General features: G+C 64.6%; 51 protein-coding genes and 1 pseudogene (1 of these 52 running past the window's edge). 38 read left to right on the top strand and 14 right to left on the bottom strand.

The window, feature by feature from the left end; all coding sequences use genetic code 11:
• From ACVWYP_RS27380 to mtnK, 5 genes are all read left to right on the top strand, one after another.
• On the top strand, positions 1-6 hold the final stretch of the coding sequence (locus ACVWYP_RS27380) for a biotin--[acetyl-CoA-carboxylase] ligase (RefSeq protein WP_453946210.1). Its footprint begins 801 nt before the window's first position; 6 of the gene's 807 nt are visible here — the last part of the coding sequence; the start codon falls outside the window, past its left edge; the stop codon is at positions 4-6.
• A complete protein-coding gene (locus tag ACVWYP_RS27375; protein ID WP_453945995.1) occupies positions 6-1,676 on the top strand; it encodes a ribonuclease J in 1,671 nt (556 codons plus the stop codon). The genes ACVWYP_RS27380 and ACVWYP_RS27375 overlap by 1 nt, the downstream gene beginning before the upstream one ends.
• A gap of 71 nt (positions 1,677-1,747) precedes the next feature.
• Positions 1,748-2,152, top strand: coding sequence for a methylmalonyl-CoA epimerase (gene mce, locus ACVWYP_RS27370; protein WP_024583489.1), 405 nt, complete (start codon positions 1,748-1,750; stop codon positions 2,150-2,152).
• 6 nt (positions 2,153-2,158) lie between these two features.
• Positions 2,159-2,434: a DUF1467 family protein gene (locus ACVWYP_RS27365; protein ID WP_028340120.1), complete on the top strand. Its 276-nt coding sequence runs from the start codon at positions 2,159-2,161 to the stop codon at positions 2,432-2,434.
• Positions 2,435-2,646: 212 nt separating this feature from the next.
• Complete coding sequence (gene mtnK / locus ACVWYP_RS27360; RefSeq protein ID WP_304495546.1) at positions 2,647-3,951, top strand: S-methyl-5-thioribose kinase; 1,305 nt, start codon at positions 2,647-2,649, stop codon at positions 3,949-3,951.
• A 795-nt stretch (positions 3,952-4,746) separates the two neighbouring features.
• On the opposite strand, the gene ACVWYP_RS27355 is transcribed toward mtnK, so the two are convergent.
• From ACVWYP_RS27355 to ACVWYP_RS27340, 4 genes are all read right to left on the bottom strand, one after another.
• A complete protein-coding gene (locus tag ACVWYP_RS27355; RefSeq protein ID WP_028339635.1) occupies positions 4,747-5,781 on the bottom strand; it encodes an ABC transporter permease in 1,035 nt (344 codons plus the stop codon).
• 102 nt (positions 5,782-5,883) lie between these two features.
• Positions 5,884-7,386: a sugar ABC transporter ATP-binding protein gene (locus tag ACVWYP_RS27350; protein ID WP_028339636.1), complete on the bottom strand. Its 1,503-nt coding sequence runs from the start codon at positions 7,384-7,386 to the stop codon at positions 5,884-5,886.
• A 9-nt stretch (positions 7,387-7,395) separates the two neighbouring features.
• Positions 7,396-8,433 carry a sugar ABC transporter substrate-binding protein gene (locus tag ACVWYP_RS27345; RefSeq protein ID WP_016848453.1) on the bottom strand — a complete coding sequence of 346 codons (1,038 nt, stop codon included), beginning with the start codon at positions 8,431-8,433 and terminating at the stop codon, positions 7,396-7,398.
• Between the two features lie 88 nt (positions 8,434-8,521).
• Positions 8,522-8,947 (bottom strand): globin, encoded by a 426-nt coding sequence (locus ACVWYP_RS27340; RefSeq protein ID WP_304495545.1) that lies wholly within the window; start codon positions 8,945-8,947, stop codon positions 8,522-8,524.
• Positions 8,948-9,404: 457 nt separating this feature from the next.
• Between ACVWYP_RS27340 and ACVWYP_RS27335 the strand changes: the two genes are divergently transcribed.
• The 10 genes from ACVWYP_RS27335 (at position 9,405) to ACVWYP_RS27290 (ending at position 20,208) form a co-directional block, all read left to right on the top strand.
• The gene (locus tag ACVWYP_RS27335) at positions 9,405-9,776 is read left to right on the top strand and encodes a DUF2946 domain-containing protein (protein WP_028339639.1); all 372 of its coding nucleotides are present in this window, start codon (positions 9,405-9,407) and stop codon (positions 9,774-9,776) included.
• 82 nt (positions 9,777-9,858) lie between these two features.
• Positions 9,859-12,267 carry a TonB-dependent receptor family protein gene (locus tag ACVWYP_RS27330; protein ID WP_304495544.1) on the top strand — a complete coding sequence of 803 codons (2,409 nt, stop codon included), beginning with the start codon at positions 9,859-9,861 and terminating at the stop codon, positions 12,265-12,267.
• An 11-nt stretch (positions 12,268-12,278) separates the two neighbouring features.
• A complete protein-coding gene (locus ACVWYP_RS27325) occupies positions 12,279-13,505 on the top strand; it encodes a sialidase family protein (RefSeq protein WP_453945997.1) in 1,227 nt (408 codons plus the stop codon).
• Positions 13,502-13,999: a TlpA family protein disulfide reductase gene (locus ACVWYP_RS27320; protein WP_028339642.1), complete on the top strand. Its 498-nt coding sequence runs from the start codon at positions 13,502-13,504 to the stop codon at positions 13,997-13,999. The genes ACVWYP_RS27325 and ACVWYP_RS27320 overlap by 4 nt, the downstream gene beginning before the upstream one ends.
• Positions 14,000-14,034: 35 nt before the next feature.
• Positions 14,035-14,562 (top strand): copper chaperone PCu(A)C, encoded by a 528-nt coding sequence (locus ACVWYP_RS27315; protein ID WP_028339643.1) that lies wholly within the window; start codon positions 14,035-14,037, stop codon positions 14,560-14,562.
• Positions 14,563-14,569: 7 nt separating this feature from the next.
• Complete coding sequence (locus tag ACVWYP_RS27310) at positions 14,570-15,097, top strand: YcnI family copper-binding membrane protein (protein WP_304495543.1); 528 nt, start codon at positions 14,570-14,572, stop codon at positions 15,095-15,097.
• 3 nt (positions 15,098-15,100) lie between these two features.
• Positions 15,101-16,663 carry a copper resistance CopC/CopD family protein gene (locus tag ACVWYP_RS27305; RefSeq protein ID WP_304495542.1) on the top strand — a complete coding sequence of 521 codons (1,563 nt, stop codon included), beginning with the start codon at positions 15,101-15,103 and terminating at the stop codon, positions 16,661-16,663.
• Between the two features lie 164 nt (positions 16,664-16,827).
• Complete coding sequence (gene proS / locus ACVWYP_RS27300) at positions 16,828-18,147, top strand: proline--tRNA ligase (protein WP_304495541.1); 1,320 nt, start codon at positions 16,828-16,830, stop codon at positions 18,145-18,147.
• A gap of 72 nt (positions 18,148-18,219) precedes the next feature.
• Positions 18,220-19,500 carry a lipoprotein-releasing ABC transporter permease subunit gene (locus tag ACVWYP_RS27295; RefSeq protein ID WP_028339647.1) on the top strand — a complete coding sequence of 427 codons (1,281 nt, stop codon included), beginning with the start codon at positions 18,220-18,222 and terminating at the stop codon, positions 19,498-19,500.
• Positions 19,501-19,509: 9 nt separating this feature from the next.
• Positions 19,510-20,208 (top strand): ABC transporter ATP-binding protein, encoded by a 699-nt coding sequence (locus ACVWYP_RS27290; RefSeq protein ID WP_028339648.1) that lies wholly within the window; start codon positions 19,510-19,512, stop codon positions 20,206-20,208.
• Between the two features lie 109 nt (positions 20,209-20,317).
• Here the strand turns inward: ACVWYP_RS27290 and ACVWYP_RS27285 are convergent, their stop codons facing one another.
• Complete coding sequence (locus tag ACVWYP_RS27285) at positions 20,318-20,587, bottom strand: DUF3551 domain-containing protein (protein ID WP_304495540.1); 270 nt, start codon at positions 20,585-20,587, stop codon at positions 20,318-20,320.
• 119 nt (positions 20,588-20,706) lie between these two features.
• Positions 20,707-21,003 (bottom strand): DUF3551 domain-containing protein, encoded by a 297-nt coding sequence (locus ACVWYP_RS27280; protein ID WP_244435812.1) that lies wholly within the window; start codon positions 21,001-21,003, stop codon positions 20,707-20,709.
• A gap of 293 nt (positions 21,004-21,296) precedes the next feature.
• Between ACVWYP_RS27280 and ACVWYP_RS27275 the strand changes: the two genes are divergently transcribed.
• The 14 genes from ACVWYP_RS27275 (at position 21,297) to fabZ (ending at position 38,743) form a co-directional block, all read left to right on the top strand.
• Positions 21,297-22,031 carry an outer membrane protein gene (locus tag ACVWYP_RS27275; RefSeq protein ID WP_304495538.1) on the top strand — a complete coding sequence of 245 codons (735 nt, stop codon included), beginning with the start codon at positions 21,297-21,299 and terminating at the stop codon, positions 22,029-22,031.
• Positions 22,032-22,219: 188 nt separating this feature from the next.
• On the top strand, positions 22,220-22,423 hold the full coding sequence (locus ACVWYP_RS27270; RefSeq protein ID WP_080586261.1) for a GDCCVxC domain-containing (seleno)protein: 204 nt from the start codon (positions 22,220-22,222) through the stop codon (positions 22,421-22,423).
• Positions 22,424-23,235: 812 nt separating this feature from the next.
• Complete coding sequence (gene dnaE, locus ACVWYP_RS27265; RefSeq protein ID WP_304495537.1) at positions 23,236-26,760, top strand: DNA polymerase III subunit alpha; 3,525 nt, start codon at positions 23,236-23,238, stop codon at positions 26,758-26,760.
• A 217-nt stretch (positions 26,761-26,977) separates the two neighbouring features.
• Positions 26,978-27,970, top strand: coding sequence for a 30S ribosomal protein S2 (locus ACVWYP_RS27260; RefSeq protein WP_028339653.1), 993 nt, complete (start codon positions 26,978-26,980; stop codon positions 27,968-27,970).
• Between the two features lie 127 nt (positions 27,971-28,097).
• Complete coding sequence (gene tsf / locus ACVWYP_RS27255) at positions 28,098-29,021, top strand: translation elongation factor Ts (protein WP_304495536.1); 924 nt, start codon at positions 28,098-28,100, stop codon at positions 29,019-29,021.
• Between the two features lie 73 nt (positions 29,022-29,094).
• The gene (gene pyrH / locus ACVWYP_RS27250; protein WP_038385104.1) at positions 29,095-29,811 is read left to right on the top strand and encodes a UMP kinase; all 717 of its coding nucleotides are present in this window, start codon (positions 29,095-29,097) and stop codon (positions 29,809-29,811) included.
• A 50-nt stretch (positions 29,812-29,861) separates the two neighbouring features.
• Positions 29,862-30,425 (top strand): ribosome recycling factor, encoded by a 564-nt coding sequence (gene frr / locus ACVWYP_RS27245; protein ID WP_016844334.1) that lies wholly within the window; start codon positions 29,862-29,864, stop codon positions 30,423-30,425.
• Between the two features lie 20 nt (positions 30,426-30,445).
• A complete protein-coding gene (locus ACVWYP_RS27240) occupies positions 30,446-31,204 on the top strand; it encodes an isoprenyl transferase (RefSeq protein ID WP_038385105.1) in 759 nt (252 codons plus the stop codon).
• Positions 31,201-32,049, top strand: coding sequence for a phosphatidate cytidylyltransferase (locus tag ACVWYP_RS27235; protein ID WP_304495535.1), 849 nt, complete (start codon positions 31,201-31,203; stop codon positions 32,047-32,049). The genes ACVWYP_RS27240 and ACVWYP_RS27235 overlap by 4 nt, the downstream gene beginning before the upstream one ends.
• Before the next feature lie 4 nt (positions 32,050-32,053).
• The gene (gene dxr / locus ACVWYP_RS27230) at positions 32,054-33,280 is read left to right on the top strand and encodes a 1-deoxy-D-xylulose-5-phosphate reductoisomerase (protein ID WP_304495534.1); all 1,227 of its coding nucleotides are present in this window, start codon (positions 32,054-32,056) and stop codon (positions 33,278-33,280) included.
• A gap of 43 nt (positions 33,281-33,323) precedes the next feature.
• A complete protein-coding gene (gene rseP / locus ACVWYP_RS27225) occupies positions 33,324-34,475 on the top strand; it encodes an RIP metalloprotease RseP (protein ID WP_304495533.1) in 1,152 nt (383 codons plus the stop codon).
• A gap of 175 nt (positions 34,476-34,650) precedes the next feature.
• Entirely contained in the window at positions 34,651-37,191 is a 2,541-nt protein-coding gene (bamA, locus tag ACVWYP_RS27220) for an outer membrane protein assembly factor BamA (protein WP_304495532.1), read from the top strand.
• Between the two features lie 32 nt (positions 37,192-37,223).
• Entirely contained in the window at positions 37,224-38,285 is a 1,062-nt protein-coding gene (lpxD, locus tag ACVWYP_RS27215; RefSeq protein ID WP_304495531.1) for a UDP-3-O-(3-hydroxymyristoyl)glucosamine N-acyltransferase, read from the top strand.
• Positions 38,285-38,743 (top strand): 3-hydroxyacyl-ACP dehydratase FabZ, encoded by a 459-nt coding sequence (fabZ, locus tag ACVWYP_RS27210; RefSeq protein ID WP_016841580.1) that lies wholly within the window; start codon positions 38,285-38,287, stop codon positions 38,741-38,743. Before lpxD ends, fabZ begins: the two co-directional genes overlap by 1 nt.
• A gap of 12 nt (positions 38,744-38,755) precedes the next feature.
• On the opposite strand, the gene ACVWYP_RS27205 is transcribed toward fabZ, so the two are convergent.
• Positions 38,756-39,079 carry a KTSC domain-containing protein gene (locus ACVWYP_RS27205; RefSeq protein WP_304495530.1) on the bottom strand — a complete coding sequence of 108 codons (324 nt, stop codon included), beginning with the start codon at positions 39,077-39,079 and terminating at the stop codon, positions 38,756-38,758.
• Between the two features lie 148 nt (positions 39,080-39,227).
• On the opposite strand from ACVWYP_RS27205, the gene lpxA reads away from it, so the two are divergent.
• From lpxA to ACVWYP_RS27180, 5 genes are all read left to right on the top strand, one after another.
• A complete protein-coding gene (gene lpxA / locus ACVWYP_RS27200; protein ID WP_304495529.1) occupies positions 39,228-40,022 on the top strand; it encodes an acyl-ACP--UDP-N-acetylglucosamine O-acyltransferase in 795 nt (264 codons plus the stop codon).
• A gap of 19 nt (positions 40,023-40,041) precedes the next feature.
• Positions 40,042-40,899: an LpxI family protein gene (locus ACVWYP_RS27195; RefSeq protein WP_304495528.1), complete on the top strand. Its 858-nt coding sequence runs from the start codon at positions 40,042-40,044 to the stop codon at positions 40,897-40,899.
• Positions 40,899-42,077 carry a lipid-A-disaccharide synthase gene (lpxB, locus tag ACVWYP_RS27190; protein ID WP_304495527.1) on the top strand — a complete coding sequence of 393 codons (1,179 nt, stop codon included), beginning with the start codon at positions 40,899-40,901 and terminating at the stop codon, positions 42,075-42,077. Before ACVWYP_RS27195 ends, lpxB begins: the two co-directional genes overlap by 1 nt.
• Positions 42,078-42,191: 114 nt before the next feature.
• Positions 42,192-42,851, top strand: a complete 660-nt coding sequence (locus ACVWYP_RS27185; RefSeq protein ID WP_304495526.1) for an SRPBCC family protein — start codon at positions 42,192-42,194, stop codon at positions 42,849-42,851.
• A 126-nt stretch (positions 42,852-42,977) separates the two neighbouring features.
• Positions 42,978-43,313: an ArsR/SmtB family transcription factor gene (locus tag ACVWYP_RS27180; protein WP_018271835.1), complete on the top strand. Its 336-nt coding sequence runs from the start codon at positions 42,978-42,980 to the stop codon at positions 43,311-43,313.
• A gap of 34 nt (positions 43,314-43,347) precedes the next feature.
• On the opposite strand, the gene gltA is transcribed toward ACVWYP_RS27180, so the two are convergent.
• Together gltA and gltX are read right to left on the bottom strand one after the other, a co-directional pair.
• Complete coding sequence (gene gltA, locus ACVWYP_RS27175) at positions 43,348-44,649, bottom strand: citrate synthase (RefSeq protein ID WP_028339667.1); 1,302 nt, start codon at positions 44,647-44,649, stop codon at positions 43,348-43,350.
• A 160-nt stretch (positions 44,650-44,809) separates the two neighbouring features.
• Positions 44,810-46,231 carry a glutamate--tRNA ligase gene (gene gltX / locus ACVWYP_RS27170; RefSeq protein ID WP_304495525.1) on the bottom strand — a complete coding sequence of 474 codons (1,422 nt, stop codon included), beginning with the start codon at positions 46,229-46,231 and terminating at the stop codon, positions 44,810-44,812.
• Between the two features lie 178 nt (positions 46,232-46,409).
• On the opposite strand from gltX, the gene ACVWYP_RS27165 reads away from it, so the two are divergent.
• Entirely contained in the window at positions 46,410-48,089 is a 1,680-nt protein-coding gene (locus ACVWYP_RS27165) for a glutamine--tRNA ligase/YqeY domain fusion protein (RefSeq protein WP_304495524.1), read from the top strand.
• A gap of 45 nt (positions 48,090-48,134) precedes the next feature.
• A complete protein-coding gene (locus tag ACVWYP_RS27160; protein WP_028339670.1) occupies positions 48,135-48,521 on the top strand; it encodes a YybH family protein in 387 nt (128 codons plus the stop codon).
• Here the strand turns inward: ACVWYP_RS27160 and glnA are convergent.
• Entirely contained in the window at positions 48,518-49,948 is a 1,431-nt protein-coding gene (gene glnA, locus ACVWYP_RS27155) for a type I glutamate--ammonia ligase (protein ID WP_304500315.1), read from the bottom strand. The two genes, ACVWYP_RS27160 and glnA, sit on opposite strands and share 4 nt — an antisense overlap.
• 114 nt (positions 49,949-50,062) lie before the next feature.
• Positions 50,063-50,245, bottom strand: a complete 183-nt coding sequence (locus ACVWYP_RS27150; RefSeq protein WP_028339672.1) for a hypothetical protein — start codon at positions 50,243-50,245, stop codon at positions 50,063-50,065.
• Positions 50,246-50,494: 249 nt separating this feature from the next.
• On the opposite strand from ACVWYP_RS27150, the gene ACVWYP_RS27145 reads away from it, so the two are divergent.
• The gene (locus tag ACVWYP_RS27145; protein WP_304495523.1) at positions 50,495-50,857 is read left to right on the top strand and encodes an SPW repeat domain-containing protein; all 363 of its coding nucleotides are present in this window, start codon (positions 50,495-50,497) and stop codon (positions 50,855-50,857) included.
• 334 nt (positions 50,858-51,191) lie between these two features.
• On the opposite strand, the gene ACVWYP_RS27140 is transcribed toward ACVWYP_RS27145, so the two are convergent.
• Positions 51,192-52,520: an MFS transporter gene (locus tag ACVWYP_RS27140; protein WP_304495522.1), complete on the bottom strand. Its 1,329-nt coding sequence runs from the start codon at positions 52,518-52,520 to the stop codon at positions 51,192-51,194.
• 432 nt (positions 52,521-52,952) lie between these two features.
• Between ACVWYP_RS27140 and ACVWYP_RS27135 the strand changes: the two are divergent.
• Positions 52,953-55,237 (top strand): annotated as a pseudogene (locus ACVWYP_RS27135) (ComEC/Rec2 family competence protein).
• Here ACVWYP_RS27135 and ACVWYP_RS27130 read toward each other — a convergent pair.
• Complete coding sequence (locus tag ACVWYP_RS27130) at positions 55,234-55,461, bottom strand: hypothetical protein (RefSeq protein ID WP_028339676.1); 228 nt, start codon at positions 55,459-55,461, stop codon at positions 55,234-55,236. The pseudogene ACVWYP_RS27135 and the gene ACVWYP_RS27130 overlap by 4 nt on opposite strands.
• A gap of 145 nt (positions 55,462-55,606) precedes the next feature.
• Positions 55,607-56,035 (bottom strand): hypothetical protein, encoded by a 429-nt coding sequence (locus ACVWYP_RS27125; RefSeq protein ID WP_026192810.1) that lies wholly within the window; start codon positions 56,033-56,035, stop codon positions 55,607-55,609.
• Positions 56,036-56,170 lie beyond the last annotated feature (135 nt).

The following is a 56,170-nucleotide window of genomic DNA, read 5'->3' as shown; positions in this document are numbered from 1 at the left end:
AACTGATGGCGCGTCCCGACGAGCTCACCTTTGCGCCGCTCGGCGGCGTCGGCGAGATCGGCATGAACCTGTCGATCTACGGCCTCGGCAACCGCCACCAGCGGTCCTTCCTCGCGGTTGATCTCGGCGTCTCCTTTGGCGACGAGGAGCATCTGCCGGGCATCGACCTGATCATGCCCGATGTCCGCTTCCTCGAGAAGGAGCGCAACAATCTGGTGGGCCTCGTGCTGACGCACGCCCATGAGGATCATTTCGGCGCAATCATCGATCTCTGGCCGAAGCTCGGCTGCAAGATCTACGCGACGCAATTCAGCGCGGCGCTGTTCGAGGCCAAATGCGCCGCCGAGCGCAACCCGCCAAAAATCCCGGTCACGGTGATCCCGTCGGGCGGGCGGGTCGATATCGGCCCGTTCAATGTCGAGTTCATCCCCGTCGCGCATTCGATTCCGGAATCGCACGCGCTGGCGATCAAGACCGATGTCGGCACCGTGCTGCATACCGGCGACTGGAAGATCGATCCGACCCCGATCATCGGACAGCCGACCGACGAGCGGCGTCTGCGCGAGCTCGGCGATGAAGGCGTGCTGGCGCTGGTCGGCGACTCCACCAATGCGGTGCGCGACGGGCGCTCGCCGTCGGAGACCGAGGTCGCCGCCACCATCAAGAAGCTGGTCAAGGCGGCCAAGGGCCGGGTCGCGGTGACAACCTTCGCCTCCAATGTCGCCCGGGTGCGGGCGGTGGCGGACGCCGCGAACGCCGCCGACCGCGAGGTGGTCGTGGTCGGCCGCGCCATGGAGCGCGTGGTGCAGGTGGCGCGCGAATGCGGCTATCTCGACGGCTCGCATAAATTCCGCAGCGCCGACTATTACGGCCATTTCCCGGCCGACAAGGTGCTGGCGCTGTGCACCGGCAGCCAGGGCGAGCCGCGCGCGGCGCTGGCGCGGATCGCCAATGACGACCATCCGCAGGTCACCCTGAACAAGGGCGACACCGTGATTTTCTCCTCCCGCACCATTCCCGGCAACGAGAAGGCGGTCGGCTCGATCATCAACAACCTGGTCATGCAGGGCGTCGAGATCATCACCGACCGCGAGCATCTGGTGCACGTCTCCGGCCACCCGCGTCGCGACGAGTTGCGCGACATGATCTCCTGGGTCCGGCCGCAGCTCTTGATCCCCGTCCATGGCGAGGCGCTGCATCTGGCCGAACACGCCAAGCTGGCGCGCGCCGCCGGCGTGCCCAAGGTCTTGACCTGCCGCAACGGCGACCTCGTCAAGCTCGGGCCCGGTGAGCCCGGCATCGTCGGCGAGGTGCCGGCGGGCCGGCTCTACAAGGACGGAACCATCCTTGAGGACTCGAAGTCGCGCGCCGTGGTGGAGCGGCGGCGGATGGGCTTTGCCGGCTGCGCCTTCGTCGCCATCGCCATGACCGCGCAGGGCGAGCTCGTCGACGACCCCGAGGTTGATCTGGTCGGCATGCCGGAGAACAATGCGGCAGGCGAACTGCTCGACGACATCGTGTTCGATGTGGTGGTATCGACGATCGAGGGCCTGCCGAAGCCGCGGCGGCGCGATCCGGACGCGCTGGGGGAATCGGTGCGGCGCGCGGTGCGGGCGGTGCTGAACGAGCAATGGGGCAAGAAGCCGATCTGCGTCGTGCACGTTCTGACGGTTTGAGCCTAAGCATGATCCGGAAAAGTGCGAAGCGGTTTTCCGAAAAGATCATGCTCAACTAAAGGGAGAGAGAGATGCTGGGCCGGCTCAATCACGTCGCGATCGCGGTCAAGGACGCCAAGCAGGCCGCGAAGATCTACGGCACTGCCTTCAATGCCGAGATTTCCGATGCGGTGCCGCTGCCGGAGCACGGCGTCATCACCGTGTTCGTGACGCTGCCGAACACCAAGATCGAGTTCATCGAGCCGCTGGGCGATGCCTCGCCGATCGCGAAATTCGTCGAGCGCAATGCCGACGGCGGCATCCACCATGTCTGCTACGACGTGCCCGACATCATCGCCGCCCGTGACCGCATGATCGCCGAGGGCGCGCGGGTGCTCGGCGACGGCCAGCCGAAGATCGGCGCGCATGGCAAGCCGGTGCTGTTCTTCCACCCGAAGGACTTTTCCGGCGCGTTGGTCGAGATCGAACAGGCCTGAGGCCATATGGCGTACCAGATCTCCACAGGGCTAGCGATCTACTTCGTGCTTTGGTGGCTCGTGCTGTTCCTGACGCTGCCGTTTGGCATACGCAGCCAGCATGAGGACGGCGTCGGCGCGCCCGGCACCGATCCCGGCGCGCCGATCCTGGCGCGGATGGGCCGCAAGCTGTTGTGGACCACGCTGATCTCGGCCGTGATCTTCGCGATCGCGATGTGGGCCTATCATTCCGGCTATCTCTCGATCGAGCGGCTGTCGAAACTGATGGGGATGCCGTTCTGATACGCAGTTTTCGTTGGATCAGAAGTAGCCCGCATGAGCGAAGCGACATGCGGGATCACTTTCCCCGGTATCGCGGAGCCTGTCATCGGGCGCGCGTTCGCGCGACCCGTTGGCTCACCCGGGCTACGTACCGATGGGGATGCTGTTTTAGAAACTGACGCCAATGGAGCGGGGATCAACCTCGCCCTGGCAATGCGGAGGAGGCGACCACGATGAACCTGCAGTCCCAGCCAGGCTCCGGGCAGAGCGCATATCGAATCCTGCGGGAAGCCGATCTGCGGGATTATCTCGCGGGGCTGCCCGCCATCGGCGCGCAGCTCGGCGGCGCGCCGGCGGACTGGTCGATCAGCGAGGTCGGCGACGGCAATCTCAACCTCGTCTTCATCGTCAAGGGCGGAAGCGGCGGCCTCGCGGTCAAGCAGGCGCTGCCCTATGTGCGCCTCGTCGGCGAGAGCTGGCCGCTGCCGCTGTCGCGGGCGCATTACGAGCACATGGCGCTGGTGCATCAGGCGCGGCTGGCGCCGATGCTCGTGCCGGCGGTGCTGCATCATGATGCGCCGCTCGCGCTCACCGCGATGGAGCTGCTCGAGCCGCACATCATCATGCGCAAGGGCCTGATCGAGGCCACGCGGTACCCGCGCTTTGTCGAGGATATATCGACCTTCCTGGCGCAAACGCTGTTCTTCACGTCCGACCTTGCGTTGTCGGCCGCGGAGAAGAAGCAGGGCATCGCCGATTTCGCCGGCAACCACACGCTGTGCAAGATCACCGAGGATCTGATCTTCACCGATCCCTATCGCACCGCCGAGCAGAACCGCTGGACCGCGCCCTATCTCGACGCGACCGCAGCGGCGTTCCGCGAAGACCTTGACCTGCACGTCGCGATCAGCAGGCTCAAGCTGAAATTCATGGCGAGCCCGGAGGCGCTGCTGCACGGCGACCTGCACACCGGCTCGATCATGGTCACCGAGAGCGAGACCAAGGTGATCGATCCCGAGTTCGCCTTCTACGGCCCGATGGGCTTCGACATCGGCGCCGTCATCGGCAACCTCCTGATGGCCTATCTGGCCTCCGCCGGCCACGAGCGCACGCCGGGCGAGCGCGCCTCGTTCGAGGCATGGCTGCTCGAGACCATCGAGGGCGTCTGGGCCGGGTTCTCGCGAAAATTTCTCGCGCTGTGGCGCAACGAGGCGAAGGGCGACGGTTATCCGTCGTTGCTGTTCACGGGCGAAGCTGGCGCCGCGCGGCTGGAGGCGGAACGGCAGGCTTATATGGCGCGATTGTTCCAGGATACCGTCGGCTTCGCCGCGGCCAAGACCATCCGGCGCATCCTTGGTCTCGCGCACAACATCGATTTCGAGTGGATCGCCGACGAGAAGCAGCGCGCGATCTGCGAGGCGCGGGCCCTCAGGCTCGCACGCAATATGATGCTGGAGGCGGCGTCCTACACGACAATCGGCGCTGTCACCTACGCCACGCGCGAACTGCGCCACTGGCAGCCGGATTTTGCCAGGTAGCGGGGATGGAGATATTCGTGTTTTCAGAATTTTGTCTTGACGTGGACCCCAACTCAGATGTTTAATCCCTCCGTCTCGCCCGACACGAGGGGCGCTTCGCGGTCGTCACGAACGTGGGTCGAGATGCGGTGGACGCCGATTGCGCAGTTGACGAACGCGCATGAGGCGGACGGTGAAGTCGTGTGGTCCTGACGCCCTAGCGGCAGGTGTCTTTTCCGATTGCGCGGTGCGCGTTGCGAAGACGGTGACAAGCAAGCCCAGTCTCGCCGGGGAGAGCACGAAGTAAGCCGTAGCCCATCGCGCAGGGAAAGCCGGGTTGTTTCCGGTTACACCTGTGGTCCTACCCCCGTGCTTTCTACCTTTTGCACGGGGCCCATGGGTGCGATCGGCACCCGGCTTTCCCTGCGCCCTCTGCTTTCAGAGGGTGAAACGAACAGCAAAGCTCGGGCGAAAGGCGCCGCGAGGACGCGGACGTATGACTCGTAAATCGAGCAAAACGCTCGGTGTCGTCCCTGCGAAAGCAGGGACCCATAACCACAGGCATTCTTGTTGAGCGATGCTAGAACGACGGGTCTCGTTCACCACATCCGCCGCGGACTATGGGCCCCTGCTTTCGCAGGGACGACGAATGGAGAGAACGCGTGCCAACGATCGCGGCCCCGTCATCCTGAGGTGCGAGCCCTTGCGAGCCTCGAAGGATGCACGGCCCCACTCCGGCCGATCCATCCTTCGAGGCTCGCCCAGCGGCGCAATTGCGCCGCAAGGCTCGCACCTCAGGATGACGGACCTAACATGTCACTCCGCCGCTTGCTCCCGCAGCCGCTGCGCGTAGACGTTGATGATCAGCGCCGCGAGCAGGATCAACCCGCGGATCAGGATCTTGAGGAAGCTGTCGATATTGATGTGGTCGAGGCCGTTGTTGAGCACGCCGAGCACGAACAGGCCGACGATGGTGTTGCCGATGCCGCCGCGGCCGCCGAACAGGCTGGTGCCGCCGACCACCACGGCCGCGATCGAATCCAAGAGATAGGTATCGAATTCGTTCTGCTGGGCGCTGCCGAAATGGGCGACGCCGAGCATGCCGCCGATCCCGGAGCAGACCGCCGAGATCACCATCACGCTGCCGAGGATGAGCTTGACGTTCAGCCCGGCGAATTCGGCGGCCTCGCGGTTGCCGCCGACCATGTAGACGTAGCGGCCGAACCGCGTATAGGTCAGCACCAGATGGCCGCCGAGCAGCATCACCGCGGCGACGATCACGATCCAGGGGATGCCGCCGATCGATCCGGAGCCCAGCGTCGTGATCAGGTCCGGCACCTTGTAGGCGATCTGGCCGCGCACCAGCAGCGCCGAGACGCCGGCCGCAATCTGCATCATGGCCAGCGTCATGATGAAGGAGGGGATGCCGATCATGGTCAGCCCCAGCGCGTTGACGAGGCCGAGCAGTGCGCACAGCGCCAACGCCAGCAGGATCGCGACGATGCCCGGCATCGGGACATTGGCGATGTTGACGTAGGATTCCTGCAGCGTGAAGTACGCCACGGCAATGCCGGTGACGTTGGCGATGCTGGCGATCGACAGGTCGATCTCGGCGCACAGGATCACGAAGGTGAGGCCGACGGCGATGATGCCGGTGACCGAGACTTGCGTGAGGATGTTGCCGACATTGTCGATGGTGGCAAACGACGGGCTCGCGATCGCGAAGAAGGCGCTGAGGAAGATCAGCGTCAGGAACGGCGCGATGTTGCGCATCTGCGAGCGCAGGAAGGGCGCCAGCCCGCGCGACCGCCGGTGATCCGCTCGCGCCGTCGCGCCGTCACTGCTTGCCATCATGTCTCTCCATCAAGCGCGATGAGGTGGTCATCGCGCTTTCTCTGTTTGTTTGAGCATGATCTCATCGGAAAACCGCTTCGCAATTTTCCGGATCATGCTCTAGGCGGCCTCCAGCAGCCGGTCCTTGCTGACCGCTTCGCCCGCGAATTCGCGCACCACCGCGCCGCGCTTCAGCACCAGGATCCGGTCTGCGAGCGACAGCACCGTCTCCGGCTCGGTCGACAGCACGATGATCGCCAGTCCCCTGGCGCGGAGATCGCGCACGATGTTGATCACGTCGTTCTTGGCGCCGACATCCATGCCGCGGGTCGGCTCGCACAGCACCAGGACGCGCGGCGGATAGGCGAGCCATTTCGCCAGCGCCACCTTCTGCTGATTGCCGCCGGACAGCATGCCGAGATCGAGGCCGACCACTGGCGGCCGGATCTGCAATTGCTCGACCTGGCGCTGGGCGATCGCGCGCTCGCGCACCGGCTTGAGCAGCAGCGCCGAGATCCGCTCGAGGATGCTGATCGAGATGTTCTTGTAGACGGGCTCCTGGTGGAACAGCATGGCGCGGCGGCTTTCAGGTACCAGCGCAACGCCGGCCCGCCGGGCGGCTGCGGTGCTGCGGAAGGTCTTGGCGGCGCCGTCGACCACCAGCGTTCCGCCGTCGGGCCGGAGCTTGCCGAACAGGATGCGCGACAGCTCCAACTGCCCGCAGCCCATGAAGCCGTAGATGCCGAGCACTTCCCCGGAGCGGGCCTCGAACGTGACGTCCTGCAGGCTGCGGCGGAGCGAGAGCTGATCGACCTTCAGCACCGCCGCGCCGCCGCCCGGTTGCGGGAGCATGAGGTCGTCGGTGTAGCTGTGCTCCAGCGCCTCGCCGCCGCGGCCGATCATGGCCTCGATCAGCGCGCCCTTGGTGGTGTCCGCGGACGCCGTCTCGGCGATCTTCCGTCCGTTGCGGAACACCGTCACCACGTCGGAGACCCGCAAAATGTCCTCGATGAAATGCGAGATGAAGACGATGCTGGTGCCTTGGTCGCGCAGCTTGTGGAGCGTCGCAAAGAGGCGTTCCACCTCGGGTGGGGAGAGGGCGGAGGTCGGCTCGTCCAGGATGATGATGCGTGCGCCGGAAAACAGCACGCGGGCGATCTCGATCAGCTGCTGCAGGCCGATCGGCAAATCGCCGAGCCGCGTCATCGGGTCGACGTCGATGCCAAACCGTGCCAGCTGCTCGCCGGCCTCGCGCGCCATCCGCCGCCACTGCACGAAGCCGAGGCGGTTGGTGAGCTGGTTGCCGAGGAACACGTTCTCGGCGACCGTGAGATCAGGCGCGACGCTGAGCTCCTGATGCACCATGCCGATGCCGGCGGCGTGTGCGTCGCGGGTGGAGCGGAAGCGGGTCTCCTTGCCGTCCAGCATGAAGCGGCCGGAGAACTCGGGGTGCACGCCGGCGATGATCTTCATCAGCGTGCTCTTGCCGGCGCCGTTCTCGCCGACGAGACCGTGGATCTCGCCGGCGTGCAGCGCGAAGTCGACCCCACGAAGGGCTTCGACGCCGCCGAAGGCCTTCGTGATCTGGTGCAATTCGAGGATCGCCGAGCGTCCCTGCGTCATGAGGCCCGCTCAGATCAGGAAGTGATCCTCCATCCATTGCATGCCGGCGGCGTTGGCCTTGGTCACGACGGGACCGTCGGTCACGACGTTCTTCGGAATGCCCTGGCCGCTCTTCTCGCCGCCGACCACGGCGGCGACACCCGCGACGATCGCGCCGCCATGGATGCGGCAGGACGGATTGCGGACGGTCGCGAACATGCGGCCTTCGCTGACCGCCTGGATCGCCGGCGGCATGGCGTCGACGCCGCCGATCAGGATGTTGGTGCGGTTGCGCGCCTTCATGATGTTGTAGGCGGCGAGCGCCATGTCGTCATTGTGGAAGAAGGCGGCGTCGATCTGCGAGTATTTGGTCAGATAGGTTTCCCAGAGCCGAGCGGTCTTGGAGACGTCCCAGTCGGCGGGCTGGGTGTCCAGCACCTCGATGTTCGGAAACTGCTTGATGACCGAGTTGAAGCCCTTGGCGCGGCCCTGCGCGCCGGTGTGGCCGAGCGCGCCCTGGGTCATGATGACCTTGCCCTTGCCGCCGATCGCGTTGCACAGCGCCTGGGTCACCGAGGCGCCCATGAACTCGTTGTCGGGCGCGAGGAACGAGTGGACGTTAATTTGATCGAGAGGAGCAATAAGCGTGTCCATGTCGATCACGGGAGTGCCGGCGTCGATCATCTTCTGCACCGGCTGGGTCAGCGTGCCGATGCCGAACGCCTGGATCGCGACGAAGTCCCATTTCTGCGACGCCATGTTGTCGATCGCGGCGCGCTGCTTGACGGCATCGAGCTGGCCGTCGAACCAGGTCACCTCGACGTTGAACAGCTTGCCCCAGAATTCGGCGGCCTGCTTGCCCTGTGCGCACCACGTCGCCTGCAGTCCGGCGTTGGAGAACGCCGCCTTCAGCGGCTTTTCCGAGCGTCCCATTTCGGCGGCGAGCGCGGACGTCGTCATGCCCATTCCGCCGAACAGGCCGGCCGCAGCTCCACCCGCCGCCGCCATCTGCAAAAGGTCGCGCCGCGTCGTCGACGCCTTGTCCATCCCCTTGTCGGTCCCTGGCATTGCTTGCTCCCTCTTCGTTTTTCTGACCGTCGGCGTCAGTTGCACGCGCCGCGGATAAAACGAGTGTGTCACAATCGGAACGATGACGCTACGGCCTCTCGTCCACGAGATGTTTCTGCTGCAGCACGATGGCTTCGATGTCGCCGAGCAGCTTGTGCCACGCAGCATCGATCTCCGCAGTCCATTGCTCGCCGAGAATGTCGCGCAGCGCATCGGCGATCACCGCGAAGAATGCCACGAACAGTTCGCGCGGCGTGCCGTAGGCGTCGTGCGAGAACACTTCCGACTCGATCAGGCGAAAATGTCCGCGGCGCTCGCCCGCGAAATCGAGGATGGCTTCGATCGTCAGCTGCAGCATCGAGCCTTTCACAGGCTCGCTGCCTTCGGTGCGAAACATCGCCTGCGTCTCGGGATGTTCGTGAAACAGGCGGCGATAGACCAATGGTGTCAAATCATCGCAACGCGCGGCTGCGAGTTCAAAGCTGCGTTCGATCGGATTCAATGATGGAGTCATAGCGGATTGCGATCATCACATAAAAAAAGAGCAGGGCTGAAAGCCCTGCTCCAAAAATTGTGTCGACCCTATTTGCCCCAAAAATTCGATTTGATCTTGATTGATGGGGTGACGCTGCTTGTGCGCGTCGGGCTCCTCCCGAGACTTGGACCACCAGGACACACCTCGCGGCTGGCCTGAGCCCGAATTGGTAGACTATCTTTCCAGGCTTGTCATCATTTTCGGCAACGATTGTTCAATTTTCGAGCAATTTGCGAAATGATTGGGATGGCGCCACTGGCGGTTGTGACGGGAGATGTAAAACACGTGGCAGGGTAAGGGGATACGACTGATTTCGGGGCCGCCGTGACGCAAGTGCCACGCTCGGCTATTTCCGTCGGCTGGAAGAAACGGGGCGCGTCGGCGATCTCGACTTCCGGCGCTCATGGTGGTTAGTTCCGTCCCGGATGGTTTTGCGATGCGCCGGCGGCTGAAGAATTTTCTGCCCATCGTCCTGGTTGCCCTGCTGGTGCAGATTCTTGCGCCGATCGGGGCCTGCTGGGCGGCGAGCCTTGCCGCGTCCGATCCGCTCGCGGCCGCCACCATCTGCCACGGCGATGCCGGCTCCGGAGCCGGGCAGGGTGACCAGACCAGTCACGACGCCCATGACGGCTGCTGCTCGGCCTGCAGCGTGCTGCAGACAGGTGCGCCGGTTGATAGCCCGCAAGTTGCGGCCCAGGCCGTCGAACGCCTGCCGAGCCGCATCGCCTGGCTTGATTTCGCCTCCGAGCTCGATCGTTCGCGCGCCGGCCTCTCGGCGCAAGCCCGCGCGCCGCCGCTGTTTTCCTGACGACCTTGTCGCTGCCGGTGCGTCCCGCGCCGGCAAGTGCCCTTGAGCAAGCCGGCCGGAGCGCCGGTGTCAGGATTCATCCATGTTTCGCTATCATCCGCTGGAAGCGGCAAGCGTGCTCGCGCTGGGCGCGACGCTTTGCGCATTGCCGTCCGCTGCCGAAGCCCAGGCACCCAGCACGGAGCTACCCTCCGTCACCGTCGAGGCGCCCCGGACGGCGGTGCGCGCCAAACCGGCGGCGGCGAAGCCGCGCGTTCGTGCGGCGTCCGTCCGGCGGCCACCGAAGCCGGCGGCAGGGCCGGCCGCGACGGCGGCCCCGGCGGGCGGCGCGAGGCCGGGGGAGACGCTTGCCGCGACTCGCGACGGTTTGAACCGGGCGCCCACAGGCCAGACGCAGACGACCATCGACCGCAGCCAGTTCGACAACCGACCGGCGTTCTCCGTCGCCGATGTGCTGCGGGACAGTCCGGGCATCTCGATCAAGCAGGGCAACGGCCCGCGTGATTTCGGCATCTCGATCCGCGGGTCGAATGCGCGGAACGGCTTCGGCATCCGCAACCTCGTCATCTTCGACGATGGTTTCCCGGTGACCCAGCCGGACGGCCTATCGCGCAGCGACCTGATCGATCCGCGTGCCTATGGCGCGATCGACGTGGTCCGCGGGCCATCCTCGGCGCTCTACGGCAACTACGCGACCGGCGGCGCGCTGAATTTCCGGACCCGGCCGGGCGGCACGATCGACGGCGTCGAGTATGGCGTCGACGGCGGCAGCTTCGGTTACCTCAACAATTATCTCGCCGCTGGCAAGAAGGTCGGCAATTTCGAGGGCTCGCTGTTCGCGAGCGATGCGCGCGGCGACGGCTACATCGGCAACAGCTGGTTCAACACCCAGACCGTCAATTTCCTCGGCACGCTGCAGGTCACGCCGGACGACCGCTTCACGGTGAAGCTGATCAACAACGACCTGACGACGCGCCTGCCGATCCGCTCTTCGCTGAACCAGTTCTACCAGAACCCGTTCCAGCAGGGTTGCACGACCGGCGCGACGGCCGCGCCGGGATGCGCCACCGTGACGTTGTTCAACAACGGCTTCAACGCGGCGGCAGGAACCGACAGGGAGACCGCGGTTCAGGCCGGCCTCGGGCGCGACGACCGCCGTACCATCGTCGGAGGCCGTTGGGAGCACGACTTCGACAACCAGACCACCTGGCGCAACCAGTTCGTCTTCGACGATCGCAACATCAACCAGCCGACTGGATCGACGAGCGCGATCGGCGACTTCCCGTCCTACAACTACATGAGCGACGTCGTCAGACGCGGCGATATCTTCGGGCTGGATTCGACGACCTATTTCGGCGGCTTCTACAATACGCTCACCGCGTCGAGCGACACGCGCAATGTGATGCCGGGCGGAAACGCGACGCTCGGAAGCCTGTCCAGCAATTTGCTCAGCACGACGACGAATTACGGTGTTCGTGCACGGGAGGAATTGAGGCTCACGTCTGCGCTGACGGCCGTTGCCGGCATTGGCTGGGAGGCCACCAGTCTGACGGGCCGAAACACCGCCTACAGCTACGCCGGCGCGGCCGGAACCACCACCACGGCGATCACGACGGCGGACCGGCAATTCCAGAATACCGCGCCCGAGCTCGCATTGCTCTACCGGCTGAGCAGCGAGTGGCAATTCCGCGGGCGGGTGGCAACAGGATATGGTACGCCGCAGGTCGGCAATTTGTTCGTCCTGCCGAGCGGCGCCTCGGGCAATAACACCCAGCTGCGGACGCAGAAGAATCTCGGCTACGACGTCGGCGCCGACTGGACACCGAACAACGCGCTCAAGCTCAGCGTCACCGGGTTCTACGAGTTCTTCAAGGACGAGCTCGTTTCCCAGGCCACGCCACTTGCGGGCATCTCCTACACGTTCAACGCGCCGCGATCGGAGCATCGCGGCGTCGAACTGGCCGCCGACTGGAAATTCCTGCCGGGCTGGCGGTTCTCGGCGGCCTACACCTATCTCGACGAGGTCTACGCCGAATACGTCGAGAACATCACGAACGGCGCGGTGTTCAGCTTCAATCGCGCCGGCAACAAGATCCCCGGCATCTCACCCAACGAGCTCACGGCGCGGCTAGGCTACGACCAGTTGTCGGGTCCGTTGCAGGGACTTGGCGGGTTCGTCGAAGTCCAGTGGAAGGACAGCTTCTACATGGACAACGCCAACCTCTTGAAGGCGCCGGGCTATGAGCTGGTCAACCTCAACCTGCACTACAAGACTGATCTCGTCTCCGATTACTTCAAGGCGCTGAACCTGTACATCGAGGTGAGGAACGTCTTCGACCGGACCTACGTGGCGTCGGCGAACAACATCTCAAATTCGGTGACCGCGGCCGGCATTCAAAATCCCGCGAGCGTACTGGCGAACTCGACCAACTCGATCTATGCCGGATCGCCGCGCGCCTTCGTGGCGGGCATGAAGATTGCGTTCAAATGAGGAGCGCATCGATGACCTATCGCAAACCGGTCGCCCTGACGTTGCTTGCGTCGCTCGTGCTCGCGGCCTTGCCGAGCCTTGCCGTCGCACAGATGAGCCATCAGCACGCCTCTGAAGCTGCCTGCGAAGAGGCGGCCCTGCGCTGCGCGACCAAGGTCACGCCCGCCTTTGGGCGGGATGGGACATTGTGGCTGGTGTGGATGGCCGGCGGCCAGATCTCCGTCGCGAGCTCAAAAGACCAAGGCAAGAGCTTTTCCACACCGGTGCAGGTCACCCGGGAGCGGCTCAATCTCGATTGGGGACCGGATGCGCGGCCGAAGCTTGCGATCGATGCCAAGGGCAACATCGCTGTGGCCTTCTCGATCTTCCGCGATCAGAATTTCAACGGTCAGGTGCTGACCACGCGATCGACCGATGGCGGCCGCAGCTTCGATGCGCCGAAGCCGATCACCGCGAGCAATGAGAGCCAACGGTTCGAGGCGATCGGTTTCGATCCTGTGGGGGCGGTGTTTGCCGCGTGGCTCGACAAGCGCAACCGCGTGCCGGCGCAGCAGCGCGGCCAGAAATATGACGGCGCCGGATTGTTTTTCGCGTCATCAGGAGATGGCGGAGCAACTTATTCCGACGCGCGGCTCGTCGCCGACAACACCTGCGAATGCTGCCGCCTCGCTTTGGCGTTCGACGGCGCGGGCCATCCGGTGGTCGTATTCCGGAACATCTTTGAGGGCGGCGTGCGCGACCATGCGATCGTGACGTTCTCCGACCTGGCCACGCCCGGCGAGATACATCGGGTGAGCCGTGACGACTGGCAGATCGCGGCCTGTCCGCATCACGGTCCGAGCCTGACCATATCGCCCGAAGGAACCTACCATGTGACGTGGTACACCAACGGCAAGGCGCGCAAGGGATTGTTCTATGCGCGCTCGCGCGATGGCGGCAAAACCTTCTCCGATCCGCTTCCGGTCGGTCAGCCGAACCGCAGCCCATCCCGGCCGCAGATTATCGCGGGGCCGCAGGGGCTTGTCATGGCCTGGAAGGAATTCGACGGGCAGAAGACGACAGTCGACCTCATGACATCGCACGACGATGGAGCGACATGGTCGAAGCCAACGGTGATTTCGGACACCGCCGACAGTTCCGACCATCCGCTGCTCGTCTCGGACAGCCGGCAGACCTATCTGTCGTGGATGACGAAGGCCGACGGCTACCATTTTCAAGCGATCGAGGGCGAACCATGAAGCGTCATCTGCTCGCTGCGCTGATCCTGTTCGCAACGCTGCCGACCGCATTGGCGGCGGGAGAGGGGGCGCCAAAGCCGTTCGAACGCGGCAGCTGGCAAAAGCTGCTGCATGCGCATGCCGGTCATCCGACCCTGGTGCACTTCTGGGGAGTAACCTGCGGACCATGCAAGGTCGAGCTGCCGCAGCTTGGCAAGTTCATGAAGGATCATCCCGGAATCGATGTCGTCACGATCAGCGCGGATCTGGTTCCCAACCTACCGGAGGCGACGCGATCGATGCTGGATCGCGCCGGCCTCGGCGCGGCCGAAAACTGGATCTTCGACGACGGCTTTGCCGAGCGGTTGAGATTTGAGATCGATCCGGCCTGGCAAGGCGATATCCCGCGAACCATGCTGATTGCGCGGGATGGAACGATCACGACGATCGAAGGATCGGCCGAAATTGCCGATCTGGACAAATGGTCCAGCGCCCAGTCGGCAGCTGCTCGATGACACTTGAATTTCAACTTGAAAGGAAATCCGTCACCATGAAGACGCTCCCCCGCATCCTTGCCCTCGCAGCGCTGACCGCTGCACTCGTGTCGACGTCCGCACGCGCCGAGGACGTCAAGGCCGGCGACCTCGTGATCACGCAGGCCTGGACGCGCGCAACGCCGAACGGCGCCAAGATCGGCGGCGGCTACCTGACGATCGAGAACAAGGGAACGACGCCCGACCGGCTGGTGTCAGGCTCCGGCGATGTTGCCGGCAAGATCGAAGTCCACGAGATGTCGATGGACAATGGCGTGATGAAGATGCGAGCGCTCGACAAGGGCCTCTCCATCGAGCCCGGCAAGACCGTGAAGCTCGCGCCGGGCGGCTATCATCTGATGATGTTCGACCTGAAGAACCCGCTGAAGCAGGGCGACAAGGTACCGGTCACGCTCGAATTCGAAAAGGCCGGCAAGGTCTCGGTCTCGCTTGACGTGCAGGCCGTCGGCGCGCAGGCGCCGGGCGGCGGCGATCGTTCCGGCCATGGCGAGCATTCCGGTCACATGGACATGAAGAAGATGTGAGGGAGCCATGCGATCACAGACGCTCCTCATTGCCACGGCGGCGCTGCTCGCAGCGCAGCCGGCGATCGCGCATATCACGCTCGAAGGAAAGCAGGCGGCGGTCGGATCGTATTACAAGGCGGTGTTCGCCGTGCCGCATGGCTGCGCGGGCTCGGCGACGATCAAGATCCGGGTGCAGATTCCGGAGGGCGTGATCGGAGTGAAGCCGATGCCGAAGGCGGGTTGGACTCTCGATACGGTCACCGGCAAATACGCCGCCCAATACGACTATCACGGCGCCAAGCTTTCCGAGGGCGTCAGGGAAGTCGCCTGGAGCGGTGGCAAGCTTGCGGACCAGAACTACGACGAGTTCGTGATGCAGACGTTTCTCACCGATACCTTGAAGCCCAACACCACGTTGTACTTTCCGGTCGTGCAGGAGTGCGAGCAGGGCGTCAGCCGCTGGATCGATATCCCAGCCGACGGGCAGGGCGGCGGGCACGACCACGGCAGCAAGACACCGGCTCCCGGAGTCAAGCTGCTGCCGAAGTCGTAAGCGATGCGGCTGGTCGCAAACCTCGCAGTGCTGCTCGTGGCGCTGTGTCTTGCGACCTCAGCCCATGCGCACGCCGTCCTGATCGGCGCTGAACCGGCCGACGGCAGTGTGGTAGCTGAAGCACCCAAGATGGTGGTGCTCCGCTTCAACGAAGCGGTGGCGCCGACGGCGGTCAGCCTGCTCGACGCTGCGGGCAAGCCGCGCGACGTCGCGATCCGCGCCGTCGACCAGTCGGTGATGGTGACACTGCCGGCGGGCCTGCCGAAGGGCACGCAGGTGGTCAGCTATCGCGTGGTGTCGCAGGATGGCCATCCGGTCGCGGGCTCGCTGCTGTTTTCGATCGGCGTCGTCACCGGCTCAGCGGCGCCGTCAAGCGACGGCGTGCTCGATGTGTTGATCTGGCTGGCGCGGCTCGGGCTCTATCTGGGGCTGTTTGCCGGCGTCGGCGGCGTGTTCTTTGCGGCCTGGATCGGGCAGGGCCCGGCCGGCGAACCGCTGATCATGTGGTCGCTGAAGATCGGCCTTGTCGGCGCGATCGCGTCGCTTGGATTGCAGGGCGTCGACCTGTTGAACCTGCCGCTCTCGGGCATCGTGACGTGGGCGGCATGGGCCAGCGCCGCCGGCACCAGCCTGTTTCCCGCGCTGCTGCTCGCGATCGCCGCGATGCTGATCGCGGCGATCGCCTGGCGCAGCCCGTCGTTCGGTGCAGCTTTCACCCGCACTGCGATCGCAATGATCTGCGTCGGGTTGTCGTTTGCGGTCAGCGGCCACGCCGCCACGGCCTCGCCGCAATGGCTGACACGAACCGCGCTGTTCATCCATGGCGTTGGCCTGGCGTTCTGGATGGGCGCGCTGGCGCCGCTGGCAGTGCTTGCCTGGCAGCGTAAGGAGTCGCTGCTACGGGTGCTGCGGCATTTTTCGACGCTCGCGGTGCCGGTCGTCGCCTTGATCGCGTTGTCGGGCCTGGCGCTCGCCGTCGTCCAGCTCGAAAGTTTTCACGCGCTGATCGACACCGGGTACGGCAACATCCTGGTTGCGAAATTGGTGCTGGTGGTGCTGCTGCTCGGGCTCGCTGCGCTGAACCGGTTGGTGTTCACGCCGGCCATCGCGCGCGAGTTTCATCGGACACGACCGCTGCAGCGCTCGATTGCGCTCGAATTCGTGCTGATGATCGCCATTCTCGGCCTCGTCGCACTCTGGCGCTTCACGCCGCCGCCGCGCGTGCTGGCGATGTCGGCCGATGTTCCGCTCGCGGTCCACATCCACACTGATGCCGCGATGTTCCAGGTCCTGATCGCGCCAGGCAAGGTCGGGCAGAACGACTTCGTGCTGCAGCTGATGAGCGGCGATGCCAGCCCGTTTGCGGCCAAGGAGGCGACGCTGACGCTGAGCCTGCCCGAGCGCGGCATCGAACCGATGGAACGCGCCGCCGCGCGCGGTGCCGACGGCTATTGGCACGTGCGCAAGGTGCCGCTGCCGGTCCCGGGCCGCTGGCACATGCAGATCGACGCCCTGGTGACCGATTTCAAGAAAGTGACGCTGGAAGACGATTTCGAGGTGAGGTAAAGCCGCGGTCAGCGCGCTCGGCGCTTCGATGGGACGCAATTCGTTCAAATGGCCGAAAATCGCCTGATTTGAAGGGTTTTTCTTATTTGGCGGCCTTGTGTTTTCACAGCCGATCCGGTTTCACTGCAGCTCTTCCCACGCTTTCCTGATTCCCGAGTAACGCCATGCGATTGTCGCGGTTTTTCCTGCCCATCCTGAAAGAAAACCCGAAAGAGGCGGAGATCGTCTCGCATCGGCTGATGCTGCGCGCGGGCATGATGCGGCAGGAGGCGGCCGGCATCTATGCCTGGCTGCCGCTCGGCTTCCGGGTGCTGAAGAAGATCGAGCAGATCGTCCGCGAGGAACAGGACCGCGCCGGCGCGCTCGAGCTTTTGATGCCGACGCTGCAGCTCGCCGATCTCTGGCGCGAAAGCGGTCGCTACGACGCCTATGGCCCGGAGATGCTGCGCATCCTCGATCGTCACAAGCGCGAGCTGTTGTACGGGCCGACCAACGAGGAAATGATCACGGAGATTTTCCGCTCCTACATCAAGTCCTACAAGAACCTGCCGCTCAACCTCTACCACATCCAGTGGAAATTCCGCGACGAGCAGCGTCCGCGGTTCGGCGTGATGCGCGGCCGCGAGTTCCTGATGAAGGACGCGTATTCGTTCGACCTCGACGAGGCCGGCGCGCGGCGCTCCTACAACAAGATGTTCGTGGCCTATTTGCGCACCTTTGCGCGGATGGGCCTGAAGGCGATCCCGATGCGGGCAGAGACCGGCCCGATCGGTGGCGACCTCAGCCACGAATTCATCGTGCTCGCGGAGACCGGCGAGTCCGGCGTCTACATCAACCGCGATGTGCTGGACCTGCCGGTGCCGGGCGAGGACGTCGATTATGACGGTGATCTGACGCCGATCATCAAGCAGTGGACTTCGGTCTACGCCGCGACCGAGGACGTTCACGAGGCTGCGCGCTTCGAACAGGAAGTGCCCGAGGCAAAGCGGCTGAACACGCGCGGCATCGAGGTCGGCCAGATCTTCTATTTCGGCACCAAATATTCCGACACCATGAAGGCGATGGTAGCCGGTCCCGACGGCGTCGACGTGCCGATCCATGGCGGCTCCTACGGGGTCGGCGTGTCGCGTCTGGTCGGCGCGATCATCGAAGCGTGTCACGATGACGCCGGCATCAAATGGCCCGAGGCCGTCGCGCCGTTCCGCGCCGCGATCCTCAATCTCAAGCAGGGCGATGCCGCGGTCGATGGCGCCTGCGAGCAGCTCTATCGCGAGCTCTCGGCGAAGGGCGTCGACGTGCTCTACGACGACACCGACCAGCGTGCCGGCGCCAAGTTCGCCGCGGCCGATCTGATCGGCATCCCGTGGCAGATTCTCGTCGGGCCCAAGGGGCTTGCGGACGGCAAGGTTGAAGTGAAGCGTCGCAGCGACGGCTCACGCGACAACATGAGCCTCGCCGACGTGGTCGCGAAGCTCGCGGGTTAAAGTTTATTCGCGCCGCGCTGATCGGCGGGGTAATCCGGCCACATTTGGCCCGAATCATGGGATTATCGACAGATGGATGAGACCATGAGCGAGCCAGTCCGTACCCCGCCCTTTGCGCCATTCGAATGGCTGCTGTCCGGACGCTATTTGCGCGCGCGCCGCAAGGAAGGGTTCATTTCGGTCATCGCCGGCTTTTCGTTCCTCGGCATCATGCTCGGCGTCGCCACGCTGATCGTGGTGATGGCGGTCATGAACGGCTTCCGCAAGGAATTGCTGGACAAGATCCTCGGCCTCAACGGACATATTCTGGTGCAGCCGCTGGAATCGCCGCTGACCGACTGGAAGGATGTCGCCGACCGCATCAGCCAGGTGCAGGGCATCCGCCTCGCCGCGCCTGTGGTCGACGGGCAGGGGCTCGGATCGTCGCCGTTCAACGCCGCCGGTGTCTTCATCCGCGGCATCCGCGCCGACGATCTCAACAACCTCACCTCGATCGCCAAGAACATCAAACAAGGCTCGCTCGAGGGCTTTGATGAGGGGCAGGGCGTCGCGATTGGTCGCCGCCTCGCCGACCAGCTGTCGCTGCATGCCGGCGACATGATCACGCTGGTTTCGCCGAAGGGCGCGGTGACGCCGATGGGCACCACACCGCGCATCAAGCCCTACAAGATCACTGCGGTGTTCGAGATCGGCATGTCGGAATATGATTCGACCTTCGTGTTCATGCCGCTGACCGAGGCGCAGGCCTATTTCAACCGCAACAACGACGTGTCCTCGATCGAGGTGTTCACCACCAATCCGGACAAGATCGAAACCTATCGCAAGCTGGTGACGGAGGCGGCGGGCCGGCCGGTCTTCCTGGTCGACTGGCGGCAGCGCAATTCGACCTTCTTCAACGCGCTTCAGGTCGAACGCAACGTGATGTTCCTGATCCTGACCATGATCGTGCTGGTCGCGGCGCTCAACATCGTCTCGGGATTGATCATGCTGGTGAAGGACAAGGGCCAGGACATCGCGATCCTGCGTACCATGGGCGCCTCGCAGGGTTCGATCATGCGGATATTCCTGATCACCGGCGCATCGATCGGCGTTGTCGGCACGCTGGTCGGTCTGCTGGTCGGCTTGCTGATCTGTTTCAATATCGAAACCATCAGGCAATTCCTGTCGTGGCTCACCAACACGGAACTGTTCGATCCCACGCTGTATTTCCTGTCGAAGCTGCCTGCTGAAATCGATTTTGGCGAGACGCTCGCCGTCGTGATCATGGCGCTGACGCTGTCCTTCCTTGCGACGCTCTACCCGTCTTGGCGCGCCGCGCGCCTCGATCCGGTCGACGCGCTCCGGTACGAATAAGGAGCGCACATGGCTGAGGGGGCGGAAGACACACCGGTCGTCTATCTTCATGACATCAAGCGGGAATACCGGCAGGGCGAAGCGACGCTGACGGTCCTGAACGGCGCCAAGCTCGCGCTGTGGCCCGGTCAATCGGTGGCGCTGGTGGCGCCGTCGGGATCCGGCAAGTCGACATTGCTGCACATCGCGGGCCTGCTGGAGACCCCAGATGACGGGGAAGTCTATGTCGCGGGCACGCCGACCTCGCAGATGTCCGACGTCGACCGCACCCAGATTCGCCGTTCCGATATCGGCTTCGTCTATCAATCGCACCGGCTGCTGCCGGAGTTCTCGGCGCTCGAGAACGTCATGCTGCCGCAGATGATTCGCGGCCTCAAACGCTCCGAAACCGTGAAACGGTCGACCGAGATTCTCTCCTATCTCGGGCTCGGCGACCGCATCACCCATCGTCCGGCCGAACTCTCGGGCGGCGAGCAGCAGCGTGTCGCAATCGCGCGCGCGGTCGCCAACGCGCCCCGGGTGCTGTTCGCGGACGAGCCGACGGGCAATCTCGATCCCGGCACCGCCGACCACGTCTTCAACGCGCTGATGCAACTCGTGAAGGCGACCCGGGTCGCGATGCTGATCGCGACCCACAATCTGGATCTCGCCGCGCGAATGGATCGCCGGGTGTCGCTGTCGAACGGACAGGTTGTCGAGCTCGAATAGTGCGCCGTCGCGCGAACCGGGTAATTGTTCGCATGAAGAATGCGCGCTAAGAGCTGGAATCCGTAGCCTTTTTCGCCCTGCTTCACGCGTCTCGGAAAGCGCTTGATCCTCAATAGGCGGAGCGTCTGCCGGGCTGCCTCGGCCGACGGTCGATCGGCGGTCCGGCATAATAGGGGTTGTTGATGCAGATCGCCGCCAGGCCGGACGCCGAGGCCTGGCACTGCGCGATCGACGTGTAGCCGCAGTCGGTATCCTCACCGCCCCATCGGTAGTTGGTTTTGCAGACCGGCGAGGTCGAATCGTATTTCTGGGCGCTGGCTGGTGCCGGCGCCGCCAAGGCCAGGAATGCCGGCAACAGTGCCAGAATCAGACTGCGCATCACAAATCTCCTCGTCGGTCAGGCGTCGGCAACGCTCATACCGAGCGCGCGCGAATAGGCACCCGCGCGCAGCGCTGGATCAACTCACATTCCCGCGCCGGTGCTTGCCGGATCGGGCGTCAGTGGATGAACAGGTCGAAGAAATTGCCCTCACGGCGGTCCCGCGGGGACACGTGAAGATAGGAGCGAGGGTCGTTGTCGCCGGCATAATAGGGGTTGGCGACGCAGTTCTGCCCGATGCCCGAAGCGGTGGCCAGGCACGCCTCATACGACGGATAGGAGCAGTTGCTCAGGCCGGGATAGCGGTCGCCCTGAATGCAGAACGGGTAACGCACGCCGACCGCATGCGCGGGCGCAGTCCCCAGCGTTGCGAGTGCGGCCACCGACGCTGCAGCAGCAAGAATCATCGTCCGCATGTGCATTCCTTTTGCTGCGAAGATTCGACCTTGGCGACGATCCAAATCGGACAAGCCGGTTTCGGTCAACACGATCTTGCGCGCAGCTGCGTAGGCGGGCCTGAATTGTGAAGATTGTGCGGCAGTTATATGGCAAAAGTCCCAGGAAGTGCCCGTAATACAGTATTAACTTCAAATTTGAGGGAAGTCGTTTGGCCCTGCCTGTTGCCGCGAAGTTACAGCAATTCCGCCGGGGGCTGCTATGACGGTGTCTCGCGGCCTTGGGGGCCTGTAGAAAAAGTTGGAACGGGAAAATGAAAAAGATTTTGCTTGTCACCGCCAGCATGATCGCGCTCAGCGCGACTGCTGCTTCCGCGGCTGACCTCGCGGCTCGCCCTTACACCAAGGCTCCGCCGCCCATGGTTGCCGCTGTTTATGATTGGACTGGCTTCTACATCGGTATCAACGGCGGTTGGGGCCAGAGCCACGACAACCGTTCGGTCGACGGCTTCGGCGGCGTCGGAAGCTACGACGCCAACGGCGGCACCGTCGGTGGCCAGATCGGCTACCGCTGGCAGGCCGGCGGCTGGGTGTTCGGTCTGGAAGCTCAGGGCAACTGGGCTGACTTCTCCGGCAGCACCGGCAACCTGGTCGTCCCGGGCGGCATCGTTCGCTCGAAGACCGATGCGTTCGGCCTGTTCACCGGTCAGATCGGCTACGCCTGGAACAACGTCCTGCTGTACGCCAAGGGTGGTGCTGCGGTCACCGATCGCAACTATCAGTTCCTCAACGCGGCCGGCAATCTGGCGTCCGAGACCGGCTTCGACACCCGTTGGAGCCCGACGGTCGGCGTTGGCCTCGAGTTCGCCTTCTCGCAGGGTTGGTCGCTCGGCGTCGAATACAACCACATCTTCGAAGACACCCACGGCGCGACCTTCGTCACCCCGGCTGGTGTTGCAGTGGCTGGCTTCCACACCGGTGGCGACACCGACATGGTCCTCGGCCGTCTGAACTACAAGTTCGGTGGTCCGGTCATCGCGAAGTACTGATCGCTCGCTTAATTCAAGCGGCATCGAAAACCCCGGGCTTCGGCCCGGGGTTTTTTGTTGGCTTGGCGGCGCAGCTCGTCGGCCAGGAGCAAGGGGGCTTGCTGTCCGCTTCGGGATTCGGGGCAGGTTTGATTGGGCGGGGCTTTCCAACCGAACGGTCAACGCCGCATATTCGGGGCATGACCGACCTGCAGCTTATCTCCGAACTGACGTGCCCATCCTGCGGCCATGTCTCCATCGAGACGATGCCGACCGATGCCTGCCGGTTCTTCTACGACTGCAAGGGGTGCGGCACTCGCCTGAAGCCGAAAGCAGGAGACTGCTGCGTGTTTTGCTCCTACGGAACGGTCCCGTGCCCGCCCAAGCAGGCGGGGAATTGCTGCGGTAACTAGCTCCCCGGAGCCTCCGACCAGCTCGCCATCCGGATCGGCGGCGAGACGTCGGCCGGTCAGGAATTAACCACAGAGGTTGGGGTCTCTGGGGCGTTTAGGCGTCATTTTTGCGCCGCAACGATTCGGACGATCTCATCGTCATCGGTGGTCAAGTAACCAAAGGCCATCCACCCCGCGCACATGCCGAAAATGATCAAGGCAGTTTTTAGCCAGTGGCTCATGGAGCAAGTATGCACCCTGTGCCAGCCAATTTCCACCCCGGCCGACTGCCACAATCAAACCGACCCACTACCCAAGCAACGCTGGCAGCCCAGTTTGAGAAGTGATTCAGCACGTCCTACGCTGAGCGCAGCAACGCTTCAAACTATCGAGTCGCTGCCACTTCCTGCCACGATTAACCAAGGGAATTCTTTCGCGGGCAGTTTTCAATCTGACCCACGGACCGTTGCTTGACTCCTAGAACAAAAAAGGAACAATGTTCTGTATACGTTCCAGTTCGGGAGAGCGGCCATGTTGAAGATTTTCGTGCAGGAAGCTGCAGCGCTGGCATCGATCACGCTGTTCGTCGGGATGATCGCGGTGTGGGCCCAGCTGATCACCCAATTCTGAGAATGCGCCCGCGGAGACTGGGGCATAGCCGACGGCATGGTTTGCCCTTGGGGAAAAGCGGGAGGACTTGCCGCCACGCCGCGTTCGGCGTGGACTTGGCAGGGTTTAGGCCCCACGATGGGATCGCGAGTCGGGTCTGACGCTTTCGAGTTCCGGCCCAGGCGCTCGCTCCATCCCTGACCCAAGAGCTTCCGTAAGCAGCCATGCCGAATGCCGGATTCGTTCATCTTCACGTTCATTCCGCCTATTCGCTGCTGAAGGGCTCGATCAAGATCGCCAAGCTGGGCGAGCTCGCGAAGGCCGACCGCCAGCCGGCGCTGGCGCTGACCGATACCGACAACATGTTCGGGGCGCTGGAATTTTCCGACAAGATGGCCGGCTACGGCATCCAGCCGATCGTCGGCTGCGAGCTGGCGGTGGATTTCGGCGACGTCGATCCGAACACGCGGAGCATCCTTGCGACGACGGGCCCGGCGCGAATCGTGCTGCTGGCGGCGCGCGAGCGCGGCTACCGCAGCCTGATGCGGCTGAACTCGCGGGCGTTCCTGGAGACGCCGGTCAACCAGACCCCGCACATCAAGTTCGATTGGCTCACCGACGACGCCGAAGACCTGATCGCGCTGACCGGCGGCCCCGACGGGCCGATCGCGCTGGCGCTCCGGGCCGAACAGGCGGCGCTGGCGACCACCCGCTGCGAGCGCCTCGCCAGCCTGTTCGGCGATCGCCTCTACATCGAATTGCAGCGCCACGGCGCCGACAAGGAACGCCGCACCGAGGGCGGCCTGATCGATCTCGCCTACAGCAAGGGCCTGCCGCTGGTCGCGACCAACGAGCCGTATTTCGCCAGCAATGACGACTACGAATCGCATGACGCGCTGCTCTGCATCGCCGGCGGCCACCTGATCGCCGAGACCAACCGCGAGCAACTGACCCCTGATCATCGCTTCAAGACCCGCGCGGAAATGGCGGTGCTGTTCGCCGACATCCCGGAGGCGCTGGCCTCGACGGTGGAGATCGCCGAGCGCTGCTCGTTCCGGCCGAAGACCCGCAAGCCGATCCTGCCGTTCTTCACGGTGGGGGCCGCCGCCAGCGCCGATGCCGCCGCCGACGAGGCCGCCGAGCTGAAGCGCCAGGCCGAGGAGGGGCTCGCGAATCGCCTGCGGGTGCACGGTCTCTCGCCGGGAATGACCGAGGAGGACTACAGCAAGCGGCTCGCCTTCGAGCTCGACGTCATCACCCGCATGAAATATGCCGGCTACTTCCTGATCGTCTCCGACTTCATCAAATGGGCGAAGGCGCAGGGCATTCCGGTCGGGCCGGGGCGCGGCTCCGGCGCGGGCTCGCTGGTCGCCTGGGTGCTCACCATCACCGACCTCGATCCGATGCGGTTTGCGCTGCTGTTCGAGCGCTTCCTCAATCCCGAACGCGTCTCGATGCCGGACTTCGACATCGACTTCTGCCAGGACCGCCGCGGCGAGGTGATCCAGTACGTGCAGGAGCGCTACGGCCGCGACCAGGTGGCGCAGATCATCACCTTCGGTACGCTGCAGGCGCGCGGCGTGCTGCGCGACGTCGGGCGCGTGCTGCAGATGCCCTATGGGCAGGTCGACAAGCTGACCAAGCTGGTGCCGCAGAATCCCGCAGCACCGGTGACGCTGGCGCAGGCGATCGAGGGCGAGCCGAAGCTGCAGGCATTCCGCGACGAGGATCCGGTGGTGGCACGTGCGTTCGACATCGCGCAGCGCCTCGAAGGTCTGACGCGCCACGCCTCGACCCATGCCGCCGGCATCGTGATCGGCGACCGGCCGCTGAGCGAGCTGGTGCCGCTCTACCGCGATCCGAAATCCGACATGCCGGTGACCCAGTTCAACATGAAATGGGTCGAGCCGGCGGGCCTCGTGAAGTTCGACTTTCTCGGCCTGAAGACGCTGACCGTGCTCGACGTCGCGGTGAAGCTGCTCAAGCAGCGCGACGTTGATGTCGATCTCGCGACGCTGCCGATCGACGATGCGCCGAGCTATCAGATGCTGGCGCGGGGCGATGTCGTCGGCGTGTTCCAGGTGGAAAGCCAGGGCATGCGGCGCGCGCTGATCGACATGCGGCCGGACCGCTTCGAGGACATCATCGCGCTGGTGGCGCTGTATCGCCCGGGCCCGATGGCGAACATCCCGACCTATTGCGCGCGCAAGCACGGTGACGAGGAATCGGAATATCTGCATCCGATCCTGGAGCCGATCCTGAAGGAGACCTTCGGCGTCATCATCTATCAGGAACAGGTGATGCAGATCGCGCAGCAGATGGCGGGCTACTCGCTCGGCCAGGCCGACCTGCTGCGCCGCGCGATGGGCAAGAAGATCCGCGCCGAGATGGACAAGCAGCGCGACATCTTCGTCGCCGGTGCGATGAAGAACGGCGTGGCGAAGGGCCAGGCCGAGACGATCTTCGAGCTGCTCGCCAAGTTCGCCGACTACGGCTTCAACAAGAGCCACGCGGCCGCCTATGCGCTGGTGTCGTACCACACCGCCTATATGAAGGCGCATTACCCGGTCGAATTCCTGGCGGCGTCGATGACGCTCGAACTCAACAACACCGACAAGCTCTCCGAATTTCGTTCCGAGGCGCAGCGGCTCGGCATCAAGGTCGAGGCGCCCAACATCAATCGCTCCGGCGCAACCTTCGAGGTCAGCGACAACACGATCTACTACGCGCTCGCGGCGCTGAAGGGCGTCGGCATCCAGGCGGTCGAGCAGATCATCGAGGAGCGCAACAGGAAGGGCGCCTTCACCTCGCTCGCCGATTTCGCAGCAAGGGTGAGCCCGCGCGCCGTCAACAAGCGGATCATCGAGAGCCTTGCAGCGGCGGGCGCCTTCGACACGCTGGAGCCGAACCGCGCGCGCGTCTTCGCCGGTGCCGATGCGATCCTCGCCGCCTGCCAGCGCAGCCACGAGGCGGCGACCTCGGGCCAGAACGACATGTTCGGCGGCGCGGCGGATGCGCCGAGTATCATGCTGCCGCAGATCGAGCCGTGGCTGCCCGCGGACCGGCTGCGGCGCGAATACGACGCCATCGGCTTCTTCCTGTCGGGCCATCCGCTCGACGATTACGCGACCGCGCTGAAGCGGCTGCGCGTGCAGTCCTGGGCGGAATTCTCGCGCGCGGTGAAGACCGGCGCCACCGCGGGCAAGGTAGCGGCAACCGTGGTGTCGCGCATGGAACGGCGTACCAAGACGGGCAACAAGATGGGCATCATGGGCCTGTCGGACCCGACCGGCCATTTCGAGGCGGTGCTGTTCTCGGAAGGCCTCGCGCAATACCGCGACGTGCTCGAGCCGGGGGCGGCCGTGCTGTTGCAGCTCGGCGCCGAATTGCAGGGCGAGGACGTGCGGGCGAGGGTGCTGCACGCCGAGCCGCTGGATCACGCCGCGGCCAAGACGCAGAAGGGCCTGCGCATCTTCGTCCGCGACACCAAGCCGCTGGATTCGATCGCCCGCCGCCTCAACATGCCGGAAGCCGCGCCCGCCCCGGGCGGCGGCGCCAAGGCACCGGCCGTGAAGCCGGTCGCCGCGCCGCCACCGGCGGCAGGGGCCGATGGCGACGTCTCGCTGGTGATGATGCTGGACCTCGAAACCGAGGTGGAGATGAAGCTGCCCGGCCGCTACAAGGTCTCGCCGCAGATCGCCGGCGCGATCAAGGCGGTGGCGGGCGTGGTCGACGTGCAGACCCTCTAAAGGGAGGTTTCGGGCGCCAAACAGGGCCGTTTCGGCACGATTTGGGCCCGGCCGGCCGGTGTAACCGGCCGTATTTCCTTGCTTCTCGCGCAAATCGCGCTATATAGCGCGCCATCTCACACGGAAACATGGCTCTCAAGGCCGTCCGGTGGCAACCGGGCCATTCAGGCACGTTTGCTCACACGTTTCCGGAGGAACCAACCGGAGAATTAGATCTATGTCGCTGCCCGAATTCAACATGCGTCAGCTTTTGGAAGCTGGCGTTCACTTTGGCCATCAGGCCCACCGCTGGAATCCGAAGATGCAGGATTACATCTTCGGCGCCCGCAACAACATCCACATCATCGACCTCGCGCAGACCGTGCCGATGCTGCACCGTGCCCTGCAGGCGGTCAGCGATACCGTCGCCAAGGGCGGCCGCATCCTGTTCGTCGGCACCAAGCGCTCGGCCCAGGACGGCGTTGCCGACGCTGCCAAGCGTTCGGCGCAGTACTTCGTCAACTCGCGCTGGCTCGGCGGCACGCTGACCAACTGGAAGACGATCTCGGCTTCGATCAAGCGCCTGCGTCATCTCGACGACGTGCTGTCGTCGGGCGAAGCCAACTCCTACACCAAGAAGGAGCGGCTGACGCTGCAGCGCGAGCGCGACAAGCTCGACCGTTCGCTCGGCGGCATCAAGGACATGGGCGGTCTTCCCGACATGATCTTCGTGATCGACACCAACAAGGAAGACATCGCGATCCAGGAAGCCCAGCGGCTCAACATTCCGGTCGCCGCGATCGTCGACACCAATTCGGACCCGAAGGGCATCACCTATGTGGTGCCGGGCAATGACGACGCCGGTCGCGCGATCTCGCTGTATTGCGATCTCGTGGCGCGCGCCGCCATCGACGGCATCTCGCGCGCTCAGGGCGATTCCGGAATCGACATCGGCGCGTCGGCGACGCCCGTGCAGGAAGACCTTCCGGCGGCTGCGCCGTCCGGCTTCCAGGGCCTCGCCGGCCCGCGCGGCACCGCCGACAACCTCAAGAAGCTCACCGGCGTGTCCGGTGCGATCGAGAAGAAGCTCAACGACCTCGGCATCTTCCACTACTGGCAGCTCGCCGAGCTCGATCACGACACCGCGCACAAGATCGGCGAAGAAGTCGGTCTGCCGAGCCGTGCCGACGCCTGGGTCGCCCAGGCCAAGACGCTCGCCGAAGCGGAATAAAGGTTACGCGGCGTGGCCGGGTCTCGCCCGGCCGCCGCTTCTATTCCACGAACAACGATTTCGCTGTCGCAGACAGCGGCGCCATCGGGCGCCGCGGTTTCTGTACAGGCAAGAAGGGCATTGAACGATGGCAACGATCACAGCAGCGATGGTCAAGGAGCTCCGCGAGTCGACCGGCGCGGGCATGATGGATTGCAAGGCGGCGCTGACCGAGAACAACGGCGACATGCAGGAAGCGCAGGATTGGCTGCGCAAGAAGGGCCTGTCCAAGGCCGCCAAGAAGGCCGGCCGCGTCGCGGCCGAGGGCCTGATCGGCGCGCTGACCTCCGGCACCAAGGGCGTGCTGGTCGAGGTCAACTCGGAGACCGACTTCGTTGCGCGCAATGAGCAGTTCCAGGGCCTGGTCAAGATGATCGCCCAGGTCGCGCTGCACAACGGTGCCGACGTCGAGAAGATCAAGGCGGCCAAGGTCGGCGACGTCACCGTCGAGACCGCGATCTCCGACGCGATCGCGACCATCGGCGAGAACATGACGCTGCGCCGCGCCGCTTCGCTCGAGGTGAGCAAAGGCGTGGTGTCGAGCTATGTCCATAACGCGGTCGTCGAGGGCGCCGGCAAGATCGGCGTGATCGTGGCGCTGGAGTCCGCCGGCAAGGCCGACGAGCTCGCGGTGCTCGGCCGCCAGCTCGCCATGCACGTGGCGGCGGCGAAGCCGCTGGCGCTCGACCCGGCCGGGCTCGATCCGGAGACCGTCAAGCGCGAGAAGGACGTGCTGGCCGACAAGTACCGCCAGCAGGGCAAGCCGGAGAACGTCATCGAGAAGATCGTCGATTCCGGCCTGAAGACCTACTACAAGGAGGTCTGCCTGCTCGATCAGGCCTTCATCCACGACAGCGGCAAGTCGGTTGCCCAGGCGGTGAAGGAAGCTGAGGGTAAGGTCGGCGGGGCGATCAAAATCGCTGGCTTTGTGAACTATGCTCTCGGTGAGGGAATCGAGAAGCAGGAAAGCGATTTCGCCGCCGAAGTCGCGGCCGCCAGCGGCAAGAAGTAACCGCTGACACCAGAGGGCCTCCGGCGCTTTGCGCCGGATGCCTGCCTGCGCGGGATAGGAAAGCGATCGCATCATGGCTGAGCCGATCTATCGTCGCGTGGTGATCAAGCTGTCCGGCGAATACCTGGCCGGTTCCCACGGGTTCGGTATCGATCAACCGACGGTCGATCGCGTCGCCGACGACCTGATCGCAGCCCGCAAGCTCGGTATCGAGGTCGCCGTCGTGATCGGCGGCGGCAACATCGTCCGCGGCGTCGAGGTGTCCTCGCGCGGCGTTTCCCGGCCGACCGGCGACACCATGGGCATGCTTGCCACCATGATGAACTGCCTCGCGCTGGAGGCGGCGATCGAGCGCAAGGGAACCCCGGCGCGGACCCTATCGGCATTCGTGATGCCGGAGATCTCCGAGCTGTTCACCCGTAGTGCAACGCACAAATATCTCGCCGAGGGACGCATCGTCCTGCTCGGCGGTGGAACCGGCAACCCGTTCTTCACGACCGACACCACCGCCGTGCTCCGCGCGGCCGAAATCGGCGCGCAGGCGGTGCTGAAGGCCACCAATGTCGACGGCGTCTACAGCGCCGATCCGAAGAAGGACCCCAAAGCCAAGCGCTTCGACCGCCTGACCCATTCGCAGGCGATCGAGGGCGGCTACAAGGTCATGGACGCGACCGCTTTCGCGCTTGCCCGCGAGACGTCGCTGCCTATCATCGTGTTCTCGATCGCGGAGCCCGGTTCGATCGGTGCGATTCTGCGCGGTACCGGACACGGCACGGTCGTCGCCGGCTGATGCCGCGCCTCCGGGCGTCGACAGCCGGTTTCTAGGGAAGGGAGAACGTCATGGCCGCACCTGGTTTTGACATCAACGACGTGAAGCGCCGCATGCAGGGCGCCACACAATCGCTCAAGCACGAGCTCGGCGGTCTGCGCACCGGCCGTGCCGCGGCGTCCATGCTGGAGCCGGTCCAGGTCGAGGCTTACGGCTCGCATATGCCGCTCAACCAGGTTGCGACCATCAGCGTGCCCGAGCCGCGCCTGCTCTCGGTGCAGGTCTGGGACAAGACGATGGTGAAGGCGGTCGAAAAGGCGATCGTCGATTCCAATCTCGGCCTGTCGCCGGCGACCGAAGGTCAGGTGTTGCGCTTGCGGATTCCCGAACTCAACGAGGAGCGCCGCAAGGAGCTCGTCAAGGTCGCGCACAAATACGCCGAAGCGGCAAAGGTCGCGGTGCGCCACGTGCGCCGCGACGGTCTCGACGTGATCAAGAAGCTCGAGAAGAATCACGAGATCTCCGAGGACGATCAGGAGCGCCTGTCGAACGAGGTGCAGAAGGCGACCGACGGCATGATCGCCGAAATCGATCAGCTGCTCGCCGCCAAGGAAAAGGAAATCCTGACGGTCTGAAGGCCTACGGGAACCAGCCGATGTCGAATGCCGCCGCCCCAGCAACCGATGGACCGGATCGCTCCGGCAGTCCGTTGCATGTGGCTGTTATCATGGACGGCAACGGGCGCTGGGCCAAGTCGCGCGGCCTGCCGCGCGTCGAGGGCCACCGCCGCGGCGTCGAAGCGCTGCGCCGCGTGGTGCGCGCAGCCCATGAACTCGGCATCGTCTATCTCACGATCTTTTCCTTCAGCTCGGAGAACTGGTCGCGGCCGGCCAGCGAGATCGGCGATCTGTTTGGCCTGTTGCGCCGCTTCATCCGCAACGATCTGGCGACGCTCCACCGCGATGGGGTGCGGGTGCGCGTGATCGGCGAGCGTGACGGCCTCGACGCCGACATCTGCGCGCTGCTCAACGAAGCCGAGGAGCTGACCAGGAATAACGACAAGCTCAACCTCGTGGTCGCCTTCAACTACGGTTCGCGCGCTGAGATCGCTTCCGCAGCGCGGCGCCTTGCGCGCGAGGTCGCCGAAGGCAAGCGCGACGCCAGCTCCATCGATGCCGACACGCTCGGGCAATATCTCGATGCGCCCGACATCCCGGATCCGGATCTGATTATCCGCACCAGCGGCGAGCAGCGTCTGTCCAACTTCCTGATGTGGCAGGCCGCCTATAGCGAGCTCGTGTTCGTGCCGATTCACTGGCCGGATTTCGACAAGGCGGCGCTCGAAGGCGCGATTGCGGAATACGGCAAGCGCGAGCGCCGGTTCGGCGGACTCGCTGCGAAAACCGGATCGTGACCGAGGGCGAGGCCGCGCCGGCGGCAGCAAACGAACAGGGGTCGCGCAATCTCGCGATGCGCGTGATTGCGGCGCTGGTGCTGGCGCCGGTTGCGATCGCGCTGGCCTATATGGGGGGCGTCGCCTGGTCGCTCCTCGTGACATTGGCGGCGGCCGGATTGTTCGCGGAATGGCTTGTTGTCACCGGGCTCGGACGCGAGCTCCGGATCCTGGTGCCCGGCGTGATCGCGTTGCTGCTCGCCGGACTGTGCCTGATGGCCGGCCGTATCGATGCGGCCCTGATCGTGCTCGCCGTCGGTGCGGTTGTTGTGGCACTGACGTCCGGCGCGCGGCGCAACTGGGCCATTGCGGGATTGCTCTATGCGGCAGGGGCCGAGATCGCGTCGGTCCTGCTGCGCCTCGACACGGCGAAGGGCTTTGCCGCGCTGATGTTCGTGTTGCTGATCGTGTGGGTCACCGATATCGGCGGCTACTTCGCGGGCCGCAGCATCGGCGGGCCGAAGCTCTGGGTGCGGGTCAGCCCGAAGAAGACGTGGGCGGGCGCGGTCGGCGGCTTCGTGGCGAGCCTGCTGGTCGCTGCCGGCTTTGCCGCCTTCGAGATCGGCTCGACCGGTCCGCTCTTGATGCTCGGCGCCGTTTTGTCGGTGGTCTCGCAACTCGGCGATCTCTTCGAATCCGCGGTGAAGCGGCGGTTCGGCGTGAAGGATTCGAGTCACATCATTCCCGGTCACGGCGGCCTCCTGGACCGCCTGGACGGATTTGTCGCGGCCGTCATTGTGGCGGCGATTTTCGGCTTTCTCCGTGGTGGCGCCGATGGCGTCGGGCGCGGTCTTATGGTTTGGTGATGAGATGAGCGCAGTTCCGTTGCGTAACAACAAGGCCGCGGCGGTGTCCGCCGTGCGGACCGTAACCGTCCTCGGTGCCACCGGCTCGATCGGCGACAGCACCCTGGATCTGCTGCGCGGCGCGCGCGACCGCTACCGGGTCGAGGCGCTGACCGCGAACAGCAACGTCGAGGGCCTCGCCAAGCTGGCCAAGGAATTCGGCGCGCGGTTCGCCGCCATTGCCGATCCGGCGAAGCTTTCGGAGCTGAAGGACGCGCTGGCCGGAACCCGGACCGAATGCGGGGCCGGGGAGAGCGCGATCATCGAGGCGGCCGCGCGGCCGGCCGATTGGGTGATGGCGGCGGTCAGCGGCGCGGCCGGGCTGAAGCCCGCGCTTGCCGCGGTCGATCGCGGCGCCACCGTTGCGCTCGCCAACAAGGAATGTTTGGTCTGCGCCGGCGATATCTTCATGGAGCGGGCCAAGAAGGCCGGCGCCTGCATTCTGCCGGCGGACTCCGAGCACAATGCGCTGTTCCAGGCGCTGGCTTCCGGCAATCGCGAGGAACTGACGCGGGTGATCATCACCGCGTCCGGCGGGCCGTTCCGGACCTGGGCCCCCGCCGACATCGAGCAGGCGACGCTGGAACAGGCGCTGAAACATCCCAACTGGAGCATGGGGCAGAAGATCACGATCGATTCCGCGTCGATGATGAACAAAGGCCTCGAGGTGATCGAGGCGTCCTATCTGTTCGCTTTGGCGCCCGACGAGATCGACGTGCTGGTGCACCCGCAGTCGATCATCCACGGCATGGTCGAGTTCTCCGACCGTTCGGTGGTGGCGCAACTCGGTACGCCCGACATGCGGATCCCGATCGCGCATTGCCTCGGCTGGCCCGACCGCGTCGTCGGCCCGTCCGCCAAGCTCGACCTCGCCAAGATCGGACAGCTCACCTTCGAGGCGCCGGACTTTGAACGTTTCCCGGGGCTGCGGCTGGCATATGAGGCGCTGCGGATGGGGCACGGCGCGACGACGGTCTACAACGCGGCGAACGAGATCGCGGTCGCCGCGTTTATCGCCGGCAAGATCAAGTTCGGCGCGATCGCCCGGCTGGTCGAGGCGACGATGAACGATTGGATCAAGTCAGGGAATCAGCCACCACTGCACTCGGCGGATGATGCGATTTCCGTTGACCATATCGCGCGAAATAAAGCTGCCGCCCTATTGCCTCAAATTGCCTTAAAGGCAACCTAGAGGGTTGGGGGCGGAGCCTTTGGCTCTTGTCGAGGGAAATCGAATGCCCGAGTATTTTATTCATAGTATCAATGCGTTGAGTCATGGGCTTCTCGGTACCATCGTTCCCTTCCTCTTTGTCCTGACCATCGTCGTCTTCTTCCATGAGCTCGGCCACTTCCTGGTCGCGCGCTGGGCTGGCGTGAAGGTGTTGACGTTCTCGCTGGGCTTCGGGCCGGAGCTCGCCGGCTTCAACGACCGGCATGGCACGCGCTGGAAGATCTCGGCGATACCGCTCGGCGGTTACGTCAAATTCTTCGGCGACGACAGCGAGGCTTCGACGCCGTCCAACGAGACGCTCGCCGCCATGACGGCGGAAGAGCGCGAGGGCAGCTTCCATCACAAATCGGTCGGAAAGCGCACCGCCATCGTCGCGGCAGGGCCAGTGGCGAACTTCATTCTCGGTGCCCTGATTTTCGCGGGCATGGCGCTCTACTACGGCAAGCCGAGCACGATTGCCCGGGTCGATGGCCTGGTGGCCGAAAGCGTCGCCGCGAACGCCGGCTTCAAGGTCGGCGATGTCGTCGTGGATATCGACGGCAGCGCGATCCAGAGCTTCGCCGACATGCAGCGGATTGTAGCCTCGAACGCTGGTTCAGAGCTTGGGTTCAAGGTGAAGCGCGATGGCGCGATCGTCGCGCTCAAGGCGACGCCGGCGCTCAGGGAGGTCAAGGACCCCTTCGGCAATGCCCACCGAATCGGCGTGCTCGGAATCGAGCACAAGGCTCAGGTCGGCGAGGCGACCAGCGCCTCGGTCGGCGTGCTGGAGGCCCTGAAGATCGGCGTCGAGCAGGTTTGGTACATCATCTCCAGCACGTTCAAGTTCCTGGGGTCGCTGTTCGTTGGAACCGGCAATCCGGCCGAGGTGAGCGGGGTCATTGGAATCGCGAAGCTGTCGGGGCAGGCCGCGAGCGCCGGGTTCCAGTTCGTGATCAATCTTTGCGCCATCCTGTCGGTCTCGATCGGCCTGCTGAACCTGTTTCCGATCCCGCTTTTGGATGGCGGACACCTGCTTTTCTACAGCGCGGAGGCGCTGCGGGGACGTCCGCTGTCGGAGCGGACGCAGGAGGTGGGTTTCCGAATCGGGCTGGGTTTGGTTCTGATGCTGATGGTGTTTGCGACGTATAACGACATCCTCAGGATCGCCGGGTCCTGAAACGGGCTTTTTTGTGGCGTTGCCAATGGGCAACGTCTTGGAACGAAAATGAAAATGTTCAGCTCTAGTAAGTTTGCCCCCTTGGCAAATTTGGTTACAAGCTGAGCGGCAGGTTGGGAATCTGTCGGGTCGTTGGGGAACGATCTGGCATCGTTAAGATAAGGGCGCGTTGCGCATGATGTTTGGAATGCGAGTGAGGGGGGGGCTGTTCGCCGCCTTGGTCATGTTCGCCGCGCCGGTGGTTGCCACCTTGGCGACCGTAGCTGTGTCTGTGCCTGCGTCGGCGCAGACCGTCGATTCGATCACGGTGGAGGGGAACCGCCGTGTCGAGCTTGAAACCATCCGCTCCTACTTCCATCCCGGACCGGGCGGTCGGCTGGGCCAGGCCCAGATCGACGACGGTCTGAAGGCGCTGATCGAGACCGGCCTGTTCCAGGACGTCCATATCGACCAGCGGGGCGGGCGCCTCGTCGTGGTCGTGGTCGAGAACCCGGTGATCGGCCGCGTTGCCTTCGAGGGCAACAAGAAGATCAAGGACGAACAGCTCACCGCTGAAGTGCAGTCCAAGCCGCGCGGCACGTTCTCGCGCCCGATGGTCCAGTCGGACGCCCTGCGCATCGCCGAAATCTACCGCCGGTCCGGCCGCTATGACGTGCGGGTCAACCCGCAGATCATCGAGCAGCCGAACAACCGCGTCGACCTGATCTTCGAGGTCAATGAAGGCGTGAAGACCGGCGTCCGGTCGATCGAGTTCATCGGCAACAGCGCCTATTCGGCGTCCCGTCTGCGCGATGTCATCAAGACCCGCGAATCGAACATCCTGAGCTTCCTTGGCGGCAACGACGTCTACGACCCCGACCGGGTCGAGGCCGATCGCGACCTGCTGCGTCGCTTCTATCTCAAGAACGGCTATGCCGACGTCCAGGTCGTGGCCGCGCTGACCGAATACGATCCCGACAAAAAGGGCTTCCTGGTTACCTTCAAGATCGAGGAAGGCCAGCAGTACCGCGTCGCATCCGTCAACTATACGTCGTCGATCGCAACGCTCGACCCGAACGCGCTACGCACCTACTCGCGCGTCAATGTCGGCTCGCTCTACAACGCCGAGGCGCTGGAGAAATCGGTCGAAGAGATGCAGATCGAGGCATCGCGCCGCGGTTACGCCTTCGCGGTGGTCCGGCCGCGCGGCGATCGCAACTTCGACAATCACACGGTGTCGATCACCTTCGCGATCGACGAAGGTCCGCGCACTTATATCGAGCGCATCAACATCCGCGGCAACAGCCGTACCCGCGACTACGTGATCCGCCGCGAGTTCGATATCTCGGAAGGCGACGCCTACAACCGTGCGCTGGTCGACCGTGCCGAGCGCCGGCTGAAGAACCTCGACTTCTTCAAGACGGTGAAGATCACCACCGAGCCGGGCTCCTCCAGCGATCGCGTCATCCTGATTGTCGATCTCGAGGAGAAGTCGACCGGTGACTTCTCGGTGTCGGGCGGTTACTCGACCACCGACGGCGCGCTGGCCGAAGTCAGCGTCTCCGAGCGCAACCTGCTCGGCCGCGGCCTGTACGCGAAGGCGTCGGTGACCTACGGCCAGTATGCCCGCGGCTACTCGCTGTCGTTCGTCGAGCCCTATCTGCTCGACTACCGCGTCGCGCTCGGCCTCGACCTCTATCAGCGCCAGCAGCTGTCCAACAGCTACATCGCCTACGGCACCAAGACGCTGGGCTTCAGCCCGCGGCTCGGCTTCAGCCTGCGGGAAGATCTGTCGCTGCAGCTGCGCTACTCGATCTACCAGCAGGAAATCACCCTGCCGTCGACGCTGAACAACTGTAACAACGTGCCGCTCCTGCCGGATGGAACGCCCAATCCCGCGTTCAATCCGAGCCCGGCCTATGCGAACCTGAACGGAATCAGCCTGGTGTCGACCAATGGTCTCGGCTGCTTCTTTGACGGCGAAGCCTCGCTGCCGGTCCGCAAGGAGCTGGCTGGCGGCAAGACCCTCACGTCGGCGCTGGGTTACACGCTCAACTACAACACGCTCGACAATAACAAGAACCCGACCGACGGTCTGATCGTCGACTTCAAGCAGGACTTCGCCGGCGTTGGCGGTGACGTCAGCTACATCAAGACCGCGATCGACGCGAAGTACTACACCCCGCTGGTCTCCGACATCGTCGGCGTGATCCACGCCCAGGGCGGCATCCTGAACAAGCTCGGGACCTCGGATCTGCGCATGCTCGATCACTTCCAGATGGGCCCGAACCTGGTCCGCGGCTTCGCGCCGAACGGTATCGGTCCGCGTGACATCAACCCGTACGGCACCATGGACGCCATCGGCGGCACCAAGTACTGGGGCGTGTCGGCGGAACTGCAGATGCCGTTCTGGTTCCTGCCGAAGGAAGTCGGGCTCAAGGGCGCGGTCTATGCCGACGCCGGCGGCCTGTACGATTACCAGGGCCCGACCTCGTGGGCGGCGACCGGCGAAGTCAACGTGCCTGGCTGTATCAGGCCGACGAACAATCCGCCGTCTCCGGGTACGTGCCTTGGCCTGAGCTACGATGACAGCAAGGTTGTCCGTACCTCGGTCGGTGTCGGCCTGATCTGGCAGTCACCGTTCGGTCCGCTGCGCTTCGACTACGCGGTGCCGCTGACCAAGGGTGCGTTTGACCGCACGCAAGAATTCCGGTTTGGCGGCGGTACGACGTTCTAAGACCGATTGCCAACCGGACTGCGACGGATGGAATGGCGCAGCCGATCTTCTACAAGAGTCCTCCTTCGTCATCGCTGGCTGAAATAGCCGCGCTGACGAAGGCGCAACTGGTCGACCCCGAAAGGGGCGCGCTTCAGATCAGGGGGCTGGCCTCGCTCGACGAGGCCGGTCCGATGCATCTCGCCTTTTTCGACAATCTGAAATACGCCGACCAGCTTGCCGCGACCAAGGCCGGCGCGTGTCTGGTCAGCCCGCGCTTCGAGGCGCAGGTGCCGAAGGGCACCGCCGTGCTGCGGGCGGCGAAGCCGTTCCAGGCGTTCGTCGAGCTCGCCCGGCAATGGCACGCCGATGCCCTGCGGCCGCAATCCTGGTTCGACACCGACGGCATCGCGCCGTCGGCGATCATCGATCCCACCGCGCGCCTCGAGGATGGCGTCATTGTCGATCCGCTGGTCGTGATCGGCCCGCGGGTCGAGATCGGCTCGGGCACCATCATCGGCGCCGGCGCGGTGATCGGGGCCGACGTCAAGATCGGCCGCGACTGCAATGTCGGCGCCAAGACCACCATTCAGTTCGCGCTGATCGGCAACAACGTCCTGATCCATCCCGGCTGCAATATCGGCCAGGACGGCTACGGCTTCATCTTCTTCGGGCCGGCCGGCCATGTGAAGGTGCCGCAGACCGGCCGCGTGGTGATCCAGAACAATGTCGAGGTCGGCGCCGCCTCGACCATCGACCGCGGTTCCCTGCGCGACACCGTGATCGGCGAGGGCACCAAAATCGACAACCAGGTCCAGATCGGCCACAATGTGACGATCGGCCGGCACTGCCTGCTGGCGGCCCAGATCGGGCTCGCCGGCAGCCTGACGATCGGCGACAATGTCGCGCTCGGCGCCAAGGTGGGCATCAACAACCACCTCAAGATCGGCGACGGCGCCCAGGTGACGGCGATGAGCGCGGTCAAGGACGATATCCCGGCCAACGGTCGCTGGGGCGGGCATTTCGCCAAGCCGACCAAGCAGTGGTTCAGGGAAATTATCGCAGTGGAGCGTCTGGTGCGCGACAACGAAGCCAAAGGCAAGGAACAGGAGTGATGGAGGAGGCACCGGTCAAATTCGAGCTGGTGGATATCAACGATATCCTGAAGACGCTCCCGCATCGCTTTCCGATGTTGCTGATCGACCGGGTGATCAAGATCCGCACCGACTACAGCGGCATCGGCATCAAGAACGTCACCTTCAACGAGCCGCCGTTCCAGGGCCATTTCCCGGACCGCCCGGTCTACCCCGGCGTGATGATGATCGAGGCGATGGCCCAGACCGCCGGCGTCATCGGCATCAAGTCGGTCGAGGGCACCGAGAAGCCGCGCGCGGTGTATTTCCTCACCATCGACAAGTGCAAGTTCAGGAAGCCGGTGATGCCCGGCGACACCATCGAGTATCACATGCGCTCGCTCGGCCGGCGCAAGACGATGTGGTGGTTTCACGGCGATGCCAAGGTCAACGGCCAGGTCGTCGCCGAGGCCGACGTCGGTGCGATGCTGACGGATTAGGCCGCGCCGGGCTCACGACGTTGTGCAGGTGTAGCGGCCGTCCGCGCCCGCGATCCGCAGGACGCGATTGAGGAAGACGCCCATCGACGGCGCGTTCATCAGCGCGTCGTAGGTTTCGGCAGGGACGCCGCAATAGTGCTGGTAGCTGCCTCTGACCGCGACCAGCAGCGCGCGCTGATCCGCCCTGTAGCAGACCCGCTGGACGATCGTGCTGCGGTTGATGTCGCGGCATTCGAAGCTCGAGAGATCGACCGTCGTGCTGTGGCCGAGATCGACCGTCTCCGGGCCGACTGGCGCAGAGAGCAGGCTGAGGATCAGCGCGGCGGCCCGGACCATGATTGGTTGCGACCTTCTCGTTTGCAACAGGCGGTCATGATACGTCACTGGACAGGGCGGGCAAAGTCGCGCTAACGACCGCCCCAATCGACAGCCTGGCGCCTCGATAGCACCTTGGCGCCATTAACGAATTCCGGACCGAAACTTCATGAGCATGATCGACCCGACTGCGCGGATTGCCGATGGCGCTGTGATCGGGGCCGGCACCGAGATCGGTCCGTACTGCATCATCGGCCCCAATGTCGTGCTCGGCGAGAACTGCAAGCTGATCGCGCATGTCACGATCAGCGGGCATACCAGGATCGGCGCCGGCTGCATCATCTCGCCGTTCGCGGCGCTCGGCGGGCCGCCGCAGGATCTCAGCTATCGCGGCGAGCCGACCCACCTCGAAGTCGGCGAAGCCTGCACCATCCGCGAGGGCGTGACGATGAATGTCGGCACGGTCAAGGGCGGCGGGCTCACCCGTGTCGGCGATCGCGGCTTCTTCATGAACAACAGCCATGTCGGCCATGACTGCATGGTCGGCAATGGCGTGATCTTCGCGACGTCGGCGACGCTCGGCGGCCACTGCGAGATCGGCGACTTCGTCTATATCGGCGGCCTGTCGGCTGTGCACCAGTTCACCCGCGTCGGCTCGCAGGTGATGATCGGTGGCGTCTGCGGCGTACGCGGCGACATCATCCCGTTCGGCCTCGCCAACGGTCAGTACGCGGTGCTCGAAGGACTCAACATCATCGGCATGCGGCGCCGCCAGTTCACCAAGGCGCGGCTGGCGACGGTGCGCGCGTTCTATCAAAAGCTGTTCCACGGCCCCGGCATCTTCGCCGAGCGGCTGGCCTCGGTGCAGCCGCTGGCCGGCGAGGATCCCGCGATTGCGGAAATCCTGGCCTTCATCGAGGGCGGCAAGCTGCGCCCGCTCTGCCTTCCCGCCGATACCGATTGAGCAGGGGATGGCCGCCAGCATGACGTCAGCGGCTCCCTCGCTTTCCTCGCCGGTCGGCGTCATCGCCGGCGGCGGCGCCATGCCGTTCGCGGTCGCCGAGTCCCTGGTTGCGCGCGGCATCACGCCGGTGCTGTTCGCGCTGCGCGGCGCCTGCGATCCGGCGCGCGCGCAGCGGTTTCGTCACCGCTGGATCTCGGTCGGCCAGCTCGGGCGGGCGACCCGGCTGTTCCGCGACGAAGGCTGCCGCGATCTGATCTTCATAGGCACCCTGGTGCGCCCCGCGCTGTCGGAGATCCGGCTCGACTGGGGCACGCTGCGCCTGCTCGGCCACGTCGTTCGCGCATTTCGTGGCGGCGACGATCATTTGCTGTCGAGCGTTGGCCGCATCCTCGAGCAGCAGGGCTTCCGCATGGTCGGGATCAAGGACGTCGCGCCCGATCTCTTGATGCCTGAGGGCGCCGTGACGCGCGCGGCGCCCGACAGCACGGCGCTCGCCGATATCGCGCGCGGACGCGGCGTGCTCGACGCGCTCGGCCCGTTCGACATCGGTCAGGCGGCCGTGGTGATCGACGGTCACGTGGTGGCGGTCGAGGATATCGAGGGCACCGACGGGCTGCTCGCGCGCGTCGTGCGGCTGCGCACCGAAGGCCGTATTCGTGCCAAGGCCGGCCGCGGCGTGCTGGTGAAGGCGCCGAAGAGCAGGCAGGATCTGCGCTTCGATCTGCCGACCATCGGCCCGCGGACGGTCGAAGGCGCGGCAGCCGCCGGTATCGCCGGTATCGCCGTGATCGCCGGCAATACGCTGGCCGCCGAGCCGCAGGCTTTGGTCGAGGCCGCCGACGCCAAGGGACTGTTTGTCATTGGACTGGCGGGCTGATGCAGGTGCGCAGCCCCAGCAGCGCTCGCAAGATCCTCCTCATCGCCACCGAGGAATCCGGCGACCGCCTCGGCGCGGCGCTGATGCAGGTGCTGCGCCAGCGCCTCGGCGATGCCGTGCAGTTTTCCGGCGTCGGCGGCCAGGCGATGGCCGCCCAGGGCATCGCCCCGCTGTTTCCGATCGAGGAACTCTCGATCATCGGCTTTGCCGCCGTTGTGAAGCAATTGCCGAAAATCCTGCGATTGATCCGGCGCACAGCCGATACCGTGCTCGCCGACGCGCCCGACATGCTCGTCATCATCGACAGCCCCGATTTCACGCACCGCGTGGCCCGCCGTGTCCGCGCCCGCAACCCGAACATTCCGATCGTCGATTACGTGTCGCCGTCGGTCTGGGCCTGGCGGCCGGGCAGGGCGCGGGCGATGCGGCGCTATGTCGATCACGTGCTGGCGCTGCTGCCGTTCGAGCCGGAGGAATATCGCAAGCTGCAGGGACCGCCGTGCAGCTATGTCGGCCATCCCCTGACCGAGCAGCTTGCCTCGCTGCGGCCGAACGAGGACGAGCAGAAGCGGCGCGATGCACAGCCTCCGGTGCTGCTGGTGTTGCCCGGAAGCCGGCGCAGCGAGATCCGGCATCATCTGGCGCTGTTCGGCACCGCGCTCGGCCAGCTCAGCAAGCAAACGCCGTTCGAGCTCGTGCTCCCCACCATGCCGCATCTCGAGGCGATGGTGCGCGAAGGCGTCGCGTCGTGGCCGGTGGTGCCGCGGCTCGCGATCGGCGAGGCCGAGAAGCGCGCCGCGTTCCGCGTCGCCCGCGCTGCGCTCGCGAAGTCGGGCACGGTGACGCTGGAACTCGCACTGTCAGGGATTCCCATGGTGACGGCCTATCGCGTCGGCGCCGCCGAGGCGTTCATCCTGCGCCGCGCGATCCGGGTGTCGTCGGTGATCCTCGCCAATCTCGTGATCGGCAGCGATATCATTCCCGAGTTTCTGCAGGAGGACTGCACACCGGACAAGCTCGCGGCGGCGCTGGGTGATGTGCTTGCCGATTCGCCCGATCGTCTGCGGCAGCTCGTGGGGTTCGCGACGATGGACGGGAAGATGTCGACCGGCGACCAGCCGCCGAGCGTCCGCGCCGCCGACATCGTGCTGGCGGAGATGCGCCGCCGTTCGGCCTAGCCAATCGATCGTGTCCGCGTTCAGTGGCGACATACCGCCGCAACGATCCCGCTTGCGCTGAATATTTAGACTGTACTAATATTAGCAATATCTAATATTAGTACGGAGCCAGCCATGAAGATCGACCCGGTCGCCTATGTCGGAGCCGTCATTCGCGACGTCGCCTTCCGGGAACGCGACGGCAAGCCGGCGCGGGCGGTGATCGCGACCCGCAGCTACGACACCGACATCGCCGATCTCTGGGATGTGCTGACCAACCCCGAACGCATTCCACGCTGGTTCCTGCCGATCTCGGGCGACCTGAGGCTTGGCGGCCGCTATCAGTTCCAGGGCCATGCAGGCGGCGAGATCACGACGTGTGAGCCGCCGCGCCGGCTTGCCGTGACGTGGGAGTCCATGGGCACGGTCAGCTGGGTTACCGTGACGCTGGCCGAGAATGGCCCGGACGCCACGCGCCTGGAATTGGAACACCTCTCGGTAATCGAGGGCGACTTCTGGGACCGCTACGGGGCCGGTGCGGTCGGCGTCGGCTGGGATCTCGCGCTGCTCGGGCTCGCGCTCTATCTGGCCATGCCGCCCGGCGAGGAATTCGACCGCGCCGCCGCGTCGGCGTGGCCAGCCACCGACGACGGCAAGGAATTCATCCGCCGCTCCAGCGAGGACTGGTGCCGGGCCTCGATCGCGGCGGGCACCGAGGAGGCAGCGGCGCGCAGATCAGCAGCAAATACCACGGCGGCCTATTGCGGCGAGCCGGAGCCGGGGAGCGGAGGCTAGAGCATGATCCGGAAAAGTGTGAAGCGGTTTTCCCTCGCGACAAACGCGAAGCGTTTGCGCGGAGATCATGCTCAAACAAAGAGCTAAAGCGGGATGACGATGCAATCTCATCGCGCTTTAGCGACCTTGCACGCCTTCGACATCCTCGGAGATCCCGTCCGCCGGCGCATCCTGGAATTATTGGCGACCGGCGAGCACAGTTCGGGTGACGTCGTTGCGGTCGTGCAGCGCGAGTTCGGCATCACCCAGTCGGCGGTCTCGCAGCAATTGCGGATCTTGCGGGACGCCGGTTTCGCGTCGGTGCGCGCCGAGGGTACGCGCCGCATCTACGCGGTCGAGCCGGCGCGGCTGCGCGAGGTCGACGACTGGCTCGACCGGTTCCGGGCGTTCTGGCTGCCGCGCCTTGACGCGATCGCGACCGAAGTCGCGCGGGGCAAACGAAAACGGCGCCATCAGGAATGATGGCGCCGTCCCGGATTCTCTTGAGCGATGCAGCTTACTTGCGCTTGTCGATCTGCACATAGTCGCGGCGCGCGACGCCGGTGTAGAGCTGGCGCGGACGGCCGATCTTCTGCTGCGGATCCTCGATCATCTCGCTCCACTGGCTGATCCAGCCGACGGTGCGGGCGACCGCGAACAGCACGGTGAACATCGAGACCGGGAAGCCCATCGCCTTCAGCGTGATGCCCGAATAGAAGTCGACGTTCGGATAGAGCTTGCGATCGATGAAGTAGGGATCGCTGAGCGCGATCTTCTCGAGCTCCATCGCGACCTTGAGCATCGGATCGTCGCCGTGGCCGGTCTCCTTCAGCACCGCGTGACACATCTTCTGCATGATCTTGGCGCGCGGATCGTAGTTCTTGTAGACGCGGTGGCCGAAGCCCATCAGGCGAACTTCGCTGTTCTTGTCCTTCACCTTGGCGATGAAGTCCGGAATGTTTTCGACCTTGCCGATGCCGTAGAGCATGTTGAGCGCGGCCTCGTTGGCGCCGCCATGCGCCGGGCCCCACAGGCAGGCGATACCGGCCGCGATGCAGGCGAACGGGTTGGCGCCCGAGGAGCCGGCGATGCGCACCGTCGAGGTCGAGGCGTTCTGCTCGTGGTCGGCGTGCAGGATGAAGATCTTGTCGAGCGCGTCGGCGAGCACCGGGTTGATCTTGTAGTCCTCGCAGGGCACCGCGAAGCACATGTTGAGGAAGTTCTCGGCAAACGAGAGCGAGTTCTTCGGATACACGAAGGGCTGGCCGACCGTGTATTTGTACGCCATCGCCGCCAGCGTCGGCACCTTGGCGATCATTCGCATCGAGGCGATCATGCGCTGCCGCGGATCGTTGATGTCGGTGGAGTCGTGATAGAACGCGGCCAGTGCGCCGACGGCGGCGACCATGATCGCCATCGGATGCGCGTCGCGGCGGAAGCCCTGGAAGAACCGCGCCATCTGCTCATGCACCATCGTGTGATGGATCACGCGATGGTCGAAGTCCTTCTTCTGCGCCGGGGTCGGAAGATCCCCGTACAGCAGCAGGTAGCAGGTCTCGAGGAAGTCGCCGTGCTCGGCGAGCTGCTCGATCGGATAGCCGCGGTATTCGAGCACGCCGGCGTCGCCGTCGATGTAGGTGATCTTCGACTGGCAGCTGCCGGTCGAGGTGAAGCCGGGGTCGTAGGTGAACACCCCGGCTTGGCCGTAGAGCTTGGCGATGTCGATGACATCAGGCCCAACCGTGCCGCTCAGGATCGGGAAATCGTAGTTCTTGTTGCCGATGGTGAGTGTGGCTGTCTTGCTGGATTTTGCGTCCATCGTGATATCCCCGATGAATTCGTTGCGAAAACCGACCTTGCCCAGTCGCTAAATTGCGGCCCATGGCGGGGCGGAACGGCTTGTGGAGAAAGCGTCCGGGATTGGGTAGCTCATTGCCATGTGCGCTGCAAGATGGACCCTGGAGGGGGTCCATGCAGGATCACGCCGCCTGATCGGCGAGGCGGGCAAGGCACTCCTGGCGTCCCAGCACCGCCAGCACGTCGAATATGCCCGGCGACGTTGTACGTCCGGTCAGCGCCACCCGCAGCGGCTGGGCGACGGCGCCGAGTTTCAGGTTGTTCTGCTCGGCGAAATTCCGCATCGCGGTCTCGGTGGTTTCCGCCGTCCAGTCGTTGACGGCTTCCAGCGCGGTGCGCAGGCGGCCGATCAACGCGCGCGTTTCCGGCGTCAGCAGCGCCGCCGCTTTCGGATCGAGCGCGAGCGGACGATCGGCGAAGATGAAGTAGGCGCCCGCGATCAGCTCGATCAGCGTCTTGGCGCGCTCCTTCAGGCTCGGCATCGCCCGCAGCAATTGCGCACGGGTGGTGTCGTTGAGCTTGGCCTTCAGCGCGGCGCCCTCGGGAACATAATCCAGCACGCTCTCGAACTGGGTCACGAGGGATTGATCGTCGCTCTGCCGGATATAGTGACCGTTGAGGTTCTCGAGCTTGGCGAAATCGAACCGCGCCGCAGAACGGCCGATGCCCGAGAGGTCGAACGCGTCGATCATCTCCTGGGTCGAGAAGATCTCCTGGTCGCCATGGCTCCAGCCGAGCCGGACGAGGTAGTTGCGCAAGGCGGCCGGCAGGTAGCCGAGCGCGCGGTAGGCATCGACGCCGAGCGCGCCATGGCGCTTCGACAGTTTCGAGCCGTCGGGACCGTGGATCAGCGGAATGTGGGACATGCTCGGCAGTTCCCACTCCAGCGCGTCGTAGATCTGCTTCTGACGCGCGGCGTTGATCAGGTGGTCGTCGCCACGGATGATGTGAGTGACGCCCATATCGTGGTCGTCGACCACGACCGCGAGCATGTAGGTCGGAGTGCCGTCGCCGCGGAGCAGGACGAGGTCGTCGAGGTTCTCGTTCTGCCAGACCACGCGGCCCTGCACCTGGTCCTCGATCACGGTTTCGCCGGTCTGCGGCGCCTTGAGCCGGATGGTCGGCTTGATGCCACCGGGCGCGGAGGCCGGATCGCGGTCACGCCACAGGCCGTCATAGAGGCGGGTGCGGCCCTCGGCGCGCGCCTTCTCGCGCATCGCGGTGAGCTCTTCCGGCGAGGCATAGCAGTAATAGGCGCGCCCGGCGGCGAGCAGGCTTTCGGCGACCTCGCGATGGCGGGCGGCGCGGCTGAACTGGTAGATGACCTCGCCGTCCCAATCGAGCTCGAGCCACTTCAGGCCGTCCAGGATGGCGTCGATCGCCTCCTTGGTCGAGCGTTCACGGTCGGTGTCCTCGATCCGGAGCAGCATCTTGCCGCCGAGCTTCCTGGCATAGAGCCAGTTGAACAGCGCGGTACGGGCACCTCCGATATGGAGGAAGCCGGTCGGTGAGGGGGCGAAGCGGGTAACGACGGGTTTGGTCATGATCGAGCGAGACGTATGCGGGAACGGCCGTGGTGTATAACAGGAACCGGACATAACTAAAGCCCCGGTTGACCTTTTGCCCGCCAAACCAGACTTGAAACCGGGGCTTGAAACCAGACTTGGCCGGACGGCACGAATTTGGCAGAAGGTTGAGCTGACTCCTCCAGGGAACCCTTTGATGACGACTGACACGACGGCAGAGGCAGGGCGCGACTTCATCCGCGACATCGTCCAGGCCGATCTCTCCTCCCACAAGCACAACCGGATCGTGACCCGTTTCCCGCCGGAGCCGAACGGCTACCTGCATATCGGCCACGCCAAGTCGATCGCCCTGAATTTCGGCATCGCGCAGGAGTTCGGCGGCCAGTGCAATTTGCGCTTCGACGACACCAATCCGACCAAGGAGGAGCAGGAATACATCGACTCCATCCAGGCCGACGTCCATTGGCTCGGCTACGACTGGGGAGCCAACCTGTTCTTTGCGTCGGACTATTTCGAGCGCCTGTACGATTGGGCCGAGGGCCTGATCAAGGCCGGCTATGCCTATGTCGACGATCAGTCGCAGGAGGAGATCCGCACGTCCCGCGGCACGCTGACCGAGCCCGGCAAGAACTCGCCGTTCCGCGACCGCTCGGTCGAGGAGAACCTCGACCTGTTCCGCCGCATGAAGGCCGGTGAGTTCTCGAATGGCGCCCGCGTGCTGCGCGCCAAGATCGACATGGCCGCCGGCAACATCAACCTGCGCGACCCCGTGCTCTACCGCATCCTGCACGCCCACCATCCGCGCACCGGCGACAAATGGTCGATCTATCCGAGCTACGACTACGCGCACGGCCAGTCGGACGCGATCGAGGGAATCACCCATTCGATCTGTACGCTGGAGTTCGAGGATCACCGCCCGCTCTATGAGTGGCTGCTCGACAAGCTGCCGGTGCCCTCGAAGCCGCGCCAGTACGAAATGGCACGGCTGAACCTGACCTATACGCTGCTGTCCAAGCGCGTGCTGACCCAGCTCGTCCGCGACGGCCACGTCTCGGGCTGGGACGATCCGCGCATGCCGACCATTGCCGGCTTGAAGCGGCGCGGCGTGCCGCCGGCGGCGGTGCGCGAATTCATCAAGCGCATCGGCGTCGCCAAGGCCAACAGCGTGGTCGATGTCGGCATGCTCGAATTCTGCATCCGCGAGGAACTGAACCGCACGGCGCTGCGCCGCATGGCGGTGCTGCGGCCGCTCAAGGTGGTGATCGAGAACTATCCGGAAGGGCAGGTCGAGGAGATCGAGGCGATCAACCATCCCGACAATCCGGAAGCCGGCACCCGCAAGATCGCGTTCGGCCGCGAGCTCTATATCGAGCGCGACGACTTCATGGAGAATCCGCCGAAGAAGTTCTACCGCCTCTCGCCCGGCAATGAGGTGCGGCTGCGCTATGCCTACTTCATCAAGTGCACCGGCGTGGTGAAGGACGACGCCGGCGAGATCGTCGAACTCCGCGCGACCTACGATCCCTTAACCAAGGGCGGCAACGCGCCCGACGGCCGCAAGGTCAAGGCGACGATGCACTGGTTGCCGGCGGCGCAGTCGAAGCCGGCGGAGATCCGCATCTACAACCAGCTGTTCGCCAATCCGAGCCCGAACGCGGCCGATTTCGCCGCCGACCTCAATCCACAGTCGCTCGAAGTGCTGAAGGATGCGCGCGTCGAGCCGGCGATCGCCGAGAGCAATTCGCCCGACCCGATGCAGTTCGAGCGGCAGGGCTATTTCGTGCGCGATGCGGATTCGACGCCGGACCGGCTGGCGTTCAACCGCACCATCGGCCTGCGCGACACCTTCGCCAAGGAAGTCGGCGGCAAGGGCTAGCCGAGGGGAAGCGCGTCCCGCGCGGACAAGCAGACGGGGGGATCAATGCCTGATGAATCCGACGAGATTGCCTCCGCCACCATCGCCAGATGGTCGGCGGGTTTCAGCAGGCTCGATGCGAATGCGTTAAGCGCGCTCTATTCGAAGGGCGCGTTCTTCTTCGGCTCGAATCCGACGCTGTATCGCGGCCGCGACGGCGTCAAAGCCTACTTTGACGGTCTGCCGCGCTGGCACGCGCCGCGCGTTCAGTTCAGCGATGTCAGGGCAGAACGGGTCAATGCCGATCTCGTCAACATGGCGGGCATCGCGTCATTCTTCCTCGACGGCGATGCGCCCTCGCTCGCCGTCAAGATCACCTGGGTGATCGCGCGCGAGGACGGCGACTGGAAGATCGTCTGCCACCACGTCTCGTCGCAGACACCGCTGATCTAGATGTCGTAGTACAAATGGAACTCGTAGGGATGAGGTCGCAATCTGATGGGATCGACCTCCTTCTTCCGCTTGTAGTCGAGCCATGTTTCGATCACGTCGGCGGTGAAGACATCGTTGCGCAGCAGGAATGCGTGATCGCGTTCGAGCGCGTCCAGCGCCTGATCCAGCGACCCCGGCGTCGACTTCACCTCCTTCGCCTCGGCGGGCGGCAGGTCGTAGAGGTTCTTGTCGATCGGGCTGCCCGGGTCGATCTTGTTGCGAATTCCGTCGAGGCCGGCCATCAGCATCGCGGCGAAAGCCAGATAGGGATTGCAGGAGGGATCCGGCGAACGAAATTCGACACGCTTGGCCTTCGGGTTCGGCGAATACATCGGAATGCGGCAGCAGGCTGAACGGTTGCGCTGGGAATAGACCAGGTTGATCGGAGCCTCATAGCCCGGCACCAGACGCCGATAGGAGTTCGTGGTCGGGGCGCAAAGCCCGCACAATGCCCAGGCATGGGTCAACAGGCCGCCGATATAGTGGCGGGCGAGCTGGCTCAGTTCGGCATAGTCGCCCCTGTCGTAGAACAGATTGGTCTCGCCCTTCCACAACGACTGATGAACGTGCATTCCGGAAGCGTTGTCCTCGAACAGCGGTTTCGGCATGAACGTTGCGGTCATGCCGTTCTGGCGGGCGGTGTTCTTCACCACGTATTTGTAGATCATCAGATTGTCCGCCATGCGCGTGAGCGTGGTGAAGCGCATGTCGATTTCGTTCTGCCCACCGGTCGCGACTTCATGGTGATGGGCTTCGATCTGGATGCCCAGCTGTTCCATGGTCAACACCATTTCGGTACGGAGCGCCTGCATGCTGTCCGTCGGGGGCACTGGAAAGTATCCCTCTTTCGGGCGTGGCTTGTGTCCCAGGTTGGGCGCTTCGTTTGTGCCCGTGTTCCAGCTGCCTTCACCGGAATCGATGTCGTGGAAAGCGTAGTTGATGCCCTGTCCGTAGCGCACGCTGTCGAACACGAAGAACTCGGCCTCTGGACCGAAGTAGCTGGTATCGGCGTGGCCCGTGGCCTTCAGGTGGGTTTCAGCTTTTTGGGCGATGTAGCGGGCATCGCGGCTATAGGATTGACCGGTCACGGGGTCGCGGATGTTGCAGATCAATACCAGGGTGGATGAAGGGGAATACGGGTCGAGGAAAGCCGTGGTCGGGTCCGGGACGACCAGCATGTCGCTTTCCTGGATTTCCTGAAAGCCGCGGATCGATGAGCCGTCGAATCCAATCCCTTCGCTGAGGGCGTCTGCGCTCGCCGCGCTCGGCGGGACGGAAAAATGTTGCCATACCCCCGGCAGGTCGGTGAAGCGCAGATCGATCATCTGCACTTTCTCGTCCTTGATTGCCTTCACGAGATCTTCGGCTGTTGCGCATGTCGGAAACATGGCTTCACTCCTGTTATTGGAGAGCCGCGTCGTTGAGATTGTGCTGCCGTTCAGCCCCTGCGAGGCGGCTTGAGGAAGATCCTGCTCCACGTTCTGCGCTACGAGCTGGCAGCCTCAGCTTTGGTGCGGACCGCGCATCAGCTTCATGGCGTCTTCGATATGGCGCCAGGTTCTGGCCAGCTCGGCCTCGCCTTTTGCTTCAAGCTCGATGGCGTTTTGGGCAGCTTCCGCAATGGCCTTGGCGCCATGTGCCTCGAGCAACTGCCGCGCATAGTTGTGGATTTCGATTTCTCGCATGGCGTCATACTCCTCTCGTCCTGAGCGCAACCGCAAATACCGGTCGGGCCGCGAACCGCAGACGTTGACACCTGGTCAAGCGCCCACAGTGTGCATCTTGCTGCGGCGCGATTGCAAGAGCGCTTTCCGGGCGCCCGGACCGCAGCATGGTCGTCGGCTCGCGGATCGGCAGCGGCAACACATCGCAGGTCGGACAGATGCTTTTTTGTCCGCGCCGCACCATGTCTTCGGAAGAAGGAGGTGAGGATCATGCGCATTCAACACTGGCAGGATGCTGCCAGCCTGTTGGTAGGCGCCTGGCTGGTCGCATCGCCGTTTGCACTGGGCTTTTCCGGGGCAGCTCTCTGGATCTCCATCGCGCTCGGATTGGGCGTCGTGCTGTTCGCCCTGGAGGCATTCATCATTCCGTCCTATCTGGAGGAATGGGGCGAGATGCTGATGGGGTTGGCTCTGGTGGTGGCACCCTGGACGTTCAACTACCAGCAGGGATCGGTCACGACGAGCAGCGTGCTCGCCGGCGTCGTGGTGATCGTGCTTGCTTGCTGGGAGCTGACGATGGATCGTGATTTCGCCACCTGGTGGCACGATCGCTGGCATCACCGAGCGGGCTGAGAGGCAGCTGATTGAGACGTTGGCCTGACCGCCAACCCAAGGCGGCCGGAGAGGTTGGAACTGCGCAGCGCCGGATCCCCTCCGTGCCGCATCGGCGTAACGCGGATGCAGGTTCGACGAAGACATCATGCCCGAGTGGAGAGTACGGGACGAACCAGAAGCGTCGTCCCGCACGCGCTGGAAGGCGGCCACGGCTGCTGCTGCAGGGTGAGAGCGTTTTCGAGCGAAGTGGATGCCGGTTCGCGTAAAGAAAACGCGTCAAAACAAGATTCTGGAGCCCCGTTCCGATCCCATCGGAACGGGGCTCCAGTCGCCCGTCAGCAAGGTGACTCCGTCACGATGCGGCTTTCGCCTCGATCTGCTCCCAGATTCTGGTCTTGCGTGTCTCGGGCATGATGAAAACCGCGATCACGAAGCACACCGCGGGAACGACAATCGGGTAGATCAGCGCGTAGCCGATGCTGCCGGTGGCCGCGAAGGCGGCTGATGTGATGAACGGCACCAATCCGCCGCCCCAACCATTGCCGATATGATACGGCACCGAGACCGAGGTGTACCTGATCCTGGCCGGGAAAAACTCCGCCAGAAACGCGCCGACCGGCCCGTACACCATCCCGACGTAGCAGACGAGGATGAAGATGATGAAGACGGCGACCGGATAGTTGATGTGTCCCGGCTGCGTGACCGTGCCGAGCCACAGATACAGCGGATAGTAGGTGATCGCGGCAAGCAGCATGCCTCCGAGGATCACGGATTTGCGGCCGATCTGATCCGACAGCCAACCGAAGAAGATCAGGCTCGGCGTTGCGATCAACAGTGCGGTTCCCACGATGTAGGCCGAGGTAACCGCATCGACCTTGGAGACCTGCTGCAGGAAGTACAGTGCCCAGAATTGACCACTGTACCAGACCACGCCCTGTCCAATCAGGACGACGATCGCGATCAAGATGTACTTGATGTTGGAGCTGAGGAAAGCTTCCCGCCAGGGATTCCTGGTCATCTGTCCGCGTGCCTTGATCTCCTGGAAAATCGGCGTCTCCTGGAGCTGGAGGCGGATGTAGATGGCGATGGCCACCAGCAGGAACGAAACCAGGAACGGTACGCGCCACGCCCATTCGTCAAAGGCCTGATTGCCGGCCCAGGTTCGGGTCAGAACGATCACGGCCAGCGACACCACGATTCCGAGCGTTGGCGAGGTTTGTAGCCAGCCCGTGTAGTAGCCGCGGTGGTCATCCGGAACATGCTCGGCGACGTAGGTGATGGCGCCGCCATATTCGCCGCCCAGGCAGAGACCCTGGATCATCCGCAAGCCGAACAGAACGAATGCGGCCGTCAGGCCGATCGATTCATAGGTTGGGATGAGTCCGATCGCGCCCGTTCCCAGGCCCATTCCGCTCAAGGTAACAAGGAATGTATATTTGCGGCCGACCCGATCGCCCATCCATCCGAACAGGAAGGCCCCCAGCGGGCGGATCAGGAATCCCGCAGTGAACAGCGCGATCGTGCTCAGCAGGGCTGCGACGGGGTGGGATTGCTCAAAGAACTTGACCGACAGAACCGCGGCCAGACTGCCAAAAATATAAAAGTCGTACCATTCAATGATGTTTCCCACTGATGCAGCAACAATCACGCGACGAAAATCACTCGGTACTTGAATTGCCATGTGCTGCTCCTCTCAAATGCAAACGCTACGCCTCGCGTTTTTCAGCGATCTGTCCGCTCGCGGAGTGCGCATGGTGCACGGCGTTACAGGCGAGATTTTGCGAGTTCGTCCGCAACGCCTGATCTCAGGGGAGTTGTGGCCACCTGAGAGGAGCTCCAGCGGCCTTCAAGTGCCGCGAGCCGTCACTGCCTCATCCCTGTCTCTTTGGGAGTGGAGGCATCAGGACAGTCTAATCCCAACGGGATCGGTATCTTATGAGACTTTCGGCTCGATCGATTTGACGCAGGCGGCAGCTGTGGCCCGGCGCCAGGTCGGCAAGGCGCAGGACGATCCAGGTACCCGGGCGTTGCCGGTCCGTATTCTGCATCCGTTCCGCTAGTCGGGTGACGGGGCCATCCGCTAGCCTGCCGCCCGGCAGGGATCGCAAGCGGAATGGCGGAGCAGGGCACGACGCCGGGCGGCAAACGCGGCTACGCGGGGACGTGGCCGCCGCGCGCGGCCGCGCCGGTCGGCGGCTATCTCCCGGCGCGCGTCGGCATCTGGAAGCCTTTCGTCGAGACATTGCGGCAATGGGCGCGCGCTGAAGCGGGGGCGGGCCGGTTGTTGCCCTGGATGCCGGTGGCGTTCGGCACCGGCATCGCCTTCTATTTCGCGGCCGAGCACGAGCCGGTGCTGTCGGTTGGGCCACCGTCGCAATCCTGCTCTGCCTGCTGGCGCTGCTGCTGCGGCGGCGCAGCGTGTTTCCCGTCATCGCGATGCTGGCCGCGGTGGCCGCGGGCTTTGCGACGGCGACCTGGAAGACGGCGCGCGTTGCCCACACGGTGCTGGCGCGGCCGATGTTTTCGGTGGCGTTGACCGGCTTCGTCGAGACGCGCGACATCCGCGAGAAGACCGATCGTTTCGTGCTGCGCGTGGTTTCGATGGAGAGCCCACGCGACATGACGAAGCTCGATCGTGTCCGGCTCTCGGTGAAGAAGGGCACCGCGCCCGATGTCGGCAGCTTCGTTGAGTTGAAGGCGCGACTGTTGCCGCCGCTCGGGCCGCAGCGCCCGGGCTCCTATGATTTCGGACGAGACCTGTATTTCCAGGGCATCGGCGCCTCCGGCTTCGTGATGGGCGCGGTCAAGACCAGGGAGCCGGCTGCGACCGGCGGCTTTGCGCTGCGCTACGCCGCCTTCATGCAAGGCCTGCGCGACGCCATCGACGCGCGTATTCGCACCACGCTCGACGGCGACCAGCGCGCGATCGCAACCGCGCTGCTCACCGGCCGGCGCGACGCGATCTCGACGCCGGTCAACGATGCGATGTTCATCTCGGGGCTCGGCCATGTGCTGTCGATCTCCGGCTACCATATGGCCGTGGTCGCCGGCGTCGTGTTCTTCGCGGTGCGCGCGCTGCTCGCGCTGTTTCCGGCGCTGACGGCGGGGCATCCGATCAAGAAATGGGCCGCGGCGGCGGCGCTGGTCGCCGCGGCGTTCTATCTGTTGCTGTCGGGCGCGGAGGTCGCGACGCAACGGTCGTTCTTCATGACCGCCGTGGTGTTGCTCGCCGTGATCGTCGACCGCCGCGCGATCACCTTCCGGACGCTGGCGGTGGCGGCGCTGATCGTGCTCGCGATCGCGCCGGAGGCGCTGGTGCATCCCAGTTTCCAGATGTCGTTCGCGGCGACGCTCGGGCTGGTGGCGCTGGTGCAGATCGGGCTGCCGAACCTATTCGCGTCGCCCGACCATTCGGCGACCGCACGGGTTGCGCTGTGGGGCGGCCGCGAGCTCACGATGCTGATGCTGGCCTCGCTGGTCGCAGGGCTTGCGACGACGCCCTACGCCGCCTTCCATTTCCACCGCGTGACGCCCTACGGGCTGCTCGCGAACCTCGCGGCGATGCCTGTCGTGTCAGCGGTCGTGATGCCGGCCGGCCTGCTGGGGCTCCTCGCCATGCCGTTCGGCTTCGACGGCGTGTTCTGGGCGATCATGGGCCTTGGCATCGACTGGATGATCCTGGTGACGCAATGGGTCGCCGCACTCCCGGGCGCGGTCGGCCGCATGGCGGCGTTCGGGATCGGGCCGCTGATCGCAGCGAGCGCCGGCATCATCCTGCTCGGGCTGCTGCGCACGCCGCTGCGCTGGTCTGGCGCCGTGCTGCTCGTGATGGCGTCGGTTTGGGCGCTCAGAGTGCCGCAGCCGGACGTGCTGGTCTCCGGCGACGGCCGCAACGTCGCGGTGCGCGGCGGTGACGGGCGGCTGCATTTGATGCACAGCGCCAAGGATGCGTTCCTGGTCAAGGAGTGGCTGGCGGCGGACGCCGACGCGCGGACCGCCACCGATGCGTCGCTCGGCGAGGGCGTCTCCTGCGATGCCGGCGGCTGCGTGGCCCAGGGACCTGGCGGCGCCTTCGTCGCGCTCGCGATCCGGCCGGAGGCGCTGGCGGACGACTGCGAGCGCGCAGGCCTGATCGTGACGGCGCGGCCGGCGCCGCAGGGCTGCGCGGCATCGGTGATCGATGCCGAGCGGCTGCGCCGCCACGGCGCGCTGGTGCTGCGACGGATCAGGGACGGCTATGCCGTCGATGCGGTGAAGCCCGGCGGGATCGACCGGCCATGGTCGCCGGCGGTTCCGGGCGACGGCGAGAGCGAGACCACGCTGCGCGCGCCCGGCGCCGCGCCGCGGCCTGCCGTGGACGCGACGCCGGCCGAGACCGATCTGCAGGGCGATGATTAGCGGTGGTCCGGTGAGGGGCCGCTCGGCAGCTCGAACAGGCCGAGATGGTATTCGTCGGAATCGGGGCCGGCGTCGGGCTTCTTGACGAGGGTGAAGGAAGCCTCGGGAAATTGCTCCCAGACTTTCAGGTCGTCGGCCGTCACCGTCAGCCAACCGAACCGGAACATGTAGCGGCCCGGTTCCGTGACGCGTCCAGCCTTTTGCCATGTGACCTTATCGACCACCGCGCACGTCCTCCGTGCCCGATGATGCGCCAAGGCGCCGGCCGACGCAAATCTCCCCATGCGCCCCGGAAGCGGAAGTCCGGGGTCGCCCGAAATTGCTTAGGTCATTCGCCGCCGAACAGCTCATTCCGCGGCGACGATGCGCTCAACCCAAAAACAGCGTTGCGAATGCGGAGGGCCGCCGCTCCACAACCTTCGGCTTCTGCTCGACCGGCGGATGCAGCGCCGGCAATTGCAGCACGCTGACGCGCTGTCCCTCGACCAGCTGGGTCACCAGGACATGGCTGCCGTCGGGGAATTCGACCGCGTCATGATGCCGATCGGGCACGTCGGGCTCGACTTCGTTGAACACGCCGACGCGATAGTTCAGCGTCTTGGTCCAGATCCAGCGGCTGTCGTAGCGAACGTTCTCGGCGAAAGCGAGCTCGGTGCCCGGCAGCATGCAGACCGCGACAGTGGGATCGTTCTCCGAAGCAAAGCCGCGGGTCGACGTGCCGCGGAACGTCGTCGTGATCAGCGTCTCTCCGACAATGGCGGGGCGCGATGCCACGGCGTGCAGACTATAGTCACACATCGGATGGCTCCTCATTTCGAGGTAGCGACCCGTGCCTCTCCTTGAGGCATTAGGGCCTCTACCAGAGTGGACGATAGCGAACGAGCTTCTGCTCGTTTCTGGGCGATTGTACGACTGGTCCGAGACCGCCTCCGA

The sequence above is a fragment of the Bradyrhizobium sp. USDA 3262 genome, assembly GCF_054060035.1.
The sequence above is the reverse complement of the archived record's forward strand: the minus strand, read 5'-3'. Positions and strand labels throughout refer to the sequence as shown.

What these genes read in the sequence shown, in the direction of transcription:
- ACVWYP_RS27310 (WP_304495543.1), top strand. Translation starts at nt 14,570, where the DNA reads ATGCGATCACAGACGCTCCTCATTGCCACGGCGGCGCTGCTCGCAGCG.
- glnA (WP_304500315.1), bottom strand. Translation starts at nt 49,948, where the DNA reads ATGTTTCCGACATGCGCAACAGCCGAAGATCTCGTGAAGGCAATCAAG.
- ACVWYP_RS27375 (WP_453945995.1), top strand. Translation starts at nt 6, where the DNA reads ATGGCGCGTCCCGACGAGCTCACCTTTGCGCCGCTCGGCGGCGTCGGC.
- ACVWYP_RS27260 (WP_028339653.1), top strand. Translation starts at nt 26,978, where the DNA reads ATGTCGCTGCCCGAATTCAACATGCGTCAGCTTTTGGAAGCTGGCGTT.
- ACVWYP_RS27125 (WP_026192810.1), bottom strand. Translation starts at nt 56,035, where the DNA reads ATGTGTGACTATAGTCTGCACGCCGTGGCATCGCGCCCCGCCATTGTC.
- ACVWYP_RS27325 (WP_453945997.1), top strand. Translation starts at nt 12,279, where the DNA reads ATGACCTATCGCAAACCGGTCGCCCTGACGTTGCTTGCGTCGCTCGTG.
- mtnK (WP_304495546.1), top strand. Translation starts at nt 2,647, where the DNA reads ATGAACCTGCAGTCCCAGCCAGGCTCCGGGCAGAGCGCATATCGAATC.
- ACVWYP_RS27160 (WP_028339670.1), top strand. Translation starts at nt 48,135, where the DNA reads ATGCCTGATGAATCCGACGAGATTGCCTCCGCCACCATCGCCAGATGG.
- lpxB (WP_304495527.1), top strand. Translation starts at nt 40,899, where the DNA reads ATGCAGGTGCGCAGCCCCAGCAGCGCTCGCAAGATCCTCCTCATCGCC.
- ACVWYP_RS27345 (WP_016848453.1), bottom strand. Translation starts at nt 8,433, where the DNA reads ATGCCAGGGACCGACAAGGGGATGGACAAGGCGTCGACGACGCGGCGC.
- mce (WP_024583489.1), top strand. Translation starts at nt 1,748, where the DNA reads ATGCTGGGCCGGCTCAATCACGTCGCGATCGCGGTCAAGGACGCCAAG.
- ACVWYP_RS27295 (WP_028339647.1), top strand. Translation starts at nt 18,220, where the DNA reads ATGGATGAGACCATGAGCGAGCCAGTCCGTACCCCGCCCTTTGCGCCA.
- frr (WP_016844334.1), top strand. Translation starts at nt 29,862, where the DNA reads ATGGCCGCACCTGGTTTTGACATCAACGACGTGAAGCGCCGCATGCAG.
- ACVWYP_RS27305 (WP_304495542.1), top strand. Translation starts at nt 15,101, where the DNA reads ATGCGGCTGGTCGCAAACCTCGCAGTGCTGCTCGTGGCGCTGTGTCTT.
- lpxA (WP_304495529.1), top strand. Translation starts at nt 39,228, where the DNA reads ATGAGCATGATCGACCCGACTGCGCGGATTGCCGATGGCGCTGTGATC.
- ACVWYP_RS27185 (WP_304495526.1), top strand. Translation starts at nt 42,192, where the DNA reads ATGAAGATCGACCCGGTCGCCTATGTCGGAGCCGTCATTCGCGACGTC.
- rseP (WP_304495533.1), top strand. Translation starts at nt 33,324, where the DNA reads ATGCCCGAGTATTTTATTCATAGTATCAATGCGTTGAGTCATGGGCTT.
- proS (WP_304495541.1), top strand. Translation starts at nt 16,828, where the DNA reads ATGCGATTGTCGCGGTTTTTCCTGCCCATCCTGAAAGAAAACCCGAAA.
- ACVWYP_RS27365 (WP_028340120.1), top strand. Translation starts at nt 2,159, where the DNA reads ATGGCGTACCAGATCTCCACAGGGCTAGCGATCTACTTCGTGCTTTGG.
- ACVWYP_RS27315 (WP_028339643.1), top strand. Translation starts at nt 14,035, where the DNA reads ATGAAGACGCTCCCCCGCATCCTTGCCCTCGCAGCGCTGACCGCTGCA.
- ACVWYP_RS27355 (WP_028339635.1), bottom strand. Translation starts at nt 5,781, where the DNA reads ATGGCAAGCAGTGACGGCGCGACGGCGCGAGCGGATCACCGGCGGTCG.
- ACVWYP_RS27205 (WP_304495530.1), bottom strand. Translation starts at nt 39,079, where the DNA reads ATGGTCCGGGCCGCCGCGCTGATCCTCAGCCTGCTCTCTGCGCCAGTC.
- fabZ (WP_016841580.1), top strand. Translation starts at nt 38,285, where the DNA reads ATGGAGGAGGCACCGGTCAAATTCGAGCTGGTGGATATCAACGATATC.
- ACVWYP_RS27280 (WP_244435812.1), bottom strand. Translation starts at nt 21,003, where the DNA reads ATGCGGACGATGATTCTTGCTGCTGCAGCGTCGGTGGCCGCACTCGCA.
- ACVWYP_RS27145 (WP_304495523.1), top strand. Translation starts at nt 50,495, where the DNA reads ATGCGCATTCAACACTGGCAGGATGCTGCCAGCCTGTTGGTAGGCGCC.
- dxr (WP_304495534.1), top strand. Translation starts at nt 32,054, where the DNA reads ATGAGCGCAGTTCCGTTGCGTAACAACAAGGCCGCGGCGGTGTCCGCC.
- ACVWYP_RS27330 (WP_304495544.1), top strand. Translation starts at nt 9,859, where the DNA reads ATGTTTCGCTATCATCCGCTGGAAGCGGCAAGCGTGCTCGCGCTGGGC.
- lpxD (WP_304495531.1), top strand. Translation starts at nt 37,224, where the DNA reads ATGGCGCAGCCGATCTTCTACAAGAGTCCTCCTTCGTCATCGCTGGCT.
- gltA (WP_028339667.1), bottom strand. Translation starts at nt 44,649, where the DNA reads ATGGACGCAAAATCCAGCAAGACAGCCACACTCACCATCGGCAACAAG.
- ACVWYP_RS27165 (WP_304495524.1), top strand. Translation starts at nt 46,410, where the DNA reads ATGACGACTGACACGACGGCAGAGGCAGGGCGCGACTTCATCCGCGAC.
- pyrH (WP_038385104.1), top strand. Translation starts at nt 29,095, where the DNA reads ATGGCTGAGCCGATCTATCGTCGCGTGGTGATCAAGCTGTCCGGCGAA.
- gltX (WP_304495525.1), bottom strand. Translation starts at nt 46,231, where the DNA reads ATGACCAAACCCGTCGTTACCCGCTTCGCCCCCTCACCGACCGGCTTC.
- ACVWYP_RS27140 (WP_304495522.1), bottom strand. Translation starts at nt 52,520, where the DNA reads ATGGCAATTCAAGTACCGAGTGATTTTCGTCGCGTGATTGTTGCTGCA.
- dnaE (WP_304495537.1), top strand. Translation starts at nt 23,236, where the DNA reads ATGCCGAATGCCGGATTCGTTCATCTTCACGTTCATTCCGCCTATTCG.
- ACVWYP_RS27285 (WP_304495540.1), bottom strand. Translation starts at nt 20,587, where the DNA reads ATGCGCAGTCTGATTCTGGCACTGTTGCCGGCATTCCTGGCCTTGGCG.
- ACVWYP_RS27195 (WP_304495528.1), top strand. Translation starts at nt 40,042, where the DNA reads ATGACGTCAGCGGCTCCCTCGCTTTCCTCGCCGGTCGGCGTCATCGCC.
- ACVWYP_RS27335 (WP_028339639.1), top strand. Translation starts at nt 9,405, where the DNA reads ATGCGCCGGCGGCTGAAGAATTTTCTGCCCATCGTCCTGGTTGCCCTG.
- tsf (WP_304495536.1), top strand. Translation starts at nt 28,098, where the DNA reads ATGGCAACGATCACAGCAGCGATGGTCAAGGAGCTCCGCGAGTCGACC.
- ACVWYP_RS27150 (WP_028339672.1), bottom strand. Translation starts at nt 50,245, where the DNA reads ATGCGAGAAATCGAAATCCACAACTATGCGCGGCAGTTGCTCGAGGCA.
- ACVWYP_RS27340 (WP_304495545.1), bottom strand. Translation starts at nt 8,947, where the DNA reads ATGACTCCATCATTGAATCCGATCGAACGCAGCTTTGAACTCGCAGCC.
- ACVWYP_RS27320 (WP_028339642.1), top strand. Translation starts at nt 13,502, where the DNA reads ATGAAGCGTCATCTGCTCGCTGCGCTGATCCTGTTCGCAACGCTGCCG.
- ACVWYP_RS27275 (WP_304495538.1), top strand. Translation starts at nt 21,297, where the DNA reads ATGAAAAAGATTTTGCTTGTCACCGCCAGCATGATCGCGCTCAGCGCG.
- ACVWYP_RS27240 (WP_038385105.1), top strand. Translation starts at nt 30,446, where the DNA reads ATGTCGAATGCCGCCGCCCCAGCAACCGATGGACCGGATCGCTCCGGC.
- ACVWYP_RS27350 (WP_028339636.1), bottom strand. Translation starts at nt 7,386, where the DNA reads ATGACGCAGGGACGCTCGGCGATCCTCGAATTGCACCAGATCACGAAG.
- ACVWYP_RS27290 (WP_028339648.1), top strand. Translation starts at nt 19,510, where the DNA reads ATGGCTGAGGGGGCGGAAGACACACCGGTCGTCTATCTTCATGACATC.
- bamA (WP_304495532.1), top strand. Translation starts at nt 34,651, where the DNA reads ATGATGTTTGGAATGCGAGTGAGGGGGGGGCTGTTCGCCGCCTTGGTC.